The 55,881-nt window shown below is 64.8% G+C and carries 54 protein-coding genes and 1 pseudogene (2 of these 55 only partly in view); 37 read left to right on the top strand and 18 right to left on the bottom strand.

Features of this window, described 5'->3' with window-relative positions; translation table 11 throughout:
* The 4 genes and pseudogenes from HWX53_RS22885 to HWX53_RS22875 all read left to right on the top strand — a co-directional run.
* Positions 1-8: the end of a DUF3820 family protein gene (locus HWX53_RS22885; RefSeq protein ID WP_175945125.1), read on the top strand. Its footprint begins 202 nt before the window's first position; 8 of the gene's 210 nt are visible here — the last part of the coding sequence; its start codon lies beyond the left edge, outside the window; its stop codon occupies positions 6-8.
* Positions 9-558: 550 nt separating this feature from the next.
* Positions 559-1,812 (top strand): ribonucleotide-diphosphate reductase subunit beta, encoded by a 1,254-nt coding sequence (locus HWX53_RS22880; RefSeq protein WP_175945123.1) that lies wholly within the window; start codon positions 559-561, stop codon positions 1,810-1,812.
* 105 nt (positions 1,813-1,917) lie between these two features.
* Positions 1,918-2,243, top strand: a pseudogene (locus HWX53_RS27780) (hypothetical protein).
* Positions 2,244-2,274: 31 nt separating this feature from the next.
* The gene (locus HWX53_RS22875; RefSeq protein ID WP_175945121.1) at positions 2,275-2,985 is read left to right on the top strand and encodes a histone H1-like DNA-binding protein; all 711 of its coding nucleotides are present in this window, start codon (positions 2,275-2,277) and stop codon (positions 2,983-2,985) included.
* A 249-nt stretch (positions 2,986-3,234) separates the two neighbouring features.
* Here HWX53_RS22875 and HWX53_RS22870 read toward each other — a convergent pair whose 3' ends face one another.
* The 10 genes from HWX53_RS22870 to HWX53_RS22825 all read right to left on the bottom strand — a co-directional run bounded on the left by HWX53_RS22870 (position 3,235) and on the right by HWX53_RS22825 (position 11,380).
* Complete coding sequence (locus HWX53_RS22870; RefSeq protein WP_175945119.1) at positions 3,235-3,714, bottom strand: hypothetical protein; 480 nt, start codon at positions 3,712-3,714, stop codon at positions 3,235-3,237.
* A gap of 25 nt (positions 3,715-3,739) precedes the next feature.
* Entirely contained in the window at positions 3,740-4,678 is a 939-nt protein-coding gene (locus tag HWX53_RS22865; protein ID WP_175945117.1) for a carbohydrate kinase family protein, read from the bottom strand.
* A 130-nt stretch (positions 4,679-4,808) separates the two neighbouring features.
* Positions 4,809-5,309 carry a thiol peroxidase gene (tpx, locus tag HWX53_RS22860; RefSeq protein ID WP_175945115.1) on the bottom strand — a complete coding sequence of 167 codons (501 nt, stop codon included), beginning with the start codon at positions 5,307-5,309 and terminating at the stop codon, positions 4,809-4,811.
* A 102-nt stretch (positions 5,310-5,411) separates the two neighbouring features.
* Positions 5,412-6,725 (bottom strand): zinc-ribbon and DUF3426 domain-containing protein, encoded by a 1,314-nt coding sequence (locus tag HWX53_RS22855; RefSeq protein WP_175945113.1) that lies wholly within the window; start codon positions 6,723-6,725, stop codon positions 5,412-5,414.
* 61 nt (positions 6,726-6,786) lie between these two features.
* Positions 6,787-7,689, bottom strand: coding sequence for a 50S ribosomal protein L11 methyltransferase (gene prmA / locus HWX53_RS22850; RefSeq protein WP_175945111.1), 903 nt, complete (start codon positions 7,687-7,689; stop codon positions 6,787-6,789).
* 23 nt (positions 7,690-7,712) lie between these two features.
* Positions 7,713-9,080 (bottom strand): acetyl-CoA carboxylase biotin carboxylase subunit, encoded by a 1,368-nt coding sequence (accC, locus tag HWX53_RS22845; RefSeq protein ID WP_175945109.1) that lies wholly within the window; start codon positions 9,078-9,080, stop codon positions 7,713-7,715.
* 151 nt (positions 9,081-9,231) lie between these two features.
* Positions 9,232-9,705, bottom strand: a complete 474-nt coding sequence (gene accB, locus HWX53_RS22840) for an acetyl-CoA carboxylase biotin carboxyl carrier protein (RefSeq protein WP_175945107.1) — start codon at positions 9,703-9,705, stop codon at positions 9,232-9,234.
* A 98-nt stretch (positions 9,706-9,803) separates the two neighbouring features.
* A complete protein-coding gene (locus HWX53_RS22835; protein ID WP_175945105.1) occupies positions 9,804-9,959 on the bottom strand; it encodes a hypothetical protein in 156 nt (51 codons plus the stop codon).
* A 195-nt stretch (positions 9,960-10,154) separates the two neighbouring features.
* Positions 10,155-10,694 (bottom strand): TlpA disulfide reductase family protein, encoded by a 540-nt coding sequence (locus HWX53_RS22830; RefSeq protein WP_175945103.1) that lies wholly within the window; start codon positions 10,692-10,694, stop codon positions 10,155-10,157.
* A 29-nt stretch (positions 10,695-10,723) separates the two neighbouring features.
* On the bottom strand, positions 10,724-11,380 hold the full coding sequence (locus HWX53_RS22825; RefSeq protein WP_175945101.1) for a UDP-N-acetylmuramate--alanine ligase: 657 nt from the start codon (positions 11,378-11,380) through the stop codon (positions 10,724-10,726).
* 186 nt (positions 11,381-11,566) lie between these two features.
* On the opposite strand from HWX53_RS22825, the gene mpl reads away from it, so the two are divergent.
* From mpl to pyrF, 16 genes are all read left to right on the top strand, one after another.
* The gene (mpl, locus tag HWX53_RS22820) at positions 11,567-12,982 is read left to right on the top strand and encodes a UDP-N-acetylmuramate:L-alanyl-gamma-D-glutamyl-meso-diaminopimelate ligase (RefSeq protein WP_175945099.1); all 1,416 of its coding nucleotides are present in this window, start codon (positions 11,567-11,569) and stop codon (positions 12,980-12,982) included.
* Positions 12,979-13,578, top strand: a complete 600-nt coding sequence (locus tag HWX53_RS22815; RefSeq protein WP_175945097.1) for a YqiA/YcfP family alpha/beta fold hydrolase — start codon at positions 12,979-12,981, stop codon at positions 13,576-13,578. The genes mpl and HWX53_RS22815 overlap by 4 nt, the downstream gene beginning before the upstream one ends.
* 59 nt (positions 13,579-13,637) lie before the next feature.
* A complete protein-coding gene (locus tag HWX53_RS22810; protein ID WP_175945095.1) occupies positions 13,638-15,689 on the top strand; it encodes an RNB domain-containing ribonuclease in 2,052 nt (683 codons plus the stop codon).
* Positions 15,686-16,543, top strand: coding sequence for a shikimate dehydrogenase (gene aroE, locus HWX53_RS22805; RefSeq protein ID WP_175945093.1), 858 nt, complete (start codon positions 15,686-15,688; stop codon positions 16,541-16,543). Before HWX53_RS22810 ends, aroE begins: the two co-directional genes overlap by 4 nt.
* A complete protein-coding gene (gene mtgA, locus HWX53_RS22800) occupies positions 16,543-17,304 on the top strand; it encodes a monofunctional biosynthetic peptidoglycan transglycosylase (protein ID WP_175945091.1) in 762 nt (253 codons plus the stop codon). Before aroE ends, mtgA begins: the two co-directional genes overlap by 1 nt.
* A 336-nt stretch (positions 17,305-17,640) precedes the next feature.
* The gene (locus HWX53_RS22795; RefSeq protein ID WP_241269802.1) at positions 17,641-18,555 is read left to right on the top strand and encodes an IclR family transcriptional regulator; all 915 of its coding nucleotides are present in this window, start codon (positions 17,641-17,643) and stop codon (positions 18,553-18,555) included.
* The gene (locus tag HWX53_RS22790; protein ID WP_175945089.1) at positions 18,552-19,517 is read left to right on the top strand and encodes a 2-dehydro-3-deoxygalactonokinase; all 966 of its coding nucleotides are present in this window, start codon (positions 18,552-18,554) and stop codon (positions 19,515-19,517) included. The genes HWX53_RS22795 and HWX53_RS22790 overlap by 4 nt, the downstream gene beginning before the upstream one ends.
* A 38-nt stretch (positions 19,518-19,555) precedes the next feature.
* On the top strand, positions 19,556-20,233 hold the full coding sequence (locus tag HWX53_RS22785; RefSeq protein ID WP_175945087.1) for a 2-dehydro-3-deoxy-6-phosphogalactonate aldolase: 678 nt from the start codon (positions 19,556-19,558) through the stop codon (positions 20,231-20,233).
* The gene (locus tag HWX53_RS22780) at positions 20,230-21,009 is read left to right on the top strand and encodes an SDR family oxidoreductase (RefSeq protein ID WP_175945085.1); all 780 of its coding nucleotides are present in this window, start codon (positions 20,230-20,232) and stop codon (positions 21,007-21,009) included. The genes HWX53_RS22785 and HWX53_RS22780 overlap by 4 nt, the downstream gene beginning before the upstream one ends.
* A 131-nt stretch (positions 21,010-21,140) precedes the next feature.
* Positions 21,141-22,148, top strand: coding sequence for an arabinose ABC transporter substrate-binding protein (locus HWX53_RS22775; RefSeq protein ID WP_175945084.1), 1,008 nt, complete (start codon positions 21,141-21,143; stop codon positions 22,146-22,148).
* A 58-nt stretch (positions 22,149-22,206) separates the two neighbouring features.
* Positions 22,207-23,721, top strand: coding sequence for an L-arabinose ABC transporter ATP-binding protein AraG (gene araG / locus HWX53_RS22770; protein ID WP_175945082.1), 1,515 nt, complete (start codon positions 22,207-22,209; stop codon positions 23,719-23,721).
* A 26-nt stretch (positions 23,722-23,747) separates the two neighbouring features.
* Positions 23,748-24,764, top strand: coding sequence for an L-arabinose ABC transporter permease AraH (gene araH, locus HWX53_RS22765; protein WP_175945080.1), 1,017 nt, complete (start codon positions 23,748-23,750; stop codon positions 24,762-24,764).
* Between the two features lie 16 nt (positions 24,765-24,780).
* Positions 24,781-25,569, top strand: a complete 789-nt coding sequence (locus tag HWX53_RS22760) for an SDR family oxidoreductase (protein WP_175945078.1) — start codon at positions 24,781-24,783, stop codon at positions 25,567-25,569.
* Positions 25,560-26,471, top strand: coding sequence for an SMP-30/gluconolactonase/LRE family protein (locus HWX53_RS22755; RefSeq protein ID WP_175945077.1), 912 nt, complete (start codon positions 25,560-25,562; stop codon positions 26,469-26,471). The genes HWX53_RS22760 and HWX53_RS22755 overlap by 10 nt, the downstream gene beginning before the upstream one ends.
* A gap of 92 nt (positions 26,472-26,563) precedes the next feature.
* Positions 26,564-27,670, top strand: coding sequence for an aldose 1-epimerase (locus HWX53_RS22750; RefSeq protein WP_175945075.1), 1,107 nt, complete (start codon positions 26,564-26,566; stop codon positions 27,668-27,670).
* Between the two features lie 140 nt (positions 27,671-27,810).
* On the top strand, positions 27,811-28,623 hold the full coding sequence (gene pyrF / locus HWX53_RS22745; protein WP_175945073.1) for an orotidine-5'-phosphate decarboxylase: 813 nt from the start codon (positions 27,811-27,813) through the stop codon (positions 28,621-28,623).
* A 494-nt stretch (positions 28,624-29,117) separates the two neighbouring features.
* Here the strand turns inward: pyrF and HWX53_RS22740 are convergent, their stop codons facing one another.
* From HWX53_RS22740 to thiL, 3 genes are read right to left on the bottom strand one after another with little or no spacing between them, the layout of a single operon-like run.
* Positions 29,118-29,618, bottom strand: a complete 501-nt coding sequence (locus HWX53_RS22740) for a CinA family protein (RefSeq protein ID WP_175945071.1) — start codon at positions 29,616-29,618, stop codon at positions 29,118-29,120.
* Positions 29,619-29,649: 31 nt separating this feature from the next.
* Positions 29,650-30,195, bottom strand: coding sequence for a phosphatidylglycerophosphatase A (locus HWX53_RS22735; RefSeq protein ID WP_175945069.1), 546 nt, complete (start codon positions 30,193-30,195; stop codon positions 29,650-29,652).
* Positions 30,185-31,174, bottom strand: coding sequence for a thiamine-phosphate kinase (thiL, locus tag HWX53_RS22730; protein WP_175945067.1), 990 nt, complete (start codon positions 31,172-31,174; stop codon positions 30,185-30,187). Before thiL ends, HWX53_RS22735 begins: the two co-directional genes overlap by 11 nt.
* A gap of 253 nt (positions 31,175-31,427) precedes the next feature.
* On the opposite strand from thiL, the gene HWX53_RS22725 reads away from it, so the two are divergent.
* The 3 genes from HWX53_RS22725 to HWX53_RS22715 all read left to right on the top strand — a co-directional run bounded on the left by HWX53_RS22725 (position 31,428) and on the right by HWX53_RS22715 (position 35,210).
* Positions 31,428-33,722 carry an NADP-dependent malic enzyme gene (locus HWX53_RS22725; RefSeq protein WP_175945065.1) on the top strand — a complete coding sequence of 765 codons (2,295 nt, stop codon included), beginning with the start codon at positions 31,428-31,430 and terminating at the stop codon, positions 33,720-33,722.
* 417 nt (positions 33,723-34,139) lie between these two features.
* Positions 34,140-34,622, top strand: coding sequence for a ribonuclease (locus HWX53_RS22720; RefSeq protein WP_175945309.1), 483 nt, complete (start codon positions 34,140-34,142; stop codon positions 34,620-34,622).
* Between the two features lie 15 nt (positions 34,623-34,637).
* Positions 34,638-35,210 (top strand): barstar family protein, encoded by a 573-nt coding sequence (locus tag HWX53_RS22715; RefSeq protein WP_175945063.1) that lies wholly within the window; start codon positions 34,638-34,640, stop codon positions 35,208-35,210.
* A gap of 97 nt (positions 35,211-35,307) precedes the next feature.
* Here HWX53_RS22715 and HWX53_RS22710 read toward each other — a convergent pair whose 3' ends face one another.
* Complete coding sequence (locus HWX53_RS22710) at positions 35,308-36,045, bottom strand: 16S rRNA (uracil(1498)-N(3))-methyltransferase (RefSeq protein ID WP_175945061.1); 738 nt, start codon at positions 36,043-36,045, stop codon at positions 35,308-35,310.
* A 49-nt stretch (positions 36,046-36,094) separates the two neighbouring features.
* A complete protein-coding gene (locus HWX53_RS22705; RefSeq protein ID WP_175945058.1) occupies positions 36,095-36,508 on the bottom strand; it encodes a VOC family protein in 414 nt (137 codons plus the stop codon).
* 387 nt (positions 36,509-36,895) lie between these two features.
* On the opposite strand from HWX53_RS22705, the gene tkt reads away from it, so the two are divergent.
* Together tkt and gap are read left to right on the top strand one after the other, a co-directional pair.
* Entirely contained in the window at positions 36,896-38,947 is a 2,052-nt protein-coding gene (gene tkt, locus HWX53_RS22700) for a transketolase (RefSeq protein ID WP_175945056.1), read from the top strand.
* A 48-nt stretch (positions 38,948-38,995) separates the two neighbouring features.
* Positions 38,996-40,006, top strand: coding sequence for a type I glyceraldehyde-3-phosphate dehydrogenase (gene gap / locus HWX53_RS22695; protein WP_175945054.1), 1,011 nt, complete (start codon positions 38,996-38,998; stop codon positions 40,004-40,006).
* Between the two features lie 62 nt (positions 40,007-40,068).
* On the opposite strand, the gene HWX53_RS22690 is transcribed toward gap, so the two are convergent.
* Both HWX53_RS22690 and fur read right to left on the bottom strand, forming a co-directional pair.
* Complete coding sequence (locus HWX53_RS22690) at positions 40,069-40,458, bottom strand: hypothetical protein (RefSeq protein ID WP_175945052.1); 390 nt, start codon at positions 40,456-40,458, stop codon at positions 40,069-40,071.
* 222 nt (positions 40,459-40,680) lie between these two features.
* Positions 40,681-41,109, bottom strand: coding sequence for a ferric iron uptake transcriptional regulator (fur, locus tag HWX53_RS22685; RefSeq protein WP_159836963.1), 429 nt, complete (start codon positions 41,107-41,109; stop codon positions 40,681-40,683).
* 239 nt (positions 41,110-41,348) lie between these two features.
* Between fur and HWX53_RS22680 the strand changes: the two genes are divergently transcribed.
* The 9 genes from HWX53_RS22680 to HWX53_RS22640 all read left to right on the top strand — a co-directional run bounded on the left by HWX53_RS22680 (position 41,349) and on the right by HWX53_RS22640 (position 50,634).
* Entirely contained in the window at positions 41,349-42,146 is a 798-nt protein-coding gene (locus HWX53_RS22680) for an outer membrane protein assembly factor BamE (RefSeq protein WP_175945050.1), read from the top strand.
* A 126-nt stretch (positions 42,147-42,272) separates the two neighbouring features.
* Positions 42,273-43,070: a 4-hydroxy-tetrahydrodipicolinate reductase gene (dapB, locus tag HWX53_RS22675; RefSeq protein ID WP_175945048.1), complete on the top strand. Its 798-nt coding sequence runs from the start codon at positions 42,273-42,275 to the stop codon at positions 43,068-43,070.
* A 14-nt stretch (positions 43,071-43,084) separates the two neighbouring features.
* Positions 43,085-43,750: a MotA/TolQ/ExbB proton channel family protein gene (locus HWX53_RS22670; RefSeq protein ID WP_175945046.1), complete on the top strand. Its 666-nt coding sequence runs from the start codon at positions 43,085-43,087 to the stop codon at positions 43,748-43,750.
* Positions 43,751-43,760: 10 nt separating this feature from the next.
* Positions 43,761-44,183: a biopolymer transporter ExbD gene (locus HWX53_RS22665; protein ID WP_175945044.1), complete on the top strand. Its 423-nt coding sequence runs from the start codon at positions 43,761-43,763 to the stop codon at positions 44,181-44,183.
* Between the two features lie 320 nt (positions 44,184-44,503).
* Positions 44,504-47,098, top strand: coding sequence for a leucine--tRNA ligase (gene leuS, locus HWX53_RS22660; RefSeq protein ID WP_175945042.1), 2,595 nt, complete (start codon positions 44,504-44,506; stop codon positions 47,096-47,098).
* Between the two features lie 59 nt (positions 47,099-47,157).
* Positions 47,158-47,709, top strand: coding sequence for an LPS assembly lipoprotein LptE (gene lptE, locus HWX53_RS22655; protein WP_175945307.1), 552 nt, complete (start codon positions 47,158-47,160; stop codon positions 47,707-47,709).
* A gap of 21 nt (positions 47,710-47,730) precedes the next feature.
* Positions 47,731-48,816: a DNA polymerase III subunit delta gene (gene holA, locus HWX53_RS22650; RefSeq protein ID WP_175945040.1), complete on the top strand. Its 1,086-nt coding sequence runs from the start codon at positions 47,731-47,733 to the stop codon at positions 48,814-48,816.
* Positions 48,817-48,925: 109 nt separating this feature from the next.
* Positions 48,926-50,197 carry a glutamate-5-semialdehyde dehydrogenase gene (locus HWX53_RS22645; protein ID WP_175945038.1) on the top strand — a complete coding sequence of 424 codons (1,272 nt, stop codon included), beginning with the start codon at positions 48,926-48,928 and terminating at the stop codon, positions 50,195-50,197.
* Positions 50,198-50,217: 20 nt separating this feature from the next.
* Positions 50,218-50,634, top strand: a complete 417-nt coding sequence (locus HWX53_RS22640) for a CopD family protein (protein ID WP_175945036.1) — start codon at positions 50,218-50,220, stop codon at positions 50,632-50,634.
* A gap of 27 nt (positions 50,635-50,661) precedes the next feature.
* Here the strand turns inward: HWX53_RS22640 and HWX53_RS22635 are convergent, their stop codons facing one another.
* Positions 50,662-51,501, bottom strand: a complete 840-nt coding sequence (locus HWX53_RS22635) for a MurR/RpiR family transcriptional regulator (protein ID WP_175945034.1) — start codon at positions 51,499-51,501, stop codon at positions 50,662-50,664.
* A 299-nt stretch (positions 51,502-51,800) separates the two neighbouring features.
* Between HWX53_RS22635 and edd the strand changes: the two genes are divergently transcribed.
* From edd to HWX53_RS22620, 3 genes are all read left to right on the top strand, one after another.
* Entirely contained in the window at positions 51,801-53,708 is a 1,908-nt protein-coding gene (edd, locus tag HWX53_RS22630; RefSeq protein ID WP_175945032.1) for a phosphogluconate dehydratase, read from the top strand.
* An 81-nt stretch (positions 53,709-53,789) separates the two neighbouring features.
* Positions 53,790-54,422 carry a bifunctional 4-hydroxy-2-oxoglutarate aldolase/2-dehydro-3-deoxy-phosphogluconate aldolase gene (eda, locus tag HWX53_RS22625; RefSeq protein WP_175945030.1) on the top strand — a complete coding sequence of 211 codons (633 nt, stop codon included), beginning with the start codon at positions 53,790-53,792 and terminating at the stop codon, positions 54,420-54,422.
* Between the two features lie 1,011 nt (positions 54,423-55,433).
* Positions 55,434-55,881: the 5' end (the start) of a DUF2827 domain-containing protein gene (locus HWX53_RS22620; protein ID WP_347879169.1), read on the top strand. The gene runs 776 nt beyond the window's last position; 448 of the gene's 1,224 nt are visible here — the first part of the coding sequence; the start codon lies at positions 55,434-55,436; the stop codon falls past the right edge of the window.

Below are 55,881 nucleotides of genomic sequence, written 5' to 3'. Positions count from 1 at the left end.
GGCGTTGACTCCACGCCCTATAGGTAGTAGAGCGGCGCCGCAGCGAACACAATATATAGTGGTAAAGCGAGGCCGCGAATGCTAAACTTCGGCAACGAATTCGAAGCGCGCGAAGGCAACGAAGACACGTCGCTCGGCTGCTGGAGCGTCATCGGGCGAAGCCAGAACGAGCACGCGCTTTCATCTTCGCTTGCATCGCACCGCATTCGATCAACGGCACTCGCGTCGATCGCGTCGATCGCCTCGAACGATCATCGCGGGCTGTCGCCAAGCGTTCGCATGACAGCATCGACGCATCGACCGAATCACCGATCGAAGCATTGAAGCCACGCAGTCCAATCACACATCGCAACCCTTGAAGAGAGTCGATGAGGACCGCTTCACACACGTCTCTCTCTTGCTCGCATCACGCATGAAAGACCATGCGCAGAGCCAAGTGTTGTATGCAGGTAGCAACGCTGAATCCAAATCGCTAGAAAACGAGAATTTTCATGAGCAAGCTCTTTTATCGCTCATGAAAAGATGGTACAAACCGATCTAAATTGATGGTGAGAATTTATGCTCAACTGGGATGACGAGACCACTGCCGTAACTCCGTCGAGCGGTTCGCAACACAACACGTTGCGCAACGCTCAAGGCACGGCTTTCGGTACGCAGAGCGCAGCGCATGCTGCCCAATCGTTCGATCATCAAGCCGCCCATCAGACTGCTCAGGCGCAGAACATCTTCTCGGATGGCTTCGTGCCTCCCGCAGCCGCCACGCCTTCCGCTGGCGCCATCGCCGCGCAGAGCGAAGCGCGCGTCAACGTCGCCGACAAGCGCATCATCAACGGCAAGACCGACGTCAACCAGCTCGTGCCGTTCAAGTACAAGTGGGCGTGGGAGAAGTACCTCGCCGGTTGCGCGAATCACTGGATGCCGCAGGAAGTGAACATGTCGCGCGACATCGCCCTGTGGAAAGACCCGAACGGTCTGTCCGACGACGAGCGCCGCATCGTCAAGCGCAACCTCGGCTTCTTCGTCACGGCCGACTCGCTCGCCGCGAACAACATCGTGCTCGGCACGTATCGCCACATCACCGCTCCGGAGTGCCGCCAGTTCCTGCTGCGCCAGGCGTTCGAAGAGGCGATCCACACGCATGCGTATCAGTACATCGTCGAATCGCTCGGCCTCGACGAAAGCGAGATCTTCAACGCGTATCACGAGGTCAAGTCGATCCGTGACAAGGACGAGTTCCTGATCCCGTTCATCCAGACGTTGACCGACCCGGCCTTCACCACCGGCACGCTGGAAGCGGACCAGAAATTGCTCAAGTCGTTGATCGTGTTCGCCTGCATCATGGAAGGGCTGTTCTTCTATGTGGGCTTCACGCAGATTCTGGCGCTGGGTCGCCAGAACAAGATGACGGGCGCGGCGGAGCAGTATCAGTACATCCTCCGCGATGAATCGATGCACTGCAACTTCGGCATCGACCTCATCAACCAGATCAAGCTCGAAGAGCCGCAACTGTGGACCTCCGAATTCAAGGCGGAGATTCGCGAGCTCTTCAAGCAAGCTGTCGATCTTGAATATCGCTACGCTGAAGACACCATGCCGCGCGGGGTTCTCGGCCTGAACGCGTCGATGTTCAAGAGCTACTTGCGGTTCATCTGCAATCGGCGTTGCCAGCAGATCGGCCTGGACCCGCTCTACCCGAACGAGGAAAACCCGTTCCCGTGGATGAGCGAAATGATCGACTTGAAGAAGGAACGCAACTTCTTCGAGACACGCGTGATTGAGTATCAAACCGGCGGCGCGCTGACCTGGGAATAACAACAAGCCCAGGACGTGTTGCAGACGAAATCGATGGGACGGCTGGGCAGCAGCGTGCGTCATTGCGCGCGCCCCGCCGACAAGGTTTAGGAGAACGGTCGCCTGATGCAAAGTGCGCCTACTGACTTGACGGACCGAGTGGTTCGATTGAAAGACAGGCGTTTTGCGTTCCCTTCAATGGGATGGGCAAACTTCCCCCCGGAAAATGCCGGCGACAAGCTCGCTGGCTCGATCAAGCGATGGCCGGCGCCGTGTATGGGCGCTGACTCAATTTGGCGCGCGGTGCCTCGGGGCACGGCGCGCCTTGCCGTATTCATTAGCGTAAGCAGGTGGGATCAGCGTACGCCGATGAATAATCCGCTTCGTAGCGTGTGCCCTGAGAGCCTCCACGTGAAGAAGCGGGTTTTGACGAAGGGTGTTGTTTGAACTGACTCTCATCTGAAAACCTGAAGGAGAAAAACCATGGCAGTTGCCAAGAAGAAACCCGCCGCGAAAAAGGCTGCAGCAAAGAAAGCCCCCGCCAAGAAAGCCGCCGCTCCGGCGAAGAAGGTAGCCGCGAAGAAGGTTGCCGCCAAGAAGGTTGCAGCCAAGAAAGTCGCCGTGAAGAAGGTCGCGGCGAAGAAGGCTGCGCCGGCCAAGAAGGCAGCAGCAAAGAAGGTCGCAACGAAGAAGGTAGCAGCCAAGAAGGCGCCCGCGAAGAAAGCCGCAGCGAAGAAGGTCGCCACCAAGAAGGTAGCCACGAAGAAGGCCGCGGCCAAGAAGGCGCCTGCGAAGAAGGCCGCCGCGAAAAAGGCGCCGGCGAAGAAGGCCGCCGCCAAGAAGGCTCCCGCGAAGAAAGCGGCGGCGAAGAAGGCCGCTGCGAAGAAAGCGCCCGCGAAGAAGGCTGCCGCGAAGAAGGCTCCTGCGAAGAAGGCGTCGGCGTCGGCGAAGACGGCCGCTGCTCCCGCTGCGCCTGCTGCTTCCGCGCCTGCTCCCGCAGCGAAGAAAGCCGAGCCTGCCGCAAAGAAGGCGCCGGCCAAGAAGGCTGCTGCTGCAAAGAAGACGACGGCTGCGGCTCCCGCAACGACGGCTACCACGGTGTCGACGCCCGCTCCGGCGGCTCCGGCCACTGCGGTCAAGACGGCGTTGAACCCGGCGGCGGCATGGCCGTTCCCGACGGGCAGCCGTCCGTAAGTCGCGGCAACAGCAGTCCGAAGCACCGCGGCACACGTCGATGTGCCTTAAGACCGGGTAGGCCTACCCGGCCTCGACCCGTCGCCGGTCAAGTCCGGCGGCGGGTTGTTCGCTTCGGCGCCCGAAGTAACTGCGCGCCGTGCCGAGCCAAGCGTGAACGAAAAAAAGCGCACGCCTCTTTCGATGCATGCGCTTCTTTGAGCAACCGCAGGCTGACTGCGATTCCCCAGTCGAATACCTCCGACGAACTCAGTGCGTCACGCGCGTCACGCCGCCGCTCGAGAGCAGCCGTACGCGCTCGCCCGCCTGAAACACTTCGCCATTCGACGTCTGGGTGATGGCGCGCAGATCGCCGTTGTCCAGACGCACGGTGATTTCCAGGCCGTTCTTCGTCGAGACGCTGTTCTCGACCGCGTTGCCCGCGACCGCGCCCGCCAGACCACCGATGATGCCCGCGATGATCGACCCGTTGCCGCCGCCGATAGCGCTACCCGCCGCAACGCCGCCGAGCGCGCCGCCGCCGATGGCGCCGAGGCCGGTCGGCTGGCCGTTGTTCGAACTGATCTTCACGCCGCGCACGCTTTCGACGGTCGCCATGCGCACCGTTTCCTCGCGCTGCGCCTGCGACGCCGTGTAGACGTCGGGCGAACTGCTGTTGTAGGCGCAGCCCGTCAGCGCGACTGAGCCGATGAGCGATGCTGCCAGCACGATGCGACTTACCGTTTTCATTCCTTTACTCCCTTCATCCACTCGATCACGACAGGCTGCTTCCGAATGCCTGCTTGAAACGCTCTTCGATTTCGGCGCGCGTCGGCGCATAAGTTTGCGGGCCCTGATGCTCGATCTTCAACGCACCCATCAGACTCGCGAGACGCCCCGTCTTTTCCCAGCCAAGCTTGTTCTCGATGCCGTACAACAGGCCGCCGCGAAATGCGTCGCCGCAACCGGTTGGGTCCACCACTTGCCGCGCCTTCACGGCCGGCACGTCCATCACGCCATCTTCATGATAGATCTGCGCGCCGTGTTCGCCGCGCGTGACGACCAGCGCCTCGACCCGGCTCTTGATGTCTTCGATCGACCAGCCGGTCTTGTTGCTCAACAACTTGGCTTCGTAATCGTTGACCGTCACGTATGTGGCAAGTTCAATCATGCGACAAAGCTCTACACCTTCAAGAATGGGCAAACCCTGACCCGGATCGAAGATGAACGGCACGCCCGCCACCGCAAACTGCTTGGCGTGTTCGCGCATGCCATCCGCGCCGTCCGGCGCCACGATGCCGAGCGTAATGCCCTGCGCTTCGTCGGCGCGGTTCAGGTGCGATTCCATCATCGCGCCGGGGTGGAAGGCGGTGATCTGATTGTTCGCGAGGTCGGTCGTGATGAAGCATTGCGCCGAATGCTGGCCGGGCAGCACGCGCACGTATTCCTTCGACAATCCGAGCGCGTCGAGCCGGTCGATATAGAGCTGCGCGTCCGCTTCGCCGAGCGTCGCCATGATCTTCGCATCGCCGCCGAGCAGCTTCAGCGCATACGCGATGTTGCCCGCGCAGCCGCCGAAGTTGCGCCGCATCGTCGGCACCAGGAAGCTGATGTTCAGCATGTGCACCTGGTCCGGCAAGATGTGGTCGCCGAAGCGGCCCTGGAAGGTCATGATGTTGTCGTAGGCGAGCGAGCCGCAGATAAGCGTAGCCAAGGCGAACGTCCTTATTAGTTAGGCGCGAGGAAAGAGTAGCGCATACGGCGCGCGGCGGCGTTGGCATCGGCCGAACCGAAAGACCGCCGCGTCCCGTATGCGGACCGCCGCAGCGGTCCGTCGATGCACTTTACTTCAGTGCGGCGAGCGCCGAATCGTAGTTCGGCTCGTTCTTGATTTCCGGCACGAGTTCGGCGTGTACCACCTTGTCGTTTTCGTCCAGCACGACGACCGCGCGCGCGGTCAGCCCTTTGAGCGGACCGCTCGTCACGTCCACGCCGTACGACTGCGCGAACTCGTGGCCGCGGAACGTCGAGGCCGTCACCACGTTAGCCAGACCTTCCGTCGTGCAGAAACGCTTGGCCGCGAAGGGCAGGTCGCCGGAGACGACGAGCACCACGGTGTTGTCCAGCTTGCCGGCCGCTTCGTTGAACTTGCGCGTCGACGTGGCGCACGTGGGCGTGTCGAGGCTCGGCACGATGTTCAGCACCTTGCGCTTGCCCGCGAAGCTCGCGAGCGTGATATCGCCGAGATCCGCGCCGACGAGCGTGAACGCGGGCGCTTGCTGTCCTTCGCTCGGGAACGTGCCGCTGACTTCGATCGGGTTGCCGCCGAGGGTAACTTGACTCATGTTGCGCTCCAGAGGATGTGTCAGATGCTGACGGGAACTGTGCGACCGGCTCGTGCTGCCGGGTCGCGTCTTGAAAAGCCGGGCGCTCGCGCCACTATCCGGTTACGGATAGAAGACCTGCACCCGGTAATTCGCGGCGACGGCATCGCCCGTATCCAGCCGGACGACGACCGGTTGCGCGCTTTGCGGCGGAAGGCCGATGGCGAATATCGTACCCGGTCGCGCGTAATCCTGCGGCCACAGCACGCGGCGAATGGCGACGTCGCTCTTGTCGTCGAGCAGCGTGAGTTCGAGCGCCGGATAGGCAAGCGCCACATCCGAGCGGTTGCGCAGCATGAGCTTCAGTTCGAGCTTGTGCGGGCCGTCCACCTGACGCAAGCCGGAGCTCTCGATTTGCAAACCGGAGATGTAACGCGGCGGCGAAATCGCGCAGCCGATCTGGTCGCAGATACTGACGTAAAACGCATGCGTGCCGGGGACATTCACCATGATCGTTTCGCGTTGCCACCAGGCGAACTGGACCGCGAGCAGCAGCGCGAGCAACACTGCCGCGACGATACCGATCGCACGCAAGCCCTTGCGCGCAGACTTCGCCGGTGGCGTCGTCTCGATGCGCGGTTCCCGCGAGACCGGAAACGCTTCGTTGGCGCTCGGCGGGTGCGCGGTGCCGAGACCGGCCGGCCGCGCGCCGAAGCCGGGCTCGTCCTCGTCCCATGCGGAAGCCGGGGCCGGGCCCGGGGAAGGGGCAGCGGCGGGGCGCGCGCGCGGCGGTTCGGGCCGGTTTTGCGCCGGACCGATGAAAGGCTCCGCGCGGTCGTCGAGCGGATCGACAAAGCGCGAGGGCGGCGGCGCGGGTTCCGGGCGCCTCGGCGCTTCGCTTCTGGTGGGCGGCGCGGATGCGTCGTCGTTGAGCGGCGTGCCGGACACGGCCACCGGCTTCACGCGGCCGAGCGGCACCGGTTCGACGACAGGCTCGGCGTCGGGTTCGTTCGCGGCGTCCTTGCGCGGCACGTTGCGTTCGGGCGGCGGCATCGACGCGCCGGCGAATGCGGGTGCCTTTGCATGCACGGTCGGATCGTTGTCTTCTTTCGCCGGGGGCGGCGAGAAGGGCTTCGCGGCCGACTTGTTGCCGAGATCGAGCTGACGCGGCACTGCCAGCGTGGGCGGCACGCTCGTGGCTTCCTTCTTCGACGATGAGAACGTCGAAGGTCCGACCGCGACTTCGTCGTCGATCAGCGCGGCGTGCTGCGCCTCGTCGGCTTCGGCCGAATCGTCCGGCAACTCGAACCGATGGTGCGCGGCGTCGAAAACTTCCTGGCAATGGCCGCAACGCACCCGCCCGTCATGCGGCGCGAGCAGATGCGGATCGAGCTTGAAGACGGTTTCGCAGTGTGGGCAGCGGGTAGCCAGCGCCATAGGAAGTGCCAGTGGAAAGTGCCAGCGGCCTCACGGCCGAAACGGTGACGATGGCGCTATTCTAAAGGCTTTCGCGCCGCGTTCCGGCAAGGCACACCCAGCCTTCGTGCTCGCGCCAGACGCCGATGTCGATCCACTTCGCATAGACCGCCGCGACCTCGTCGGCCTGGCGCGCGAGGATGCCCGACAGCGCGATCCGCCCGCCCGGTTTCACCTTCGCGGCGAGCATCGAGGCCATGAGTTTCAGTGGATTCGAGAGGATATTGGCGACCACGATATCGAACTCGCCGGCGGGGCAGTCGTCGGGCAGGCCGTAGGTGACGTCCGCGTGATTGCGTTCGCTGTTCTGGCGCGCGGACTCGACCGCTTGCGGGTCGATGTCGATGCCATAGACCGGATTTGCGCCGCACTTCTTCGCGAGAATGGCGAGGATGCCGGAGCCGCAGCCGTAGTCGAGCAGCGACTGCCCCGGCTTCACCGATTGCTCCAGCCACTCCATGCACAAACGCGTGGTCGGGTGGCTACCCGTGCCGAACGCGAGGCCCGGATCGAGTTCGAGCACGAGGGCGTCGGGATCGGGCGCGTCGTGCCATGACGGCACGACCCAGATGCGCTCGCCGATGGCAATCGGATCGAACTGCGCCTGCGTCAGACGCACCCAGTCCTGCTCCTCGACTTCGCGCAGCGAGAACGCGGGCGTCGCTTCCAGGCCGATGTCGTTGGACGCGGCCGCGAGCAGCACGGCCGGGTCCGCGTCCTGGCCGAGCAGCGCGACCACGCGCGAACGCTTCCACGCGCTCCGCTCGGGCGTGAGCCCGGGCTCGCCGAAGAGCGGCTGCTCGTCGGGCGTGTCGGCGTCGGCGTCCTCGACGGACACCGAAAGCGCGCCCATGTCCAGCAGCGCATCCGACAGCGCCTCCGCGTGCTCGCGGTCCAGCTCGGCGATCAGTTCGCGGTAACTCATGCTCGTTTCTCTGCCAAGGCGCTTCAGGACTCTTCGGCTACCGCCGCCTGACGCGCGGCGAGCTTGTTTTCGAGGTAGTGGATGCTCGTGCCGCCTTCGACGAACTTGGCGTCGATCATCAGTTCGCGGTGCAGCGGAATGTTGGTCGAAATGCCTTCCACGACCATTTCCGAGAGCGCGATGCGCATGCGGTTGATCGCCTGCTCGCGCGTCGCGCCGTACGCGATCAGCTTGCCGATCATCGAATCGTAGTTCGGCGGGACGAAATAGCCGTTGTACGCGTGCGAATCGACGCGAATGCCCGGGCCGCCCGGCGCGTGCCACGACGTGATGCGTCCCGGCGACGGCGTGAACTTGAACGGATCTTCCGCGTTGATGCGGCATTCGATCGCGTGGCCGCGGAACTGGATGTCCTTCTGGCGCAGCGTGAGCTTCTCGCCAGCGGCAATGCGGATCTGTTCCTGCACGATATCGACGCCCGTGATCAGCTCCGTCACCGGATGCTCGACCTGCACGCGCGTGTTCATTTCGATGAAGTAGAACTCGTTGTTCTCGTACAGGAATTCGAACGTGCCCGCGCCGAGATAGCCCATCTTCTTGCACGCTTCGGCGCAACGGTCGCCGATGCGGTCGATCAGACGCCGCGCGATGCCCGGCGCCGGCGCTTCCTCGATCACCTTCTGGTGACGGCGCTGCATGGAGCAGTCGCGCTCGCCGAGCCACAGCGCGTTGCGGAACGAATCCGACAGCACCTGAATCTCGATATGCCGCGGGTTCTCCAGGAACTTCTCCATGTAGACCTGCGGATTGCCGAACGCACGGCCCGCTTCTTCGCGCGTCATGTTCACCGCGTTCACCAGCGCCGCTTCGGTATGGACCACGCGCATGCCGCGACCACCGCCGCCGCCCGCCGCCTTGATGATGACGGGATAGCCGACCGCGCGCGCAATTTTCACGATCTCTTTCGGATCTTCCGGCAACGCGCCTTCCGAACCCGGCACGCACGGCACGCCGGTCTTGATCATGGTCTGCTTGGCGGTGACCTTGTCGCCCATCAGGCGAATGGTTTCCGGACGCGGGCCGATGAACGTGAAGCCCGATTGCTCGACGCGCTCGGCGAAATCCGCGTTCTCGGAAAGAAAGCCGTAGCCGGGATGGATGGCTTCGGCGTCGGTGACTTCGGCCGCGCTGATGAGCGCGGGCATGTTCAGATACGACAGGTTCGACGGCGCCGGTCCGATGCAGACGGCTTCGTCGGCGAGCTTCACGTACTTCGCTTCCTTGTCGGCCTCTGAATAGACGACGACTGTCTTGACGCCCAGTTCGCGGCACGCGCGCTGGATGCGAAGCGCGATTTCGCCGCGGTTCGCAATGAGGATTTTTTCAAACATGGCAGTGGGTCGGCTCATCAACGGGCACGCGCGAGCGGCCCTCGGGATTCGAATCGGCGGCGCGCGCAACCGGATGCTTGCGGATGGCGCGCGCCGGCGCGGTGAAGCCGGGCAGACCGGAGCGAGGCGTCCGGCGCACGGCCCGACGCGCTTAGTCGCCGATCACGAAGAGCGGCTGGCCGTACTCGACCGCCTGACCGTTCTCGACAAGAATTTCCTTCACGACGCCGGACTTGTCCGATTCGATTTCGTTCAGAAGCTTCATGGCTTCGATGATGCACAGCGTCTGGCCTTCCTTGACCGTATCGCCGACCTGCACGAAAGGATCGGCGCCCGGCGACGGCGCGCGGTAGAACGAGCCGACCATCGGCGACGTCACGACGTGGCCCTGCGGCGCGGCGGCGCTCGCGGCGGCGCCAGCGCTCGCGCCGGCATCGCCCGATGCGGATGCGCTCGGCGCGGCTTGCGCCTGCACTTGCGGCGCGTACTGCTGCGGCGCCTGCATATAGACGGGCGCCGCGTTCTTGACGATGCGAACCTTGCCTTCGCCCTCCGTCACTTCCAGCTCCGAGATGCCGGATTCCGAGACGAGGTCGATCAGCGTTTTCAGTTTACGAAGGTCCATCGAAAAATCCCCTTTCAATACTTGGAGACCGGGACTGCCCGGTGCTTGACTTGATTTGTGGGTGTGTTCTGTGCGTCAGCCGCGTGCCGGCGCGGCTATCATCCGGTGCGCGCGGGCGTGCGGCACGGCGCGCCCGCGGCGAAACTGGCGGCGAAGCGATCTGTCATTTCGGGCGCGGTGGCTCGGCCGGCGCCGCTTTCGCGGGCGGCGGAACGGGCGGCTGCGTGGCCTTGCTGCACCGGCGGAATAGTCATGGTCGCTTCGGGTTGTGCGGAATTCGGCGCACTTTAGCGCCGTTTAGAGAATTTTGTCTAGTTTTACAGCGCGACAGACCGTGCTCGTTCGCGCGTGCGACCCGACATTATCGCAGCCAAACGGAGAAGTTACAGCAAACATCCGGCAACTTGCTGCTTAATCCCGCGAACGTCAGCCGAAGTCGCAGCGAATTTTTACAGCGCGTCGAGGGTGTGACGCAGTTCGGCTTCGTTGACTTCGCCCAGCTTGGTCGAGTGGACCACGCCCTTGCTGTCGATGACGACGGTGAACGGCAGGCCGCCCGCGTTGTTGCCGAAGCTACGCGCAAGGTCCGCGCCACCAAAGCCGGTAACGTAGACGGGATAGTCGACCGGGACTTTCTTTAGGAAATCGTTGACGTTCTTCTCGCTGTCGACGCCGAGCCCGATGAACGTGATGCCCTTCTTTTGATATTCGCGCTGTAAGGCCGAAAGCGTCGGCATTTCCTTGACGCACGGTCCGCACCACGACGCCCAGAAATTCACGACGACCGGCTTGCCCTTGTACGCCGCGAGCGGTTGCGACGTGCCGGACGCGGCGGGCGGCGTGATCTTCCACAATTGATCGACGGCGTTACCGCTAGGCTGCGTCGCGGCTTCGGTGTCGTTGCCGGTGAACAGATGGCCTGCGTAGAAGCCGCCGACCGTCGCGGCGATGGCGACCGCCAGGGCCGCGAAGATACGTGTGCTGTTCATGGAGCTGAGATTGGAAGCGTCTCGCCGTTTCACTCGCCGATGTAAAGCGGCGGGCGATCCGGATCGTCGGATTGATCGAGCAGCGCGCGCACGGCGGCGGCGTTCGCGCGGGCGAGCCGGCCGCGTCCGTCGGCGCGCACCGCGCCGCGCAGATCCACGGTGGTATAGAGCGCGATGTGGACCCCGATCGGCTCCTCGCCGCGCAAGCGATGCAGAAAGCTCAATGTCTCCACATAACCGCGCCCCGCGAAGTGCCGCGTCTCCGAGACGTCGTATTGAATATTGGCGTTGAGCAGGTAGATCGCGACTTCCTTCGGGTTGTCGCAGAAGCATTGCAGATGGATGTCCGAATGCTCGCCCGCCGTGCCGTTGAGCACCGCGCCGGTCAGATACGGATCGTAGGGCTTCAGGCGCTCCATCCATTCGAGCGCGGTTTCGCGCATGCGGCGCAGCACGGCGGGCTGGCTGTCGCTCTGGAAAATCGCCTGATATTCGCGGATTTCCTCTTCGATCTGATCGTTGTCGGGCAAAAACTCGCCGCCGATCTTGCTTTCGCCCACCACGAGCCGCGCCGCCTTGCGCTTGGCGGTGGAGTAGTCGAGACCGTCTTCGGCGATCATTCTCGCGGCCGCGATCGCGATTTCCTCGCGCACGCGCTGCGGATCGATATGTGATTTGCGAACCATGGGGGCATCATACTAGATAACGTCTGGGCGTCCGGCGGGGGCGGCGGCCGTGGCAGCCCTGGCCTCAGGCCGGCGGGCGCGCTCGGTTACAATATGCGCCTCCGGGCGCACTCCCGCACGGCTTTTATCCGTGGTGCGCCGTTCCAGTTTTCCGCACTCCATCGCCCGCGCGGCGCGACACGCTTTATGCACATCCACATCATCGGCATCTGCGGCACCTTCATGGGCGGTCTCGCCGTCCTGGCGCGCGAGGCCGGACACAAGGTCACCGGCTGCGACGCCGGCGTCTATCCGCCGATGAGCACCCAGCTCGAAGCACAAGGCATCGAACTGATCGAAGGCTTCGGGGCCGAGCAGATCGAGCTCGCGCCTGACCTCTTCGTCGTCGGCAATGTGGTGTCGCGCGGCAATCCGCTGATGGAAGCCATTCTCGATCGCGGCCTGCCGTACACGTCAGGCCCGCAATGGCTCGGCGAGCATGTGCTTGCGGGGAAATGGGTGCTGGCGGTCGCGGGCACGCACGGCAAGACCACGACAAGCTCCATGCTCGCGTGGCTGCTCGAAGACGCCGGCATGAATCCGGGCTTTCTGATCGGCGGCGTGCCGCTCAACTTCGGCATTTCCGCGCGTTTGACGGATTCGAGCTTCTTCGTGATCGAAGCCGACGAGTACGACACCGCCTTCTTCGACAAGCGTTCGAAGTTCGTCCACTACCGCCCGCGCACGGCGGTGCTCAACAATCTCGAATTCGATCACGCCGATATCTTCCCCGATCTCGCGGCTATCGAAACGCAATTTCATCACCTCGTTCGAACGGTGCCGGGCGTGGGCCGCATCGTCACGAACGGACGCGAGGCGGCGCTCGAGCGCGTGCTGACGCGCGGCTGCTGGTCGGACGTCGAGCGTTTCGGCGTGGACGGCGGCTGGCAAGCGCTGCCCGCCGAGGACGGCGCGACCGTCGACGAACAGTTCGCTGTCTACTGGCAAGGCGAGCGGCAGGGCGTGGTCGACTGGCAAGTGCAGGGCGAGCACAATCGCATGAACGCGCTGGCGGCCATCGCGGCGGCGCGCTCGGTTGGCGTGCCGGCGGCGCAGGCGGCGAAGTCTCTGGCGAGCTTTCGGAACGTGAAGCGGCGCATGGAAGTGAAGGGCAGCGTCGACGGCGTGACTGTCTACGACGACTTCGCGCACCATCCGACCGCCATCGAAACGACGGTGGCGGGATTGCGCACGCGCATCGGCGATTCGGGTCACGCGCGCATTCTCGCCGTGCTCGAACCGCGCTCGAACACCATGAAGCTCGGCACGATGAAGGCGCAATTGCCCGCGAGCCTCGCCGGCGCGGACCTCGTCTTCGGCTATGGCGCGCGCGAAGGCCGCGACAAGCTCGGCTGGAATCTGGCCGAAGCGCTATCCCCGCTCGGCGACAAGGCGCACGCCTTCGACGAAATCGACCCGCTCGTGAAGGCGGTTACCGCCGCCGCGCGCCCCGGCGATCACGTGCTCGTGATGAGCAACGGCGGTTTCGGCGGCGTGCATCAGAAACTGCTCGACGCGCTTTCCGCGCGTCCCTCCGGCACCACGACACGAGGCCCCGCGTGATCCTCTACCTGCACGGCTTTCGCTCGTCTCCCCAATCGTTCAAGGCGCGCGCCATGCGTGCGCGGCTCGCGGAACTTGGCCGGTTGAGCGAATGGCAGTGCCCGGTGTTGCCCGTATCTCCGTGCGACGCCATCGCGCTGGCGGAAACCATCGCGAGCACGGCGGCGTCGGACGATGTCACCGTCGTCGGCAGTTCGCTCGGCGGCTATTACGCGACCTATCTCGCGGAAAAGCACGGCTGGCGCGCGGTGCTGCTTAATCCCGCCGTGGTGCCGCAATCGGACCTGAGCGCGTACCTGGGCGAACAGCCGTTGTGGCACGGCGGCGGCAGCATCACCGTGTTGCCGCGCCATCTGGACGAACTGCGCGCGCTCGCCGTCGATGCCATCACGCGGCCCGAGCGCTACTTTCTGGTTGCCGCAACCGGCGACGAAGTGATCGACTACCGCACGATGCTCGCGCGCTATCCCGGCGTGCGCACCACGTTGATTCAGGGCAGCAACCACGCAATTAGCGATTTCGCGGACTATCTCGGCGACGTGCTCGCGTTCTGCGATCAGTCGCCGCGCGCGGCCGTCGCGCCCGCGGCGGCATGACGCCTCATTCATCCACCGGCGCATGCCGCGTCCGGTCCACCGTCTTACGAGAGTATTGAGTGAACGTTTTCTTCGAGGAATCGGGTAGTTTCAAGGCCGGCTCGGTCTTGTCGAAACAAGGCGACGCGTTCCAGGTCGAGTTGCCGGGCGGACGCCGCGCAAAGGTGCGCGCGAAAGACGTGCTGATCGAATTCGAGAAGCCCGCCGCCGCCGATCTGATGCAGGAAGCCGACGCCATCGCGCAGGACATCGACCTCGATTTCCTGTGGGAATGCGCGCCCGAGGAAGAGTTTCCGTTCACCGCGCTCGGCGCGGACTACTTCGGCGACAAGTTCGGTCCGAGCGAGCGTGCCGCGCTGGTGCTGCGCATGCACGGCGCGCCGGTGTACTTCCGTCGCAAGGGGCGCGGGCAGTATCAGCGCGCGCCGCAGGAGCAGTTGCAAATGGCGCTCGCGTCGCTGGAGCGCAAGCGCCAGCAGGCGCTCGTGCAGGCGGGCTACGAGGAAGAACTGAAGGCGGGCAAGCTGCCCGAGGCGCTGAAGGACAAGGCCATCGGCCTTCTGACGAAGCCGGACAAGAATTCCATCGAATACAAGGCGCTCGAGGCGGCGGCGGCCGCGCGCGGCATTTCGCAGGCGCGGCTCATGCTCGAATGCGGCGGCATTGCGTCCGCGCGCCAGTTGCACGAAGCGCGTTTCCTCGCCGAGTACTTCCCGCACGGCGTCGGCTTTCCCTCCGTGCAGCCCGCGCCGCTGCCCGAAGATCTGCCCGAAGCGGAGGTCGAAGCGTTCTCCATCGACGACGTGACGACCACCGAAATCGACGATGCGTTCTCCGTGCAGCATCTGGCGGACGGGCGCGTGCGCGTCGGCGTGCATATCGCGGCGCCGGCGCTCGGCATCGCGCGGGGCGACACCATCGATTCGATCGCGCGCAGCCGTCTTTCGACGGTCTACATGCCCGGCGACAAGATCACGATGCTGCCCGACAACGTCGTCGACGTGTTCACGCTCGGCGAGGGCGGACTGCGGCCGGCGCTGTCGCTCTACATCATCGTGAATCGCGAGACGCAGGACATCGTCGCGAGCGAAACGCGCGCCGAGCGCGTGTTCATCAAGTCGAATCTGCGCCACAACCATCTCGACGAGCACGTGACCGAGGAAAGCCTCGCCGCCGGCACGGGCGATTATCCGCACAAGGAAGACATCGCCGTGCTGTGGCCGCTCGCACAGGCGCTCTTCGAAAAGCGCCAGCAAGCCCGCGCGACGTACGGCCTCAAGCGCGAAGTGCAGCGCAACAACGACTTCAACTTCTACGTCGAAGGCGAGCACATCACCATCACGCCGCGCCGCCGCGGATCGCCGCTCGACCTGATCGTGGCGGAACTCGCGATTCTCGCAAATTCGTCGTGGGGCGCGTTCCTCAACGATCACGGCGTGCCGGGCATCTACCGCTCGCAGCGCGGCTTCGGCGGTCCCGGCCCCAAGCGCACGCGCATGCAGACGACGCCCGCGCCGCACGAGGGCCTGGGCGTCGCGCAATATGCGTGGAGCACGTCGCCGCTGCGCCGTTACGTCGATCTGGTCAATCAGTGGCAACTGCTCGCGTGCGTGCAGCACGGCGTGACCGCGAAGCTGGCCGCGCCTTTCAAGCCGAAGGACGCGGACCTGTTCGCCGTTGTGCAGGGCTTCGACGATACGTACACCGCTTATGCTGATCATCAGCGCCGCATGGAGTATTTCTGGTGTCTGCGCTGGCTGAAGCAGGAGAACAAGCGGCAGGTTCCGGCGTCGGTGGTGAAGGACGATCTCGTGCGCTTCGAGGAGATCCCGCTGATCCTGCACGTGCCCGGTTTGGGCGTGCATGCGCGCGGCACGCGGGTGATGCTGGAAGTGGTGTCCATCGATGAACTGACCGTCGAGGCGTCGTGCCGTCTGCTGCACGTGATCGACGCGCCGTCCGCCGCCGCGCCCGTCGAAGAGGAAGAAAGCGAAGAAGAAATCATCGAAGCCGACGATTTGAGCGCCGAGAGCGAAGCCGAAGCGCAGGCGGAGGCATCGGTGGATGAATCGGCGGAAGCATCGCCGCAGCCACAGGAGCCGAACGCATGAACGCGCCGCAGCCGCGCGACCGGTACGCGGTGATCGGCAATCCGGTCGAGCACAGCAAGTCGCCGTGGATTCACGCGCGCTTTGCCGAACAGACCGGCGAAGCGGTCGAATACGGGCGCATTCTCGGACCGCTCGGCGGCTTCGAGCAGGCAGTCGAAGCGTTCATCGCGTCGGGCGGACGGGGCATGAACGTGACGGTGCCGTTCAAGCTCGACGCCCACGCGTTCGCCGACTCGCTGTCGCCGCGCGCGGCGGCAGCCGGCGCAGTCAACACGCTGTCGTTCACCGAAGACGGCGTGCGCGGCGACAACACCGACGGCGTCGGCCTCGTGCGCGACATCGAAGCGAATCTCGGCGTGAGTCTGGAAGGCGCGCGCGTGCTGCTGCTCGGCGCGGGCGGCGCGGCGCGCGGCGTCGTCTTGCCGATTTTCGACCGGCGGCCGGCTTCGCTCGTCATCGTCAATCGCACGGCGGCGAAGGCGCAGCAACTCGTCGGTCAGTTCGCGCAGGCCGCGCAGGAGGCGAACGTGCGCCTGTCGGGCGGCGGCGCCCACAGCATCGAAAAGACGCGCTACGACGTGATCGTCAACGCGACGGCCGGCAGCCTCGACGCCGCGCTGCCCGAATGCGACGACGCGGCTTTCGGCGCGGGCACGCTCGCCTACGACATGATGTACGGCCCGAAGCCGACGGTCTTCATGCAGCACGCGGAGCGGCTCGGCGCGCGCGCGGCCGACGGCCTCGGCATGCTGGTCGAACAGGCCGCCGAATCGTTCTTCATCTGGCGCGGCGTGCGCCCGGACGGCGGCGCCGTGCTGCGCGAACTGCGCCAAACGCTGACGGCAAAAGCCTGATGACCACCGCGCCCGGCCACAGCCGCACGTCGCCGAGCGACCGGCCCACGCGCCGCGCGGTGCGGCTCGGTCCCGCGCGATGGATCGCGTACGGCGTATCCGTCTTCTTCATCGCGATTCTCGCGACGCAGCTCTACTTCTTCCTTCAGATCGGCGTGTGGACGGCGATCAATCCCGGTTCGACCGCCTTCATGCGCGCCGACGCGTGGACGCTCGCGAAGACGCATCCCGGCATCGCGCTGCAACGCACGTGGGTGCCGTACGACCAGATCTCGCGCAATTTGAAGCGCGCGATCATCGCGTCCGAAGATGCGAACTTCGTCAATAACAACGGCTACGAAACCGACGCCATCTTGCAGGCGTGGGAGAAGAACAAGTCGCGCGGAAAGATCGTCGCGGGCGGCTCGACCATCTCCCAGCAACTCGCCCGCAATCTGTTTCTGTCGCGCGAGAAGAGCTATATCCGCAAGGCGCAGGAGCTGGTGATTACGTGGATGCTCGAGTTCTGGTGGACCAAGGAACGCATCTTCGAGGTCTATCTGAATTCGGTCGAATGGGGCAACGGCGTCTACGGCGCGGAAGCGGCGGCGCGCTATTACTACAAGACGTCGGCGGCCAAGTTGACGGCGGGACAGAGCGCGCGCCTCGCCGTGATGCTGCCGCGTCCGAAGTACTTCGACGACCATCGCAATTCGGCGTATCTGACGATGCGGGCGCGCGTCATCGCCCGGCGAATGGGCGCCGCCGAACTGCCGGAATAGAATTTAGCTCGCGTCGCTAAACTCGATAAAGCCCTGATCCGTCAGGGCTTTTTTGTTCGCGTGTCGCTTTCAGTTGTCAGCTAGACTCCCATTATGTGAACAGCGCGGTCACATATTGAAGATTTGAGATAGCCGGAACTACAATCCGGTCCAAGCCTTCGACGACACCGCCAGAAGGCACTGCAGAGGCCAAGACACCTCGCGCCAACAAGAACAAAACCGGAGACACGTCATGCATTCGATCGCCTGCCCGCGCTCGCGGGTCGCGCCGCACGATTTATCCGCCTCACGCGAAAAGCGCGCGCCGTCTTGCTCGCTCATCGAGGGGTGATCGACATGACCAAGCTCCAGCATGCCGATACGGACAACGGCCTAGCCGCCAACGACGCCCGCGCGCGCGAAACCGGCCGCCGCGACGCCGACGCCATCGCGCTGCCGAGCGCGCTCGTCGATGTCACGCCGCAGCAGGCCGGCACGCAGACGCTGCTGCGCGGCCTCGCGATTCTCGAAGCGGCCGCGAACGGCGCGCGCGATCTGCGCTCGTTCAGCGCGGCGCTCGGCACGACGCGCAGCACCACGCACCGGCTCGTAAGTTCGCTCGTGCAGGCGCGGTATCTGCGGCAAGTGCAGGGCGGCTATCTGCTCGGGCCGAAGCTGATCGAACTCGGCACCATCGCGCTGGAACAGATGCCGCTGACGGCGGTCGCGCGTCCGCATCTACAGGCGCTCGCGCAGCATACGCACGACACGATTCACCTGGGCGTGCGCGACGGCGACGACGTGCTCTACATCGACAAGATTCCCGGCACGCGCGGGCTCGAAATGCGTTCGCGCGTCGGGCACCGCATGCCGCTCGCATCGACGGGCATCGGCAAGGCGATGATGCTCGACCTCGAAGCGAACGCGTGGAAGAAGCTGCTCGACGCGTCGCACCGGGCGCTCGCCCGCACGAGCTTCAAGCCGGAGAACCGCCCGGACGTCGATACATTTCTTCAGCGCATGACGCGCTATTCGCAAGGCGGTTACACCTTCGACCTCGAAGAGAACGAGGCGTCGATTCGCTGCGTGGCCGCGCCCGTGCGCGATGCGTCGGGCGCGATCGTCGCGGCGCTTTCTGTCGCGAGCACCATCCCTTATATGCCGGACGAGCGTATGGAAGAACTGATCCCGGTCGTGCAGCGCGAAGCGCGTTCGATCTCCGAAGAACTCGGCTGGCGCGCGCCGCAGGCCAATCGCAGGATCAAGCGATGACCGCGCCCGCTCTCATTGCGCTCGACTGGGGCACCACGTCCCTGCGCGCCTATCTGCTCGGCGACGACGCTAAGGCGCTCGACACCCGCGCGTCGTCGGCAGGCATCATGAAGCTGCCCGCCGGCGGCTTCGACGAGGCGTTCGAGGAAACCTGCGGTGCGTGGCTCGACGCGCATCCGCGCTTGCCGGTAATCGCGGCGGGCATGATCGGCAGCGCGCAAGGCTGGATCGAAGCGCCGTATGTCGATACGCCCGCCGACGCCAACGCGCTCGTCGCGGGCATCGTCACGGTGACGGCGGCGCGCGGCGTGACCGTGCGCGTGGTGCCGGGCGTGCTCGAACGCGGCGTGTTGCCGAACGTGATGCGCGGCGAGGAAACGCAGATCGTCGGCGCGCTTTCGGCCGATGCGTCGCTGTCCGCGCCCGGCGGCGCGCTGATCGGCCTGCCCGGCACGCATGCGAAATGGGCGTTCGTCGAAGGCGGCCGTATCGAGCGTTTCTACACCTTCATGACCGGCGAGACGTTCGGCGCGCTTCGCGACCACACGATTCTCGGCCGCACGATGCAGCACGGCGCGGCCCCCGATGCGGCCGCGTTCATTCGCGGTGTCGATACCGCGCGCGATGCCGGTCATCCCGGCGTGCTCGCGACCATTTTCAGCACGCGCACGCTGGGCCTCACCGGGCAACTGACGCCCGAACAGCAGCCGGATTACTTGTCGGGACTGCTCATCGGCCATGAACTGCGCGGGCTGAACGAAGTGCTGGCGCGGGATGCGTCGTCGCTCGCGGGCAGGACGCTGCGCCTCATCGGCAACGATGCGCTCTGCGACCGCTATCGCGCCGCGCTCGCGCGTTTCGACTGCCAGGACGCGCAGACGGTCGCGCACGCCACCGAACACGGTCTGTACCGAATCGCCGCGCAAGCCGGGCTCGTGACCGCGCCCGCGAGCGCCGGCTGACGCACGCAGACGAACCCGAACACGCAAGGAGCAAGACGATGCAACCTCACATCAATCTGCCCGCGCCGTACGAGATGCACGCCGGTCTCGCGAAGGCGTTCGCTCAGTGTCCGCTCATCGCGATTCTGCGCGGCGTCACGCCCGCCGATGCCGCCGAGCACGGCCGCGCGCTCTACGAAGCGGGCTTTCGCATCGTCGAGGTGCCGCTCAATTCGCCACAGCCGTTCGACAGCATCGCGGCGATCCGGCAGGCGCTGCCGGACGACGCCATCGTGGGGGCGGGCACGGTGCTGCATCCGAGTTACGTCGACAACGTGAAAGACGCGGGCGGCGAACTGATCGTGATGCCGCACAGCGACGGCGACGTGGTTCGCGCCGCGAAGGCGCACGGACTCGCGTGCGCGCCGGGCGTCACCACGCCGAACGAAGGTTTTCTCGCGCTGAAGAACGGCGCGGACGTGCTGAAAATGTTCCCCGCCGAGCAACTCGGCCCGACGGTGGTGAAGGCGTGGCGGGCGGTCATCGCGAAGGAAGTGCCGCTCGTGCCGGTCGGCGGCATCGCGCCGGACAACATGGGGCCGTTTCTGACGGCGGGCGCGAACGGCTTCGGCTTGGGCTCCGCGCTCTACAAGCCGGGGCAAAGCGTGAGCGTGACGGCATCGCACGCGAAGGCGTTCGTCGAAGGACTCGCCATCGCGAAGGGTGAGAAGCGATGAACCGGCTCGCCGGCAAAGTCGCGATGGTCACCGGCGCGGGCCGCGGCATCGGCGCGGCGATCGCGCTGGCGTTCGCGCGCGAAGGCGCGGCGGTCGCGCTCGCGGAACTGGATATCGAGACGGCGCGCGAGACGGCGAAGCGCATCGCCGACGAAACGCAATCCGAGCGCGTCGTTGCGGTGCAGACCGACGTGACGCAAAGCGCGTCAGTGAAAGACGCCGTCGCGCAAACGGAAGCGAAGTTCGGCGCGCTCGACACGCTCGTGAACAACGCCGGCATCAACGTGTTCTGCGATCCGCTCACCATGACCGACGACGACTGGCGGCGCTGCTTCGCCGTCGATCTCGACGGCGTGTGGAATGGCTGCCGCGCGGTGCTGCCGGGCATGGTGGAACGCAGCCGGGGCAGTATCGTGAATATCGCCTCGACGCACAGCTTCAAGATCATCCCGGGCTGCTTTCCGTATCCGGTCGCGAAGCACGGCGTCATCGGCCTGACGCGCGCGCTCGGCATCGAATACGCGCCGAACAACGTACGCGTGAATGCCATCGCGCCGGGTTACATCGAAACGCAACTGACGCTGGACTGGTGGGACTCGCAAGCCGATCCGAAGGCAGCGCGGCAGGCGACGCTCGATCTCCAGCCGATGAAGCGCATCGGCAAGCCGCAGGAAGTCGCGATGACGGCGGTGTTCCTCGCATCGGACGAAGCGCCGTTCATCAACGCGAGCTGTATCACCGTGGATGGCGGGCGTTCCGCGCTGTACCACGACTGAAGACATACGAACCAAAAGAAATGACGCACTGGCCGCGGTGCGGCATCCACGCAGAAAGACACGCGGCCACACGCCTGCCACCGCCCGCACGCGGGTATTTTGAGACAACGGAAAAGATCGGGAGACAAAAGATGAAACGCAGACTGTTCCTCACGCTGATCGCCGCGGCCACGGCCACGAGCGCCACGATGATCGCCGCGCCCGTCGCGCAGGCCGCCGACGATGTCAAGATCGGCTTTCTCGTGAAGCAGCCGGAAGAGCCGTGGTTCCAGGACGAATGGAAATTCGCCGAGACCGCCGCCAAGGAGAAGGGCTTCACGCTCGTGAAGATCGGCGCGCCGTCGGGCGAAAAAGTGATGAGCGCGATCGACAACCTCGCCGCGCAGAAGGCGCAGGGTTTCATCATCTGCACGCCGGACGTGAAGCTCGGGCCGGGCATCGTCGCGAAGGCGAAGGCCGACAAGCTGAAGATGATGACCGTGGATGACCGCCTCGTCGATGGTTCCGGCAAGCCGATCGAGTCGGTGCCGCACATGGGCATTTCGGCCTACAACATCGGCAAGCAAGTGGGCGACGGCATCGCCGCCGAGATCAAGAAGCGCGGCTGGGACATGAAGGATGTCGGCGCAATCGACGTGACTTACGAGCAATTGCCGACCGCGCATGACCGCACGAGTGGCGCGACCGACGCGCTTCTCGCCGCCGGTTTCCCGAAGGCGAACATCATTGCCGCGCCGCAAGCGAAGACCGACACGGAGAACGCGTTCAACGCGGCGAACATCGCGCTCACGAAGAACCCGCAGTTCAAGCACTGGGTCGCCTACGGCCTGAACGACGAAGCCGTGCTCGGCGCGGTTCGCGCGGCGGAAGGCCGCGGCTTCAAGGCGGACAACATGATCGGCATCGGCATCGGCGGATCGGATTCGGCGTTGAACGAGTTCAAGAAGCCGAACCCGACGGGCTTCTACGGCACGGTCATCATCAGCCCGAAGCGTCACGGCGAAGAGACCTCCGAGCTGATGTACGCGTGGATCAAGGACGGCAAGGCGCCGCCGCCGCTCACGCTCACGACGGGCATGCTCGCCACGCGTGAGAACGTGTCGTCGGTGCGTCAGCAAATGGGCCTGGCGTCGAACTAAATCCATCGAGGCAGGCGGGCCGCACGACAGCGCGGCCCGCAGAGAACAAGGAGGCGATGTGTCAGCGACGCTGCGTTTTGACAATATCGGCAAGGTGTTTCCAGGCGTGCGCGCGCTCGACGGCGTGTCGTTCGACGTCAACGCCGGCGAAGTTCACGGTTTGATGGGCGAGAACGGCGCGGGTAAATCCACCTTGCTCAAGATTCTCGGCGGCGAGTATCAGCCCGACTCGGGGCGCGTGCTCATCGACGAGAAAGAAGTGCATTTCGGAAGCGCCGCGGCTTCGATTGCATCGGGCATCGCGGTGATTCACCAGGAGTTGCAGTACGTGCCGGACTTAACCGTCTCCGAGAACCTGCTGCTCGGCGCGCTGCCGAACCGGCTCGGCTGGGTGGACAAGCGTGCGGCGAAGAAGCACGTGCGCGAGCGGCTCGCCGCGATGGGCGTCGATCTCGATCCCAACGCGAAGCTGCGCAAGCTCTCCATCGCGCAGCGGCAGATGGTCGAGATCTGCAAGGCGCTCTTGCGCAATGCGCGCGTGATCGCGCTCGACGAGCCGACTTCGTCGCTCTCGCACCGCGAAACCGAAGTGCTGTTCAAGCTCGTGCGCGACCTGAAGGCGGACAAGCGCGCGCTCATCTATATCTCGCACCGCATGGACGAGATCTACGAGCTATGCGACGCGTGCACCATTTTCCGCGACGGCCGCAAGATCGCGTCGCACACGCGCTTGGCCGAAGTGCCGCGCGACACGCTCGTGCAGGAGATGGTCGGCCGCGAAATCTCGGATATCTATAACTATCGTCCGCGCAAACTGGGCGACGTGCGCTTCGCGGTGCAGAACGTGCAGGGCGAGGCGCTTTCCGCGCCGGTGAACTTCGAGGTGCGGCGCGGGGAAATCGTCGGGTTCTTCGGGCTCGTCGGCGCGGGACGCAGCGAACTCATGCATCTGGTTTACGGCGCGGACAAGAAGAAGGAAGGCACGATTCAGCTCGACGGCCGGCCGATCAAGATTCGCAGCACCGGCGAAGCGATTCGCCACGGCATCGTGCTGTGCCCGGAGGATCGGAAGGAAGAGGGCATCGTCGCGATGGCGACTGTTGCGGAGAACATCAACATCTCGTGCCGCCGTCATTTTCTGCGCGCGGGGCTTTTTCTCGACCGCAAGAAAGAAGCCGAGACCGCGGACCGCTTCATTCAGCTTCTGAAGATCAAGACGCCGAGCCGCCGTCAGCGCATCCGGTTTCTGTCGGGCGGCAATCAGCAGAAGGCGATTCTCTCGCGCTGGCTCGCCGAGCCGGATCTCAAGGTCGTGATTTTGGATGAACCGACGCGCGGCATCGACGTCGGCGCGAAGCACGAAATCTACAACGTGATCTATCAACTGGCGGAGCGTGGCTGCGCGATCGTGATGATCTCGTCGGAACTGCCGGAAGTGCTCGGCGTGTCCGATCGCATCGTCGTGATGCGGCAAGGGCGCGTCGCGGGCGAATTGGCGCGCGGACAGGCGAACGAACAGTCGGTGTTGAGCCTCGCGCTGCCGCAATCGGAGACGGTCGCCGAGGCCGCGTAAAAGTTAAAGGGGACAAGGGACGAATCATGGAAGCCAGAGAAAACATCGTGGGACAGGCTAGCGAAACGGTCGCGAACGCGCTGATCCCGCAGAGAAGCGACAAGCAGAAGTGGTGGCAGCAGATCACGGAATACAGCCTGATCGTGATCTTCATCGTGATGTTCGTCACGATGTCACTGACCGTCGATCACTTTTTCTCCATCGAGAACATGCTCGGGCTGGCGCTGTCGATCTCGCAGATCGGCATGGTCGCCTGCACGATGATGTTCTGCCTCGCCTCGCGCGACTTCGACTTGTCGGTGGGTTCGACCATCGCGTTCGCGGGCGTGCTCTGCGCGATGGTGCTGAACGCGACGAACAATACGTTCATCGCGATCATCGCGGCGGTGGCGGCGGGCTCGGTGATCGGCTTCGTGAACGGGGCGGTGATCGCGTATCTGCGCATCAACGCGCTGATCACCACGCTCGCGACCATGGAAATCGTGCGCGGGCTCGGCTTTATCGTGTCGCACGGGCAGGCGGTGGGCGTGTCGTCGGATACCTTCATCGAAATGGGCAGCTTGACCATGCTCGGGATTTCCCTGCCGATCTGGGTCACGCTCGCGTGTTTCATCGTGTTCGGCGTGTTGCTGAACCAGACGGTTTATGGCCGCAACACGCTTGCTATCGGCGGCAATCCGGAAGCGTCGCGGCTCGCGGGCATCAACGTCGAACGCACGCGCGTCTGGATTTTCCTCGTGCAGGGCGCGGTAACGGCGCTTGCAGGCGTTATCCTTGCGTCTCGGATCACGTCGGGACAGCCGAACGCGGCGCAAGGCTTCGAGCTGAACGTGATTTCGGCGTGCGTGCTCGGCGGCGTCTCGCTGCTCGGCGGCCGCGCGACGATTTCCGGCGTGGTGATCGGCGTGCTCATCATGGGCACGGTCGAGAACGTGATGAACCTGTTGAACATCGACGCGTTCTATCAGTACCTCGTGCGCGGCGCGATTCTGCTCGCTGCCGTGTTGCTAGACCAGTTGAAAAATCGCGGATCGCGCGACTGAAAGGACGGCGAAACATATGACATCCATCGACAAATCCCTCGCGCGCTACCCGAGCCTCGCAGGCAAGACCGTGCTCATCACGGGCGGCGCGACCGGCATCGGCGCGGCGTTCGTCGAGCATTTCTTCGATCAGGGCGCGAAAGTGGCGTTCTTCGATATCGACACCGAAGCCGGCGAGGCGCTGGCCGACCGGCTCGGCGCGGACCTTGGCGCGGACCGCACGCGGCCGATGTTCCTGCGCGTGGACCTGACGGACATCGACGCATTGCGCCAAGGCATCGCGGATGTGCGCGGCGCGCTCGGGCCGATCGGCGTGCTCGTGAACAACGCGGCCAACGACAAGCGTCATACGGTTGAGGAAGTCACGCCCGAATCGTTCGATTGGGGCATCGCGGTGAATATCCGTCATCAGTTCTTCGCGGCGCAGGCGGTCGTCGACGACATGAAGCAACTGGGCGGCGGCTCGATCATCAATCTCGGCTCCGTCAGCTGGATGCTCAAGAACCCGAAGCTGCCCGTGTACGTGACGGCGAAATCGGCGGTGCAGGGCTTGACGCGCGGTCTCGCGCGCGACCTCGGCCAGTTCGGCATCCGCGCGAATTCGCTGGTTCCGGGCTGGGTGATGACGGAAAAGCAGAAGCGCCTGTGGCTCGACGAGGCGGGCAAGCTCGCGATCAAGCAGGGACAGTGCATCGACGCCGAAGTGCTGCCCGAGCATCTCGCGCGCGCCGCGCTCTTCCTCGCATCGGACGATAGCAGCATGATGACGGCGCAGGAAATCATCATCGACGGAGGATGGGTCTAATGAACCAAAGCGGCGCGAGCGAAGCAACCGAGGCACGCCTTCTGATCGACAGCCGTTGCGCGCTCGGCGAGGGCGCGACGTGGTGCGCCGCGAGCGGGCGGTTCTACTGGACGGACATCGAAGGCAAGCGGTTCCTGCGATACGATCCGCGCGACGGATCGACCGAAGCCTTCGACATGCCGGAGCGCCTCCCGTGCTTCGCGCTCTGCGCGGACCCGGACTTCGTGCTGCTCGGGCTTGCGTCGCGGCTCGCGTTCTTCCAGTTCTCGACGGGCAAGATCGAGACGATCACGGAAGTCGAAGCCGGCCTGCCGACGCGCCTGAACGACGGCCGCTGCGACCGCGAAGGGCGCTTCGTGTTCGGCACGAAGCACGACGTGGACGATGCAGAGCCGCTCGGCGCTTACTATCGGCTGAACCTGGATTTGTCGCTGGAGCGCCTGCCGCTTGGGCAGTGCGCGATCAACAACAGCACCGCGTTCAGTCCGGACGGCACGACGCTCTACTACTGTGATACGCCGACGCGCCGCATTCGCGTCTGCGATTACCCGAGCCTCGCGAACGACCGCGTGTTCGTCGAACTGACGGACGATACCGGCGCGCCCGACGGCTCCACGGTCGACGCGGAAGGCGGCTTGTGGAACGCGCAGTGGGGCGGGCGGCGCGTGGTGCGCTACGCGCCGGACGGCCGCGAGACGGCGCGCATCGAGGTGCCGAGCGCGCAGCCGAGTTGCGTCGCGTTCGGCGGCGACTCGCTCGATACGCTCTTCGTGACGACGGCGCGCATCGGCCTTTCCGACGACGCGCTCAAAACCGACGCCCACGCGGGCGGCATCTTCACCGCGCAGCCCGGCGTGCGCGGCATCGCGGAGCCGGTTTTCGCCGGCAAGCCGCAAGCATAAGAAACCGAGGCGGCGCGCGATCCGACGCGCCGCCCGTCCAGCCCCCGGCCGCGGCCGCGCCGGGTTTTTCGCCTCTCGATGGAGCACAGGTCATGACGGTTGCGCGCAATGAGCAAAGGGTGAATAGGCCGTCCGCGTCCACGGCGCAGGCGAACGCGCGCCGTTCGCGGCTCGCCGCCGCCGCCGAACCGCCCATCCGGCCGGGGCCGAGCACGGCGGTCGTCGCCATCGGCGGCGCGGCCGTCGAAGGCTGCATCACGCTCGCGAACGCGCACTTGAGGCTCGATGTCGCGCCGGCGCTCGGCGGCGGCGTCACGCGTTTCGACTGGCGTCACGAAGGCGCCCTCGTGCCGATTTTCCGGCCGTGCGCCGAACCGGGCCCGGACACCGATCCGAACCAGCTCGCGTGTTATCCGCTCTTGCCGTATTCGAACCGCATCGGCAACGGGCACTTTCGATTCTCCGGACGCGCCATCGACGTGCCGCGCAATCGCCCGGATGAGCCGCTGCCGCTGCACGGCGACGGCTGGCTCGGCGCGTGGACCGTCGAGGAAGAAGATGCGACGCGTGTGCGTCTCGCGTTCGAGCGCAGCGACGGCAAGCCGTACTCGTTTCGCGCGTCGCAGACGTATGCGCTCGACGAAGCCACGCTCGTCGTCACGCTCGACGTGCAGAACACCGGCGACGAGGCGCTGCCCTTCGGTCTCGGCCTGCATCCGTTTCTGATGCGCGAAGCCGATACCGAGCTTTCCGCGGCGGCGGGCGGCCTATGGCTCTGCGGCGACGACTGGCTTCCGGTGCGCCATGTGCCCGCGCCGCCTGCGTGGCAGTTCGGCGTCGCGTATCCGATGCCGTCCGAAATGGTGAACAACGCGTTCACCGGCTGGAGCGGACGCACGAGCGTGCTCTGGCCGAAGCGCCGTCTATCGCTGACGATTGCCGCCGACACCGATTACTACGTGCTTTATGCGCCACCGGGCGAGGACTTCTTCTGCTTCGAGCCGGTCGATCATCCGATCAACGCGGTGAATCTGCCGGGCGGCGGCGAGGCGAACGGCATGACAGTGCTCGCGCCCGGCGAGCGGCTTTCGCGCGAGTTCCGCTTCACTGTCGAGCGCACCGGCGAGGCCGCGCGCCGCGGCCGGCCGCGCACGCGTGCGGGAGCGAAGGCGCGCGGCCGCGCGGCGCTCGCGCGCTGAACGGGCCGAACCCGCCAAACCCGCCGAACCCGCCGAACCCGCCGAACGCGCCGAACGCACCAAACGCACCAAACGCCCGAACCGGAAAGCGATGCCGCGCACGTTAAAATGCGTGGCATCCCTTTCCGCCGATTTTTCCCATGTCTTTCATCCAGTCGCTCAACGCCGCGTGGTCGCGCACGCAATCGCTCTTGTGCGTCGGCCTCGATCCGGAGCCGTCGAAGTTTCCCGGCGCGCTCGCGGGCCGCGCCGATGCGATCTTCGAATTCTGCAAAAGCATCGTCGATGCCACCGCGCCGTACGCGTCGTCGTTCAAGCCGCAGATCGCGTACTTCGCCGCGCATCGCGCGGAAGATCAGCTCGAAGCGCTGATCGCGCATATTCACGAGAAGCACGCGGGGCTGCCGGTCATTCTCGATGCGAAGCGCGGCGATATCGGCAGCACGGCCGAGCAATACGCGAAGGAAGCGTTCGAGCGCTACAAAGCGGACGCCGTGACGGTGAATCCGTACATGGGTTTCGATTCCATCGAGCCGTATCTCGCGCATGAGGGCAAGGGCGTGATCGTGCTGTGCCGCACGTCGAACGCGGGCGGTTCCGACCTGCAATTCCTGACGACGGACGGCAAGCCGCTGTATCAGGTCGTTGCGAAGCTGGCGGCCGAGAGGTGGAACGCGAGCGGGCAACTGGGGCTCGTCGTCGGCGCGACGTTTCCGAAAGAGATCGAAGCGGTGCGTGGCATTGTCGGCGATATGCCGCTGCTGATTCCGGGCATCGGCGCGCAAGGCGGCGATGTCGAAGCGACCGTCCGCGCGGGCCGCACGGCGAATGGCACGGGCATGCTCATCAACTCGTCGCGCGCCATTCTGTACGCCGGCAAGAGCGACGATTACGCGAACGCGGCGGCCGAAGCCGCGAAGAAGACGCGGGATACGATCAACGCATATCGGTAATGAGGGCGGCGCGGGTTTATCGCTCCCGCTGATGCAGAAAGTCGGGCAGTTTCCGAAGCCTTCGCGCCGCGACCGGCGCAGTCTGACGCTCTGTCGTGCGCGCTGATCCGAGCGTCGAGCATCCTTCGCAGCGTGTGAGCGCTTACCGCCGATGTGCGCGGCGGGACTTGTCGCTTCAGCTAATGCAGGAGCAGCTGGGCCGCGCCCGCTAATTGTCGGGGCGCGGGTTCATCGCTCGCGCGGGCCCTTGAATTCGGGTAGCGTCGTGTAACGACCGCTGATCTACCAGCGCGAGCCTAGGCTTACGGTGATGCGGGAAGTCGTGCAGCCTTCGCGGATTATGCGCGGCAAAAGTTGATTCTCAAGGCGCGCGTGGATGCATAAGTCGAGTGCGCTTTCGAAACAGTCGCAGGCCCCGCGTGATGTGCGCGGCGCGGGTTGATCGCTTGCGCGGCAGCGCCTGCGCCGCGACCGCTTAACCGCACGGCGCGAACTCACCGCTCGCGCTGTTCCAAAAACTCCAGCAACTTCCTCAAAGCGTGCGCCGCCGCCTGCGTGCGCACCTGCTCGCGGTCGCCCTTGAAATGCTGCGTCTCGAACGCGGTATGCAGGCGATTGCTCCACGCAAAGCAAACCGTGCCGACCGGCTTCGCTTCGCTGCCGCCGGCGGGACCGGCGACGCCCGTGATCGACACCGAAACCTGCGCGCGGCTGTTGCGCAGCGCGCCTTCGGCCATGGCTTTCGCGACGGGCTCGCTCACCGCGCCGTGCTGCTCGATCAGCGCGGCCGGCACGCCGATCATCTCCGTTTTCGCCAGATTCGAATACGTGACGAAGCCGCGCTCGAACCACGCGCTACTGCCCGAGATGTCCGTGATCGCGGCCGCCACCATGCCGCCCGTGCACGATTCGGCGGCGGCGAGCATCAGCCGTTCGTCGCGCAGCTTGTTGCCGACGCGGATCGCAAGTTGATGAACGACGGTATCGGTTGGCATGGCGGTGTCTCGCAGACAAAGGAGTGAAACGTCACACGGTCATGCGCCACAGCGCAATCACGAGCAGGCTGAAGAAAGCGGCGACGAGATCATCGAACATGATGCCAAAGCCGCCTTTCAGATGGCGGTCGAAATAGCGTATCGGCGGCGGCTTCACCATGTCGAAGAAGCGAAACACGATGAACGCCCACAACTGTCCGGTGAACGTCGCGGGCGTCACGACCAGCAGCACGAGCCAGAACGCGACGATCTCGTCCCACACCACCGGCGACGGGTCCGCGACGCCCATCTTCTTCGCGGTGAAGCCGCAGAACCAGCATCCGGCGATGAAGCCGACGGCAATCAGCGCGCCCCATTCCGCCACGGTCAGATGCCGGTTGAGCGGCACGAACGACGCCCACGCGAAGAGCGTGCCGACCGTGCCGGGCGCAATGGGCGAAAGGCCGCTGCCGAAGCCGAGCGACAGAATGTGCAGCGGATGCGTGAGCATGAATCGCGCGCTCGCCTTGCGCGGTTTGGCGGGGGACGGCGAACGCGGCGGCGCGGATTCGCTCGCGGCGGTGGGGTCAGTCTGCATGAAAGTGATCGAAGCCTTGCAACGTCAGGGAAAGCGGCGCGCCCGCGCCGTCGCGCCAGGCGATGGCGGGCGCGCCCGCGGAACCGATTGTACCGATGCGCGTGAGCGGCACGTCCAGCCGCTCGCCGATGCGCGCCACCGCATCGCGCGCCTCGCGCGGCGCGGTGAAGCAGAGCTCGTAGTCGTCGCCGCCCGCGAGCGTGCACTGGCGGCGCGCCGTTTCGGGCAGCGCGCGCACCCCGTCGGAACACGGCACGGCGTCGGCATCGAGGGTCGCGCTGACGCCCGAGCGCGTGAGGATGTGCATGAGGTCGCCTGCGAGTCCGTCGGAGATATCGAGCGCCGCGTGCGCGATGCCGGCGAGCGCGAGTCCGAGCGTCACGCGCGGCTCCGGGCGTTCGAGCGCGTGCTTCCATGCCGATGCGCTCGCTTCGTCCGGCGCGCGCCATTCGTCGCGTAACACGCCGAGCCCCGCGCGGGCATCGCCGAGGACGCCCGACACGTAGATGTCGTCGCCCGGTTTTGCTGCGTCGCGTCGCAGCGCCGCGCCGTGCGCCACATCGCCGAATACGGTGATGCAGATGTTGAGCGGCCCGCTCGTCGTGTCGCCGCCGACGAGCGCGCAGTCGAAGCGTTCGGCCAATGCGAACATGCCGTCGCTGAACGCGGCGAGCCACGCTTCGTCGGCGCGCGGCAAGGCGAGCGCGAGCGTGAACGCGTGCGGTTTCGCGCCCATCGCGGCGAGATCCGACAGATTCACCGCGAGCGCCTTGTGGCCGAGCGCGTATGGATCGACGTCGGGGAAAAAGTGACGGCCGGCGACGAGCATGTCCGTCGAGATCGCAAGCTGATGGCCGGCGGGCGGCGCGATCAGCGCGCAGTCGTCGCCGATGCCGAGCGGCGCGTCGCCTTGTCTCGGCGAGGGCGCTTTGGCGCGGCGGGCGAAGTATCGATCGATCAGGGAGAACTCGGAAAGCATCGTCGCGGAAGTGAGTTGATTTGTGCAGTGCAAGAGAGACGCGGCGCGGCAACTACTGGGCGTTGAAAGCGCCGCCGCACGTCTCGAAAAAACGGAATGATGTGTCGAAAGCCTTGCCCAGCCGGGCGATCAGGCGTTCTCCGGTCATGGCACTTGTAGCCGAATTGCATGGACTGCGCGTAAAAGCGGGGCTTGAATGGCGCTACAATGCGTTCGAGGTTCCATTCTAATTCCCGCACTGCTAGCCCGCCTTATGACGACTCCCGCCAATACGAAGTTGCGCGAAGCCGCGCTCGATTATCACGAGTTTCCGACGCCCGGCAAAATCGCGATCGCCCCGACCAAGCAGATGATCAACCAGCGCGACCTCGCGCTGGCGTACTCGCCGGGCGTGGCGTTCGCATGCGAAGCGATCGTCGAAGATCCGCTGAACGCCGCGCGTTTCACCGCGCGCAGCAACCTCGTCGGCGTCGTGTCGAACGGCACGGCGGTGCTCGGGCTCGGCAACATCGGGCCGCTCGCCTCGAAGCCGGTCATGGAAGGCAAGGCCGTGCTCTTCAAGAAGTTCGCCGGCATCGACGTGTTCGACATCGAGCTGAACGAAAGCGACCCGCACAAGCTCGTCGATGTGATCGCCGCGCTGGAGCCGACTTTCGGCGGCATCAATCTGGAAGACATCAAGGCGCCGGACTGCTTCATCGTCGAGCGCGAGGCGCGCAAGCGCATGAAGATTCCGGTCTTCCACGACGACCAGCACGGCACGGCGATCGTCGTCGCGGCGGCCATCACGAACGGCCTGAAGGTGGTCGGCAAGAACATCGGCGAAGTGAAGCTCGTCGCATCCGGCGCGGGCGCGGCGGCGCTCGCGTGTCTGGATCTGCTCGTCGATCTCGGCATGAAGCTCGAGAACATCTTCGTGACGGATCTGGCCGGCGTCGTGTACAAGGGCCGCGTCGAACTCATGGATCCGGACAAGGAACGCTTCGCCCGCGAAACCAGCGCCCGCACGCTTGCCGAAGTGATCGAAGGCGCGGACGTGTTCCTCGGCCTCTCGGCGGGCGGCGTGCTGAAGCAGGACATGGTGAAGGGCATGGCCGCGAAGCCGCTGATTCTCGCGCTCGCCAATCCGACGCCCGAAATCCTGCCGGAACTCGCGCTGGAAGTGCGTCCGGACGCGGTGCTCGCCACCGGCCGCACGGACTACCCGAATCAGGTCAACAACGTGCTGTGCTTTCCGTTCATCTTCCGTGGCGCGCTGGATGCCGGCGCGACGACGATCACGAAGGAAATGGAAATCGCGGCAGTGAACGCGATCGCCGAACTCGCGCGTCAGGAGCAGAGCGATATCGTCGCGACGGCGTATGGCATTCAAGACTTGTCGTTCGGGCCGGAATATCTGATTCCGAAGCCGTTCGATCCGCGTCTCATCGTGAAGATCGCGCCCGCGGTGGCGAAAGCCGCGATGGAATCCGGCGTGGCCACGCGTCCTATCGAAGACATGGACGCCTACGAGCAGCACTTGCAGCAGTTCGTCTACCACAGCGGCACGACGATGAAGCCGGTGTTCCAGCTCGCGCGCAGCGTGGAGCCGGAGAAAAAGCGCATCGTGTTCGCGGAAGGCGAGGAAGAGCGCGTGCTGCGCGCGGTGCAGATCGCCGTGGACGAGAAGATCGCGAAGCCCATTCTCATCGGCCGTCCGGCAGTCATTCAACAGCGCATCACGAAGTTCGGCCTGCGCCTTACGCCGGGCGTCGACTTCACCGTGGTCGACACGGACCACGACGAGCGTTATCGCGACTTCTGGCAGACCTATTACGCGATGATGGCGCGCAAGGGCATCAGCCAGCAGATGGCGAAGCTGGAAATGCGCCGCCGCACCACGCTGATCGGCTCCATGCTCGTGAAGAAGGGCGAAGCGGACGGCATGATCTGCGGCACGGTGAGCACGACGCATCGGCATCTGCACTTCATCGACCAGGTGATCGGCAAGAAGGACGGCTGCAACGTGTACGCGGCGATGAACGCGCTCGTGCTGCCGGGCCGCCAGATCTTTATCGTCGATACGCACGTGAACGTCGACCCGACGCCGGAGCAGCTCGCCGAAATCACGATTCTCGCGGCGGAAGAAGTGAAGCGCTTCGGCATCATGCCGAAGATCGCGCTCTTGTCGCACTCGAACTTCGGCACGAGCAACGCGCCGACCGCGCAAAAGATGCGCGACGTGCTCGCCATCCTGAAGGAGCGCGCGCCCGATCTCGACGTGGACGGCGAAATGCACGGCGACGTGGCGCTGGACGCCCGTCTGCGCAAGGAAGTGCTGCCCGAATCGACGCTCGAAGGCGACGCGAATCTGTTGATCCTGCCGAACATCGACGCGGCGAACATCTCGTACAACCTGCTGAAGACGGCAGCGGGCAACAACATCGCGATCGGGCCGATCCTGCTCGGCGCGGCGAAGCCCGTGCACGTGCTGACGGCTTCGGCGACGGTGCGGCGCATCGTGAATATGACGGCGTTGCTGGTGGCGGACGCATCGGCGGCGCGCTGATTCTCGCTGGATGTAATCCCCGACGCGGCGGATCTTCCCGCCGCGTTTTTTTTCGCCCAAAAAAAACGTGCCGCGAATGCGGCACGCTGGGGCAATAGCAAGGGGGAAGTTTGCTGTTCCCTAAAAGCGCAGGGCGTCCGGCATGGAGCGCATGCCGTGAAACTGGCGACAAGTGAGGCGGCTTGTCCAAGGGTTTCGATTCCCAGCGCTCGAAATTATTATCTTGCGCAGTTGAAATGTCTCTCAGATTTGGGCTAGATATAGCTGCCGTTTCTCCACAAACTGGTGCATGCGCCCGCGAAGTTGAGAAAAAATTTCCGAAATCCCGCCGAACGTTGCTTCGGTTTGGCATTAGCGATACCCTTACATCTTTCGGGGTTGTCGCATTTTTCGGTTCATCGCGGGGACAATCGTTTCGTGAAGCGCGCTACGGCACTTGCCTGCATCGTCGCACTCGGCGTCTTTCTGGGCGGCTGCGGCAAGGACGAATCCCGAAGCGCGGCAGACACGGTCATGCCCGCGAAGCCGGCGAATCAGGCCGATTCGGCGAAGATCCCGCCGGAGGCCAGCCGGTCGCCCGCAGCGCAGGCCGGCCAAGCGCGTAACGACGACTTCGCGACCGTGACCGTCGCGCAGTTGCCGAAACAGGCGGTCGAGACACTGCAGTTGATCCAGGCGGGCGGGCCTTTCCCTTACGAGAAAGACGGCGTCGTGTTCGGCAACCGCGAACGCTTGCTGCCACGGCGCGCGCGCGGCTACTACCACGAATACACAGTCCCCACGCCGCGAGCGCGGGATCGCGGCGCACGCCGGATCGTATGCGGCGGCCCCAAGCGGCAGATCGACGATTGTTACTACTCGGACGACCACTACGCCAGTTTTAAACGCATTGCGGGATAACGAGGGATTAACGGCATGAGCGACAACATCTACGCGCACGACAACGGCGTCGCGGGTGATTTTTTCGCAACCGGCGACGGCAACCTGTTCCAGCGAGTATTGCGGCTACGCATGACAGAACACGACAACAGACCCGATGACGAGCCGAATCCGAACCTGCATCCGGCGGCGCATCCGCAGGACGAGTCGGAGTCTCTGTTTGCGACGGTGCGGCCGAACATCGTGCAGTCCATCCGCGCGTTTCGCGTGCAGGAACTCGCCGACGAGGCCAACCGCCTCGGCCAGCATTTTCTGTATGCGTATCTCGGCCAGGCGCAGAGCAAACAGGAAGTGCTCGAAACCATCGCGACGTCGTTCCTGTTTCCGAAGCACTTCGGCAAGAACTACGACGCGCTCTACGACTGTCTCACCGACCTCGTGCACCGCGCGGGTTCGCAGCCGGGCTTCGTGATCGTGCTGGAGCAGTTGCCCATCGCGCAGAAGTTCGACAAGGAAGGGCGCGAAACGCTGCTCGATGTGTTCCGCGATGCCGCCGAATTCTGGGCCGAGCGGCGCGTGGCGTTCCGCGTGTTCTATTCTTTCGTCTGAGTTCGTTTGCGTTCGTTTGCGTTCATTCGATCGCGTCAGCGGTTAGCAGAACAGCCCGTCATCGGGCTGTTTGCTTTTGTGGCGGCCGGGCGCGGATTCACCATCCGCCCCAGCGCGCGGCCAGCGCCGCGAGCACCGCGATTCCCGCCGTTTCCGTGCGCAGCACGCGCGGTCCGAGGCCGAGCGCCGCGAAACCCGCCGCGACGATCTCGCTCTCTTCTTTGGGCGAAAGGCCGGCTTCCGGACCGATCACCAACGTGACGTGGCCACGCGGCGGCTCTGAGGGCAGCGCGGCGAACGACACCTCGGCGCGAGGCGAAAGCAGCAGGCGAAGGTCGCCATCCGCAGCGGCTGGCAATGACGCCAGCCACGCGCTCAGGTCGCGCGGGGCGGCCACTTCCGGCACGCGATTGCGCCCGCACTGCTCGCACGCCGCGCGCGCGAGCGCCTGCCAGTGCGCCTGACGCCGCAGCGCGCGCTCACCCGCGAGCCGCACGACGCCGCGCTCGGCCGTAAGCGCCACGATCTGCGCGACGCCCAGTTCCACCGTCTTCTCGATTAGCCAGTCCATCTTGTCGCCGCCCGCGACGCCCTGCGCGAGCGTCACGCGATACGGCGGCTCCGCTTCGCGTTCGCTGTGCGCGTCGATGCGCGCGAGCGCCGCGCGTTTGCCGATCTCGACGAGCACGCCGTGATACTCGCCGCCGGTGCCGTCGAAGAGCGTGACGGCGTCGCCGTTCTGCAAGCGCAGCACGTGCACGTGGCGCACGACGTCGTCGGGGAGAGACATGGTCTGACCCGCCGCGAGCGGGCCGTCAACGAAAAAGCGTGGCATGGAGATCGATCACGGACGCTCGGTCCGCGGATAGCGCCTTGCGGCGAGTTCAACGAAGGTGGCGCGCAATCGCCCAGCGATAGCCGTCCGGGTCTTCGATCTGCGCGAAGCGGTCGCCCCAGAACTGGTCCTGCGGCTCGATGAGCGCCTTTGCGCCGACGGCGAGCGCCTGCGCGAAGGTGGCATCGACATCGTCGACGTAGAGATAGAACGACTGCGGCGCCATCTGGCCCGCGGTCTTCGGCGTGCGCGCCTGCGATCCGTACGCGCCCTCCGGCGCGAACATCAGAATCAGTTGCCCGCGATACGTCATCTCGACGTGGATGATGGTGCCGTCGTCGTTCACGCTGTCACGTACCGCGAAGCCGAACGCCTTCTCGTAGAACCCGATGCTCACGCGCGCATCGCGCACGGTGAGATAGGGCGTGAGCCAGGGGACGTCGGCGGGGCGAGGGTCAGTCATCGAAAGCACTCCTTGAAGCCTTTTGCTCGTACCAGTGAGGGGCATTTTGCCATGAGGCGCGAACCGCCCGCGGCGCGACGCCGCCTGATGACGCGATGAACGGCTTCGCCCGGCTGCACGGAACATGCCCGCGAACGCTGGAAGCCGCACGTTCGGCGCCGTGTCGCACGCCTGTCGATCGGACCGGTCTGTTAGAATGACCGCCTCCCGATCCTCGTCGTTTCTCGTCGTTCCGGTACTGAAAACGCGGTGTGCCGCGGGTCCGGCGTCCGGTGCGAAGTACCGGTCAGACGCAGCGTCAAGAAGCACCGTGGATCATTTCAGCACTGCTTCGACGTACTGCCTCGACGCACTGCCTCACTGCTTCCGTAGCCGCCGACACCCGACATGACGATCCCGACTTCCAGCCCGACCGCCCTCATGGCCAACGCAATTCGCGCGCTCGCCATGGATGCCGTGCAACAAGCCAACTCCGGTCACCCCGGCATGCCCATGGGCATGGCCGAGATCGGCGTCGCGCTGTGGTCGCGCCATCTGAAGCACAACCCGTCGAATCCTCACTGGTTCGACCGCGATCGTTTCGTCCTGTCGAACGGTCACGGCTCCATGTTGCTGTACGCGCTTTTGCACCTCACCGGCTACGACCTGCCGATGAGCGAGATCAAGAACTTCCGCCAGTTGCATTCGAAGACGCCGGGCCATCCCGAAGTGGGCATCACGCCGGGCGTCGAGACGACCACCGGCCCGCTCGGCCAGGGCGTCGCCAACGCGGTCGGCATGGCGCTCGCCGAAGCGCTGCTCGCCGCCGAGTTCAACAAGGCCGACGCGAAGATCGTCGACCACCACACGTACGTGTTCCTGGGCGACGGTTGCCTGATGGAAGGCATCTCGCACGAAGCCTGTTCGCTCGCGGGCACGCTGAAGCTGAACAAGCTGATCGCTCTGTACGACGACAACGGCATTTCCATCGACGGCCACGTCGAGCACTGGTTCCACGACGACACGCCGAAGCGCTTCGAGGCGTACGGCTGGAACGTGATTCGCGCCGTGGACGGCCATGACGTGAACGCAGTCGATGCCGCCATCGCGCAGGCGAAGCAATCCGACAAGCCGACGCTCATTTGCTGCCGCACGGTCATCGGCAAGGGCGCGCCGACGAAGGCGGGCGGCCACGACGCGCACGGCGCGCCGCTCGGCGGCGACGAGATCGCGGCCACGCGCGCGGCCATCAGCTGGCAGTACGAGCCGTTCGTGATTCCGCAGGAAGTCTATGCGGCGTGGGACGCGAAGGAGCAGGGCGCGCGCGTGGAAGGCGACTGGAACAAGGCGTTCGACGCCTATCGCGCGAAGTACGCCGAACAGGCCGCCGAGTTCACGCGCCGCATGAAGGGCGAACTGCCCGCCGACTGGAAGCAGAGCGCCGCGAAGATCATCGAGGACGCGAACCAGCGTGCGGAAACCGTCGCGACGCGCAAGGCATCGCAACAAGCCATTGAAGGCCTCGCCGCCGCGCTGCCGGAACTGCTCGGCGGTTCGGCCGACCTGACCGGCTCGAATCTCACGAACTGGAAGGCGTCGAAAGCCGTGCGCGCCGCCGGCGACGCGGAAAACGCCAACGCGGGCCACGCGGGCATCCAGTGGGGCAATCACATCAATTACGGCGTGCGCGAATTCGGCATGAGCGCGGCCATCAACGGCATTGCGCTGCATGGCGGCTTTCGTCCGTTCGGCGGCACGTTCCTGACGTTCTCGGACTACAGCCGCAACGCGCTGCGCGTCGCCGCACTGATGAAAGCGCGCTCGATCTTCGTCTTCACGCACGATTCCATCGGCCTCGGCGAAGACGGTCCGACGCACCAGTCGGTCGAGCACGTCTCCAGCCTGCGTCTGATTCCGCAGTTGCAGACGTGGCGCCCGGCGGATACCGTGGAAACGGCCGTCGCGTGGACGCACGCGATCGAACACGAAGGCCCGTCGACGCTCATTTTCAGCCGCCAGAACTTGCAGTTCTCGCCGCGCAACGACATTCAGATCGCGAACATCGCGAAGGGCGGCTACGTGCTCGTCGACTGGAACGACGACATTCCCGCGCGCAAAATCATCCTGATCGCGACGGGTTCGGAAGTGCAGCTCGCGATGCAGGCCGTCGAGGCGCTCGCGAAAGAAGGCATCGGCGCGCGCGTCGTCTCGATGCCCTGCACGAACCTCTTCGACAAGCAAGACGCCGAGTACCGTGAGCGCGTGCTGCCGAAGGGCGTGGCGCGTGTAGCGATCGAAGCGGGCGTGACGGATTTCTGGCGCAAGTACGTGGGCCTCGAAGGCGGCGTGGTCGGCATCGACACGTTCGGAGAGTCCGCGCCGGCCGGTGCGCTCTTCAAGCACTTCGGCTTCACGGTGGAGCACGTCGTCGAAACGGCGAAGGCCGTTCTGGCCGCGTAAGCATCCGCGTGCAGCGAAGCAGGTTTTTTTAAGCCAAGGAGATAGACCATGACGATTCGCGTTGCAATCAACGGCTACGGCCGGATCGGCCGCAACACGTTGCGCGCCTTCTACGAGAACGGCAAGAAGCACGACATCGAGATCGTCGCCATCAACGATCTCGGCGATGCCAAGACGAACGCGCACCTGACGCAGTACGACACCGCGCACGGCAAGTTCCCCGGCGACGTGTCGGTGGACGGCGACTACCTCGTCGTCAACGGCGACAAGATTCGCGTGCTGGCGAACCGCAACCCGGCCGAACTGCCGTGGGGCGAGCTGAACGTCGACGTGGTGATGGAGTGCACCGGTTTCTTCACGACGAAGGAAAAGGCGAGCGCGCACATCAAGGGCGGCGCGAAGAAGGTCATCATTTCCGCGCCGGGCGGCAAGGACGTGGACGCGACCATCGTGTACGGCGTGAACCACAACGTGCTGAAGGCATCGGACACGGTCATCTCGAACGCATCGTGCACGACGAACTGCCTCGCGCCGCTCGTCAAGCCGCTGAACGACAAGATCGGCCTCGTCAACGGCCTGATGACCACGATCCACGCCTACACGAACGACCAGGTTCTGACCGACGTGTATCACGAAGACCTGCGCCGCGCGCGCTCGGCCACGCACAGCCAGATCCCGACGAAGACCGGCGCTGCGTCGGCGGTCGGCCTCGTGCTGCCGGAGCTGAACGGCAAGCTGGACGGCTACGCTATCCGCGTGCCGACCATCAACGTGTCGGTGGTGGATCTGTCGTTCATCGCCGCGCGCGACACGACGGTGGAAGAAGTCAACAAGATCATGAAGGAAGCGTCGGAAGGCGAGCTGAAGGGCATTCTCGGCTACAACGACGCGCCGCTGGTGTCGGTCGACTTCAACCACAACCCGGCTTCGTCGACGTTCGACGCGACCCTCACGAAGGTGTCGGGCCGTCTCGTGAAGGTGTCGAGCTGGTACGACAACGAGTGGGGCTTCTCGAACCGCATGCTGGATACGGCGGTCGCCCTCGCGAACGCCAAGTAAGTTTCAGTCCCCGCTGAAATGACAAAGCCGCTCCTCGGAGCGGCTTTGTTTTTGGTGCGGCGTTATGCGAACCGCTCGCGCAGGAACGATATGACGTAGGGCGTCGCGGCCGCCGCAACGGTCGACGCCGTGCCCGGGTCGAGGCCCATGCGCGCGCCGATGGATTCCGCGATGCGTCCGGTCAGCACGCCTTCGCCGCCATCTTCCAGCGACTTGAAGAAGCCGTCGCCGCGCACGAGTCCTGCCGCGAACGCCGCGAAGAAGCTCTTGCCGGGATGGTCGCCCAGCAAGCCCTGGCTTTGCTCTTCGGCGTGCGCGTGCGCCGTTTCCGCAGCCGTACTAAGCATTTGCTGACTGTCTTCCTGGCTGAAGCCTTGGTCGGTCAGCGCCTGCGTGGCTTGCGCGCCGTGCGACGAAGACAGAAATTCTGATACGAGTTGTTGCACGTCCATCGACGTTACTCCTTTTGACGTTCGCTGATTGCAGGTCCGCGGAAAGCTGATTGAAGCCACGGAGGGCTAGTGATCGCTCACGGCCGGTGCTATGACCGCGGCTGTCGCGGGAAGTGCCATGGCGCCAATTGCGGACGGTATGGACGAAACGAAACCGCCGTCCATCGAAGCCGATGGACGGCGGTTTTGGAATCGCGGCGCGCCTGGCCGGGCGCGGGTGGCTCAGTGCTTGCGGTGCGGGCAGTTTTCCTTGGTGCAGGCGCCGTAGAGCGCGAGCGCGTGCTCGTGCAGCTTGAAGCCGCGTTCCTTCGCAATGGACTGCTGGCGGCGTTCGATTTCGGCGTCGAAGAACTCTTCGACGCGCCCGCAGTCGATGCACACGAGGTGATCGTGGTGCGAACCTTCGTTCAGCTCGAACACCGCTTTGCCCGATTCGAAATTGCTTCGCGACAGCAGGCCCGCTTGCTCGAACTGCGTGAGCACGCGGTACACGGTGGCGAGCCCGATATCGAGCTCTTCGTTGAGCAGGTTGCGATACACGTCTTCAGCGGTCAGGTGACGCACCGGACTATGCTGGAAGATTTCCAGAATCTTGAGGCGGGGCAGGGTCGCCTTGAGCCCGATATTTTTCAGATCGGAGGGATTGGTCATGGCTAGGCATCCCTAGAGTACAATTCAAGGTTCTCATAGTAATGCGTTTTTCCGAATCCTGACATCTCATGCGGAAAGTACGCAAAACCGCGCTGAAGCTACGCAATAGCCACGCAGTAGTCACGCAGAAGCGCACTGAGAGCGGAACGAGAAGCGCGGCGTTGTCAGTGTCATCGGCGCTGAGCGCGAAAGGTGAAATGATCTCAAAATTTTTATCGAATTGCAGGGAGAGCCGTCGCATGCGGGGAACCATCATCGCAGCAACCCTCGCCGCGCTGCTCGCGGGTTGCTCGACGTACGACAGCGTCACGCAGAAGATCGCGCAGAGCATCACGCCATACCGCATCACGGTCGTGCAGGGCAACTTCGTTTCGCAGGAAGCGGCGAGCCAGATGCAGGTCGGCATGTCGCGCGATCAGGTCAGGCAACTGCTCGGCACGCCGCTGCTCACGGACATGTTCCACGCGGACCGCTGGGACTACGTGTTCTACTTCAAGCGCGGTTCCACCTCCGTCGTGCAGCAGCGCGACTTCATCGTGAACTTCGCGAGCGATCGCGTCGTGAGCTGGTCGGGCGGCGAGAATCTGCCGTCTAACCTCGAACTGCTCGCCGAGATCGACGGCGACCGGGGCCTGAAGGTCGCGAAGTCGCCAACGGCGCCCGCAGCGGTTGCGGCATCGGCATCGGCGGCGTCGGCAAGCACCGTGACCGCGCCGGTCGGCGAGCCGTCCACGCAGCCGAACACCGCGGCAGCCTTCGCGGGCGATGCGAACCAGCAAGCCGCGCAGGCAGCGAATCGCGCGACGGCGCAAGTCGAAATGCCGACTGGCCGCACGCAATCGTCCGTGCGACCGAACGTGCCGCAAAGCGCGGGCGCGGCGCCCGGCGCGGCGAGCGTCGGCGGCAACTCGCAGATTCAGTTGCAGCGCAAGCCGCAGACGATCACGATTCCGGACAGCAGCGCGGTCGGTCCCGCGAGCACGTCGCCGGCTCCGGCCAACTCGGGCGGACAAGCGCAATTCAGCATGCCGCAGTAGCGCGGCGAAGCATCGCCGGGAAGGCGCGCCGTCGCGCTTTTCCGGACAGACCGGCGTCGCGGGCGCTCGCCGCGTGACGCCGTATCAATCAGCCGCGCTCGCTGCGCGGTCCAACACGAGACAGCCATGAAGATCGCCATCGCCGGGGCGTCGGGCCGCATGGGCCGGATGCTGATCGAAACCGTTCTCAACGACCCCGACGCGCAACTCGTCGGCGCGCTCGACCGTCCGGGCGTGCCGCAACTCGGGCAGGACGCGGGCGCGTTCCTCGGCAAGACAACGGGCGTCGCGCTCACCGACGACATCGAGCGCGTGTTCGCCGACGCCGACTATCTGATCGACTTCACGCGCCCTGAAGGCACGCTCACGCATCTGGAAGCGGCGCTGCGTCATAACGTAAAGATGGTGATCGGCACGACGGGCTTCTCCGACGAGCAAAAGGCGCAGTTGAAGCAGGCGGGCGACAAGATCGGCGTAGTCTTCGCGCCGAACATGAGCGTCGGCGTGAACGTGACGCTCAAGCTGCTCGAATTCGCCGCGAAGCAGTTCGCGCAGGGTTACGACATCGAGATCATCGAGGCGCATCATCGCCATAAGGTGGATGCGCCGTCCGGCACCGCGCTCGCGATGGGCGAAGTGGTGGCCCGCGCGCTCGGCCGCGACCTGAAAGACTGCGCGGTCTACGCGCGCGAAGGCGTGACCGGCGAGCGCGATCCGTCGACCATCGGCTTCTCGGCGATACGCGGCGGCGATATCGTCGGCGATCACACGGTGCTCTTCGCGGGCATCGGCGAGCGCATCGAGATCACGCACAAGTCCGCGAGCCGTCTGTCGTACGCGCAGGGCGCGCTGCGCGCGGTGCGCTTCCTCGCCGCGCACGACAAGGGCTTCTTCGACATGCAAGACGTGCTCGGCTTGCGCTGAGGCGTTCACGGACGATGGCGGCAACGGGCGTTATCCACTATCTGCAAAGCGGCGATGCCGTCACGCATGCGGTCGCGGGCGTGCTGCTCGCCATGTCGCTCGCGAGCTGGTGCTTCCTGCTCGTGAAGGTGTGGGTGCTGGCACGCGCCAAATGGCAGGGGCCTCGCGCGCTGCAACGCTTCTGGCAGGCGTCGACGCTGAAAGACGGCATCGGCGCGTTGCGCAGCGCGGACCGCGAGCGCGTGTATCTGCCGCTCGCCGAAGCAGCGTGGCGGGCGTCCGAAGCAGAAGTGCCCGGCGCGCTGCTCGCCCGCGTCGAGCGCAACGAGCGGGTGTTGCGCGCGCTGCGCCAGGCATTGCTGCGCTCGCAACGGCGGCTCGAATTCGGACAGGTGCTGCTCGCGTCGGTAGGCAGCACGGCGCCCTTCGTCGGCTTGCTCGGCACGGTCTGGGGCATCTATCACGCGCTCGGCAGCATTGCGGCGAGCGGGCAGGCGATGATCGAAAACGTCGCGGCTCCGGTCGGCGAGGCGCTCATCATGACAGCGTTCGGGCTCGTCGTCGCGATTCCGGCGGTGCTTGCGTACAACGTGCTCGGCCGCTGCGTGCGGCAGATCTCCGAGGAACTCGACGGTTTCGCGCACGATCTGCACGCCTTTGTTTGCGGCGAGAAAGAATAGGGAGCGCGCGATGGCCTTCGGCGGACTGGACAACAAGCCCAACGGCTCGCCCATGGCCGACATCAACATGACGCCGCTCATCGACGTCATGCTCGTGTTGCTGGTGATCTTCATCATCACCGCGCCGCTTTTCACGCACGCCATCCGGCTGGATTTGCCGAAGGTCTCGTCGCAGCCTGCGCGCGAGACGCCGCAGACCATCACGCTTTCCATCGACGATGGAGGCAAGCTCTACTGGAACGACGCGCCGATCAGCGCCGCTGACATGCGCGCGCGTTTCGCCGCGGCGGGCAAGGCGGCCGAGAAGCCGGAACTGCATCTGAGGGCGTCGAGCGCCACGCGATACGAAATCGTCGCGCAGGTGATGGGCGCGGCGCAGCAGGCCGGAATCGAGCGGATCGGTTTCGTGACGCAGCCCGTGCCGGCGCGCTGAGACGCTCGGATTCGGCCTATGCCGTTCGGCTGAATTGCCGGACGACCGCGCGCCGCGCACACTTGCAGCGAATGGCCCTGAATTCGCGCGGCCAGCGGCTTTACGAATCCAGGACACGCGGGGAGCGGACGGTATAATCGCCCTTTGCCCGTCCAACGCGTCCCGCGTCAATCAGAGCAGGCCCGATTCCGCCGTTGCATCGCGCGGGTCGCGCCGGCCGGTCGACCACGCAGCGTCTGGATTCGCCACCGCAAGCCAGCGCGGTCAAGCCCAACGAAGCTCGCGCCCGTTCACAGCATCAAGCGTAAAGCCACCACACCATGCACGATAAATACGTACCCGCCGACGTCGAATCCGCCGCGCAGAGCAACTGGCGCGCGAACGACGTCTACCGGACGACCGAGACGTCGGCCAAGCCCAAGTTCTACTGCGTCTCGATGCTGCCGTATCCGTCGGGCAAGCTGCACATGGGGCACGTGCGCAACTACACCATCAACGACGTGATGTACCGTTATCTGCGCATGAACGGCCACAACACGCTGATGCCGATGGGCTGGGACGCGTTCGGCATGCCCGCCGAAAATGCCGCGATGGCCAATGGTGTGCCGCCCGCGAAGTGGACGTACGACAACATCGCGTACATGAAGAAGCAGATGCAGTCGATGGGCCTCGCCATCGACTGGTCGCGCGAAGTCGCCACGTGCTCGCCGGAATACTACAAGTGGAACCAGTGGCTGTTCCTCAAGATGCTGGAAAAGGGCATCGCGTACAAGAAGACTGGCACGGTGAACTGGGACCCGGTCGATCAGACGGTGCTCGCGAACGAACAGGTCATCGACGGGCGCGGCTGGCGCTCGGGCGCGCTCGTCGAGAAGCGCGAGATTCCGATGTATTACTTGCGCATCACCGATTACGCGGATCAGCTGCTCGACGATCTCGAAGGCCTCGGCTGGCCCGAGCGCGTGAAGATCATGCAGCAGAACTGGATCGGCAAGAGCTTCGGCGTGAACTTCGGCTTCCCGTATGAAATCGACGGCGAGGCGAAACTCTTACGCGTGTTCACCACGCGCGCCGACACCATCATGGGCGTGACGTTCGCGGCGATCGCGGCGGAGCATCCGCTCGCCACGCGTCTTGCCCGCGACAACGCCGGTTTGCAGGCGTTCATCGAGGAATGCAAGCGCGGCGGCGTCGCGGAAGCCGACGTCGCGACGATGGAAAAGAAGGGCATGGCGACCGGCTTTTTCATCACGCATCCGCTGACGGGCGAGAAGGTAGAAGTGTGGATCGGCAACTACGTGCTGATGTCCTACGGCGAAGGCGCGGTGATGGGCGTGCCGGCGCACGATGAGCGCGACTTCGCGTTCGCCAAGAAATACGATCTGCCGATCAAGCCGGTGATTGCCGTCGAAGGCAAGACCTACTCCACCGCGGCGTGGGAAGAGTGGTACGGCGACAAAACTGCCGGCCGCCTCGTCAACAGCGGCAAGTACGACGGCTTGACCACCGAGGAAGCGATCGACGCGATCGCCGCCGACCTGAAAGCGAAGGACCTCGGCGACAAGCAGGTCACCTGGCGTCTGCGCGACTGGGGCATCTCGCGGCAGCGTTACTGGGGCACGCCGATCCCGATCATCCACTGCCCGAGCTGCGGCGACGTACCGGTGCCGGAGAAGGATCTGCCGGTCGTGCTGCCTGAAGACCTCGTGCCGGACGGCACGGGCAATCCGCTCGCGAAGTCCGAAGCGTTCCTGAACTGCTCGTGCCCGAAGTGCGGCGCGGCGGCGAAGCGCGAAACGGACACGATGGACACCTTCGTCGATTCGTCGTGGTACTTCTCGCGCTACAGCGCGCCGGACGCCACGACGATGGTCGACGAGCGCACCGATTACTGGATGCCGATGGATCAGTACATCGGCGGTATCGAGCACGCCATTCTTCACCTCTTGTATTCGCGCTTCTGGACCAAGGTCATGCGCGACATGGGCCTCGTGAAGTTCGGCGAGCCGGCCAAGAATCTGCTCACGCAGGGCATGGTGCTCAACGAGACGTTTTATCGCGAAGACGCGAGCGGCAAGAAGACCTGGTACAACCCGCTCGAAGTCACCGTGTCGCACGACGACAAGGGCCGTCCGACAGGCGCGACGCTGATCGCCGACGGAAAGCCGGTCGTGCTCGGCGGCGTCGAGAAGATGTCGAAGTCGAAGAACAACGGCGTGGATCCGCAGACGCTCATCGACCAGTACGGCGCTGATACCGCGCGTCTCTTCGTGATGTTCGCGGCGCCGCCGGAGCAATCGCTCGAATGGTCGGGCGCGGGCGTCGAAGGCGCGAGTCGCTTCCTGCGCCGCGTGTGGCACTTCGCGCACGACAACGCCGAGGCGCTGCGCCAGCATCGCAAGCTCGATGCATCGAAGCTGAGCGACGCCGACCGCGCGCTGCGGCGCGAAATTTACACCGTGCTGAAGCAAGCCGATTTCGACTATGGCCGCCTGCAGTACAACACGGTCGTGTCTGCCGCGATGAAGATGCTCAACGCGCTCGATAGCGCGAAGAATGCAGGCGAAGGCGTGCTGAACGAGACCTTCGGCGTGCTGCTGCGCGTGCTGTATCCGGTCGTGCCGCACATCACGTTCCAATTGTGGTCGGAACTCGGTTATGCCGACGAGTTCGGCCCGCTGCTCGACGCGCCGTGGCCGAAGGTCGACGAAGCCGCGCTCGAACAAGCGGAAATCGAACTGGTGCTGCAGGTCAATGGCAAGGTGCGCGGCGCCCTGACCGTGGCGAAGGATGCAACGCGGGAAGCCATCGAACAGGCGGCGCTCGCGCATGAAATGTTCGAAAAGTTCTCGGAAGGCCGCGCGCCGAAGAAGATCGTCGTGGTGCCGGGGCGTCTCGTCAACGTGGTGGTCTGATGGCCAAAACCTGGGGATTCGATGTGAGCGTCAAAGCCGTCGAAAATCGCGCGGCGCGCGTGAGCCGGCGTACTTTCCTCGCGCTCGTGGGCGGCGCGGTCGCGCTGTCCGCGTGCGGCTTCCAATTGCGCGGCGAGCAGGACTACGCCTTCAAGCGCCTGGCGATCAGCGGCGGCGCGCCGCAGATGGTCGGGCGGCTCGAACGCATGGTGCAGGGCGGAAGCGATACGGTCATCGTGAAGCCTTCGGAGAAGCCCGACGCGACGCTCTACCTCAACGAAGGTCAAGGTCTCAGCACACTCAGCCTCAATTCGCAAGGCGTGATCCAGGAGTACGAGCTCGTCTACAACCTGAGCTATACGCTCGTCGGCGCGGACGGAACCGTGCTGATTCCGCCTAGCGCCATCGCGCTGAATCGCGCGATGACCTATAGCAACCAGTACACGCTCGCGAAGTCGCAGGAAGCCACGCTGCTCTACAACGACATGCGCAACGACGCCGTGGATCAGCTGACGCGCCGGCTCGCGGTCGTGCGTTCGCTGCATCCGACGCCGGCGGAGCAGACGCCGGGCATCGCGCCGCGGGCGCCGTTGCCCACGCCGCCGCTGTAACGCGCCGCGCGACCGTCCACCATGCAACTGAAGCTCGACGCGCTCGAAGCGCATCTCGCCAAAGGCCTGAAGGCGCTGTACGTCGTCTATGGCGACGAGCATCTGCTCGTGCAGGAAGCGTGCGACCGCATCCGGGCCGCCGCGCGCGCGGGCGGCTTCACGGATCGAACCGTGTTCACGGTGGAGCGCGGGTTCGACTGGAGCGCGCTCATCGGCGCGACGCAGTCGATGTCGCTCTTCGGCGACCGGCAGCTGATCGAGTTGCGCATCCCGACGGGCAAGCCCGGCAAGGAAGGCGGCGAGGCGCTGAAGATGCTCGCCGCCGCCGACAATCCCGACGTCGTGACCTTGGTCACGCTGCCGCGCCTCGATTCGGCAGCGCAGAAGTCCGCGTGGTTCACGGCGCTCATCGGCGCGGGTGTCGCGCTGAAGGTCGATCCGGTCGACCGGGCGCAGCTGCCGATGTGGGTCGGTCAGCGGCTCGCGCAGCAAGGCCAGCGCGTCGCGCCGGGCGAAGAGGGGCGGCGCGCGCTCGTTTTCATCGCGGAACGCGTCGAGGGCAATTTGCTTGCCGCGCATCAGGAAATACAGAAGCTCGGGCTGCTTTATCCGCAAGGCGTGCTCACGTTCGAGCAGATCCACGACGCGGTGCTGAACGTCGCGCGCTACGACGTTTTCAAGCTGAACGAGGCGATGCTGACGGGCGACGTCGGCCGGCTTTCACGCATGCTCGACGGTCTCAAAGGCGAAGGCGAAGCGGCCGTGCTCGTCTTGTGGGCGCTCGTCGACGAGGTGCGCACGCTCCTGCGCATCAAGCGCGGCGTGACGTCGGGCAAGCCGCTCGCGACGCTGCTGCGCGAAAACCGCGTGTGGGGACCGCGCGAGCGGTTGATCGGCCCCGCGCTTTCCCGCGTGACGGAAGACGCGCTCGAACGCGCGCTCTCGCTGGCGGCGCGGCTCGACCGGCAGGTCAAAGGGCTCTCGGGTAGTTCCGGCAGCGTGGGCGTGCGTGGCAGCGAGCCGCCGCCCGATCCATGGGCGGGCATGTTCGAACTGGCGATGGCCGTGGCGCAAGGCGCGTCGCCAGCGCCGCGACCGCGTCGCTAATGGCGCGACACGGCTTAGAATGATTCTTTGCGCGTCGGGCCGTGCAGCCGGACGCGACTCCCATCTCACTGATGCCGCGCTTTCGCAGCCGGCATACGGAATGATCCAGATGAACATCGACCATTACATGACCGATCTCGGCCGCCGCGCGCGCGTGGCGTCACGCGCGATGGCGCGGGCATCGACGGCGGCGAAGAACGCGGCGCTCGTCGCGGTGGCGGATGCGATCGAGCGCGAGCGCGACGCGCTGAAGGCCGCGAATGCGCGCGATCTGGACCGAGCCCGCGAGAAGGGCTACGACGCGGCGTTCATCGACCGTCTCACGCTCTCCGACAAGGCGCTCGCCACGATGGTCGAAGGCTTGCGGCAAGTGGCGTCGCTGGCCGATCCGATCGGCGAGATCAGCGGGCTCAAATTCCGTCCGACGGGCATTCAGGTCGGGCAGATGCGCGTGCCGCTCGGCGTGATCGGCATCATCTACGAATCGCGGCCGAACGTGACCATCGACGCGGCCGCGCTTTGCCTGAAATCCGGCAACGCGACGATTCTGCGCGGCGGTTCCGAGGCGCTGGAGTGCAACACCGCGCTAGCAAAGCTGATCGGCGAGGGACTGCGAGCGGCCGGGCTGCCGCAGGACGCGGTGCAGGTCGTCGAGACGGCGGATCGCGCGGCGGTCGGCAAGCTCATCACCATGACGGAGTTCGTAGACGTGATCGTGCCGCGCGGAGGCAAAAGCCTCATCGCCCGGCTGATGGAAGAGTCGCGCGTGCCGATGATCAAGCATCTCGACGGCATCTGTCACGTGTACGTGGACGACCGCGCCGATCTCGCGAAAGCGGCGGCGATCTGCGACAACGCGAAGACGCATCGCTACGGCACCTGCAACACGATGGAAACGCTGCTCGTCGCGCGCGCTGTCGCCGACGCCGCGCTGCCCATGCTCGCGCGTGCGTTTCAGGCGAAAGACGTGGAACTGCGTGTCGACGCGGCGGCGCGCAAGGTGCTCGAAGCGGCGCAGACCGGCGGGCTCGTGGATGCCACCGACGAAGACTGGAGCACCGAATATCTCGCGCCGATTCTGGCGGTGAAGATCGTCGACGGTCTGGACGAGGCCATCGACCATATCAACACGTACGGCTCGCATCATACGGACGCGATCGTCACCGAAGATCACGACCGCGCCATGCGCTTCCTGCGCGAGGTGGATTCGGCGAGCGTCATGGTCAACGCGTCGACGCGCTTCGCGGATGGTTTCGAGTTCGGGCTGGGCGCGGAAATCGGCATCTCGAACGACAAGCTGCACGCGCGTGGCCCGGTGGGACTGGAAGGCCTGACATCGCTGAAATACGTCGTGCTGGGCCACGGCGAAGTGCGTCAATAAGAACGACTCAAAGACAAACGATGCTCTGGATCAAATCGCTGCATATCGTGCTTGTCGCCTCGTGGTTCGCGGGGCTGTTCTACTTGCCGCGCATTTACGTCAATCTCGCGATGGAGAAGGACCCGGCAGCGACCGCGCGCCTGCTGCTGATGGCGCGCAAGCTCTTCCGTTTCATGACGTTCATCGCGGTGCCGGCGCTCGCGTGCGGGCTGTGGCTGTGGCTGGACGTCGGCATCGGGCGCGGACAGGGCTGGTTGCACGCGAAGCTCGGCATCGTCGTATTGCTGATCGTCTATCACGCGTATTGCGGCGTTCTGCTGCGCACGTTCCAGCGTGGCGAGAACACGCGCTCGGACAAGTGGTACCGCATGTACAACGAGCTGCCGGTGCTCGGCTTGCTCGGCGCGACACTGCTGGTGGTCATCAAACCGTTCTGATGTCTCTTCCGTGAGCCCGGCGCCGGCTCACGTTCCCACCCGGCGTCCTTCCAGCACGTCCTTCGCCTCGGCGAGCTTCTCCGCCAGTTGCGGTCCGCGCGCCAGTGCCAGTCCCACCGCCAGAATGTCGCCGATTGCGAGATGCGAGACGCGCGATGTCATCGGCGAAAAGATATCCGTGTCCTCATCGACATTCGCGAACAGGCCGACGCTCGCCAGTCGCGCGAGCGGCGAATTGCCGTGCGTGATCGCGATCACCTTCGCCCCGCCATTGAGCGCGGATTTGCACGCATCGAGAATGTCCTTCGTGCGGCCGGTGTTCGAGATGGCGACAACCACATCGCCGGGACCGAGCAGCGCCGCCGACGTCGTGTAGGTATGCGGATCGGCGTACGCGACTGACGGCACGCCGAGACGGAAAAACTTGTGCTGCATGTCGAGCGCGGCGATGCCCGAGCCGCCCGCGCCATAGAACTCGATGCGCCGAGCCTCCGACAGAATCGCGATGGCCGCCGCCACGCTGTCCGACGACAAGCTGTTCCGCACCGCGATCAGCGCCCCGATCGTGCGGTCCAGCACTTTCGCCGCGACGCCGGCGGCGGGTTCGTCGCTGCGGACGTCGCGGTAGACCGTAGGCACGTCCGCTGCGACGCTTTGCGCGAGCCGGATCTTGAATTCCCGGAAGCCGGAGAAGCCGAGCGCCTGACAAAAACGCGCGATGGTCGGCTGGCTGACGCCTGCTCGGGCTGCGAAATCGGTCATCGAAAGGTCGAGGACTTCGCGTGGCGCTTCCAGCACGTAATCGGCGAGCTTGCGCTCGGACGGGCGCAACTGTTCGCGCATTGCTTCGACTTGGGACAGCAACATCGGAAAACTCGCCTATGCTGGAATTTGCCTGCGACTATAGCCGATGAATCGGTTTGTACAAATACTACATGTTTATACGCCATGGTCTAAGGGAATTCCCTGAGACGCCGGCCGGTAAAGGCGGTGACTTAGGCGTTCGCTGAATACGAGTGCGCGTCCGATGCATTGTCACCATGTAGTTTTTCTACTAATATGACGCCAAACGGCCAGCCACACAACAACGACGCAGCCGCCGTACTTCGCAATTGTCCAATCCATAACTCGACGGCACGCGCGCCGCAGTGAGACAAGGAGCTTCGATGGTTTCCCCGCATTCACAACTCAAGAAGGTCACCGACCGCGTGATCGAGCGCAGCAAGTCCACGCGCGCGGCGTATCTCGCGCGCATCGACGCGGCGCACGGCAAGTTCCCCGCGCGCGGCGCGCTGTCCTGCGCGAACCTCGCCCACGGCTTCGCCGGACTCGAAGGTCAGGAGAAGATCGCGATCAAGGCGGTGCGCGAGCCGAACATCGGCATCGTGTCGTCGTATAACGAGATGCTTTCCGCGCACGCGCCGTACAAGAGCTTTCCGGACATCATCAAGCAGGCGGCGCGCGAACACGGCGGCATCGCGCAATTCGCGGGCGGCGTGCCGGCCATGTGCGACGGCATCACGCAGGGCAACGCGGGCATGGAGCTGTCGCTGTTTTCGCGTGAAGTCATCGCGATGAGCACGGCCGTCGCGCTCACGCACAATATGTTCGACGCGGCGCTGTGCCTCGGCGTTTGCGACAAGATCGTGCCGGGCCTGGCCATCGGCGCGCTGCAATTCGGCCATCTGCCGACCATCTTCGTGCCCGCCGGCCCGATGACGAGCGGCCTCACCAACGACGAGAAGGCGAAGGTTCGCCAGGAGTTCGCGACCGGCAAGTGCAATCGCGACGCGTTGCTCGAAGCGGAGGCCGCCGCGTATCACGGTCACGGCACCTGCACGTTCTACGGCACGGCCAACAGCAATCAGATGCTGATGGAAGTGATGGGGCTGCACCTGCCGAGCGCGGCGTTCGTGCATCCGCACACGCCGCTGCGCGATGCGCTCACCGCCGAAGCCGCGCGCCGCGTGCTGGATCTCACGCTCGAGCGCGGCAACTACACGCCGATCGGCCATGTGGTCGATGAGAAGGCGATCGTCAACGGCATCGTCGCGCTGCTCGCGACCGGCGGTTCGACCAATCACACGCTGCACCTCGTGGCGATCGCGCGGGCGGCGGGCATCGTCATCGACTGGAACGACTTCGACGAGTTGTCGCAGGTCGTGCCGCTGCTCGCCAAGATCTATCCTAACGGCAAGGCTGACGTGAACCACTTCCACGCAGCGGGCGGCGTGGCGTTTCTCGTGCGCAATCTGCTGGAAGGCGGCTTGCTGCACGAAGATGTGCAGACGGTCGCGGGCCGCGGCTTGTCGCATTACACGAAGGAGCCGAAGCTCATCGACGGCAAGCTGCAATGGGTCGATGGCGCCGCTGAAAGTCACGACACGAAGGTGCTGCGCGGCATTCGCGAGCCGTTCCAGCCGGATGGCGGCTTGCGGCTGATGCAGGGCAAGCTGGGTCGCGGCGTCATCAAGATTTCTGCGGTGGCGCCTGAGCATCGCGTCGTGAAGGCGCCGGCCATCGTGTTCAATTCGCAGGAAGAAGTGCAGGAAGCCTTCGACAAGGGCGAACTGAAGCGAGATTTCGTCGCGGTCGTGCGCTTTCAGGGCGCGCGCGCGAACGGCATGCCGGAACTGCATCGGTTGACGCCGCTTCTCGGCGTGTTGCAGGATCAGGGCTTCCATGTCGCGCTGGTCACCGACGGCCGCATGTCGGGCGCATCGGGGAAGGTGCCGGCCGTGATCCACGTGTCGCCGGAGGCGCTGTTGCACGGGCCGCTCGGCAAGGTGCGCACCGGCGATGTGGTGGTGATCGACGCGCCGGCTGGCGTGCTCGACATCGAAATCGATGCGCGCGAATGGGCGTCGCGCGAAGTCGAAGCGCCGGCGAATCAGGCGGAGAACGAAGTGGGCTTCGGGCGCGAACTGTTCGGCGTGTTCCGCAGCGCGGCGTTGCCGGCCGAGGAGGGCGCGTCGGTGTTCGGTCCGCTGATCGGCGCGAAGATCGCGTCGACCGATGGCGGCGCGACGGCGGCTGCGGGCCACGCGGATCGTCAAATGGTGCATGGACGCTAACGAATCGAGCGACAGTTCGAACCTGACAGAAACCCGCGGTCTGACGACAGCGTCGCCGCACACAAGAAGGAGTCGCATCACATGAAGACGGTAAGCGAAATCGTGCGTCTGGGCCCGGTCATTCCGGTGCTCGCATTCGATTCGGTCGAGCAGGGCGAACACGTATCGCGGGCGCTGCATGCGGGCGGCGTGAAGGTGCTCGAAATCACGTTGCGCACGGCGGCGGGCATCGGGGCGATCGAACGCGCGAGCCAACTCGCCGAGGACATCGTCGTCGGCGTCGGCACGATCACGAAGCCGGAGCATTGCGAGCAGGCCAAGAAAGCGGGCGCGCAGTTTGGCGTGTCGCCGGGCTTGACCAAAGACATGCATAAGGCCGCGCAGGACGCCGGATTGCCGCTGCTGCCGGGCGTGATGACGCCGAGCGACATCATTACCGCGATGGAACTGGGCTATGAGATCGTGAAGTTCTTCCCCGCGCAGCAGGCGGGTGGGGTTCCGATGCTCCAGGCGTTTTATGGGCCGTTCCCGAATCTGAAGTTCTGCCCGACTGGGGGCATTACGGCGGAGACGGCGTCGCTGTTTCTCGCGCAGCCGAATGTGGTCTGTGTTGGGGGATCGTGGCTGACGCCGAAGGCTGCGCTTGCTGCGCAGAATTGGGAGGAAGTGACGCGATTAGCGCGGGCTGCGAGTGAGCTTGCGCCCCAAAAATAAGCCGATGGCGGCGACTTCGGCATTGGATCGCACGAGGTAAGGCCGCCCTGCCCGGAGGATTCAGCGGAACGCGCGCTGGTGCTTCGCGCTCCGGCGACGCATTCCGTGTCACATGCGGCCGCTGTGTACACCGGTGTCACTCAGTGCACCGGAATGAACACTCAGTCTACGGCAGGCCGCCGGCCTGCCAAGGCCCAATGAACCGGTTAGTGTACCGGGGCCTGCGAGATATCAATGGTCACATTGGTCGAGGAAGTCGCACTCGAACTTGCCTTGGTGGACCCGCCTGCCATTTGCGCTTGGGCCAGCACACTACGATCGATCTTAATCATAATAACCTCTTCGCTTTAGTCACAGAGTTTGTTTTGCATGCGCGAGAATATGTCGTCTCCATCAAGCGTTCGCTCGGTTCGCGTTTCTTGAGTGCCGATCATGAGCCGAACACTTCTCGATCGCAGCGAGCATGACAAAAGCAAAGCAATGCTTCTAGCCGACGTAGCTGTCGGTTAATCCCAATTGATTCGCTGACGTCATGCGCGTTGGCATACTAGCAGTTGCTTCGCATACAATTAACGCTGATTGTTCTTAAATTGAATAGAACTAGAATGATAATAATCAGCGATCTCGCTATCTAACTGCCGATACGCTTGGAGTAATCGCCTTACCTGCTTATTGGCGAGCATATCGGCGCGGTTGGAAGGCAGTTCGTGGATCACGTCCACCGCCGGTCGCCGGCAAACACACAACCGACTCGATCAGTCCATTGCAGCGCCCTGTCGTAGCCGGTAGTCTCCTTCCCGTCTATCTTGACTCGGCGCCTTGTCTCCTCGTTGCGAATTCTGAAACGTTAGGACGACTCTTATAAATATCCGGATTGCTGGGAAATCTAGAAAATCTTCTATATATTCAAGCGTAGGTTGGCTGTTCCATTCGCCCTGATCTAGCGCTTCTCCCGCTCCTGCTAAGGGCCGTCGGCGAATGTGTCGTGCTGCGGCGCACCCGGCGCTGCCAGTGAGCAAGCAAAGCATTGCGGCTTTATTTACGAATACGCAATCCGGCATTTCTGAGAAATCAACTGTGACTATTCGAATCGGAATTTCTGTCGTCACGCATCAAGGGCAGAACATTTGGCAAAACGGTCTCGGCCAGAATGTCGTCTTTCTGGCGGAGGCTTTGCAGCGGCTACCTTTCGTGGAAAGCGTTTCGCTGATCGATGTCGGTGATCAGAACGCGTTGCCTCCGCAAGTGAATGCATCGGCGAAGGGGATGCGCATCATGCGGATCCACGACGCCACAGATCAGGTCGACGTCATCTTCGAAATGGGCGGTGCGCTCGACACGCAGTGGCTCGACCTCATGCGCGCGCGTGGAAAGAAGGTCGTCTACTACTGTTGCGGCCAGCCGTATGTGGGGCTGGTGGAATCGCCGGTTTTCGACAAACCGGTGCACGTCATGCGTC

Origin of the sequence: Caballeronia sp. BCC1704, from assembly GCF_902833455.1 — a bacterium.
Classification (GTDB): Bacteria; Pseudomonadota; Gammaproteobacteria; order Burkholderiales; family Burkholderiaceae; genus Caballeronia.
The sequence above is the reverse complement of the archived record's forward strand: the minus strand, read 5'-3'. Positions and strand labels throughout refer to the sequence as shown.

What these genes read in the sequence shown, in the direction of transcription:
- HWX53_RS22880 (WP_175945123.1), top strand. Translation starts at nt 559, where the DNA reads ATGCTCAACTGGGATGACGAGACCACTGCCGTAACTCCGTCGAGCGGT.
- HWX53_RS22875 (WP_175945121.1), top strand. Translation starts at nt 2,275, where the DNA reads ATGGCAGTTGCCAAGAAGAAACCCGCCGCGAAAAAGGCTGCAGCAAAG.
- HWX53_RS22870 (WP_175945119.1), bottom strand. Translation starts at nt 3,714, where the DNA reads ATGAAAACGGTAAGTCGCATCGTGCTGGCAGCATCGCTCATCGGCTCA.
- tpx (WP_175945115.1), bottom strand. Translation starts at nt 5,309, where the DNA reads ATGAGTCAAGTTACCCTCGGCGGCAACCCGATCGAAGTCAGCGGCACG.
- HWX53_RS22855 (WP_175945113.1), bottom strand. Translation starts at nt 6,725, where the DNA reads ATGGCGCTGGCTACCCGCTGCCCACACTGCGAAACCGTCTTCAAGCTC.
- prmA (WP_175945111.1), bottom strand. Translation starts at nt 7,689, where the DNA reads ATGAGTTACCGCGAACTGATCGCCGAGCTGGACCGCGAGCACGCGGAG.
- accC (WP_175945109.1), bottom strand. Translation starts at nt 9,080, where the DNA reads ATGTTTGAAAAAATCCTCATTGCGAACCGCGGCGAAATCGCGCTTCGC.
- accB (WP_175945107.1), bottom strand. Translation starts at nt 9,705, where the DNA reads ATGGACCTTCGTAAACTGAAAACGCTGATCGACCTCGTCTCGGAATCC.
- HWX53_RS22835 (WP_175945105.1), bottom strand. Translation starts at nt 9,959, where the DNA reads ATGACTATTCCGCCGGTGCAGCAAGGCCACGCAGCCGCCCGTTCCGCC.
- HWX53_RS22830 (WP_175945103.1), bottom strand. Translation starts at nt 10,694, where the DNA reads ATGAACAGCACACGTATCTTCGCGGCCCTGGCGGTCGCCATCGCCGCG.
- HWX53_RS22825 (WP_175945101.1), bottom strand. Translation starts at nt 11,380, where the DNA reads ATGGTTCGCAAATCACATATCGATCCGCAGCGCGTGCGCGAGGAAATC.
- mpl (WP_175945099.1), top strand. Translation starts at nt 11,567, where the DNA reads ATGCACATCCACATCATCGGCATCTGCGGCACCTTCATGGGCGGTCTC.
- aroE (WP_175945093.1), top strand. Translation starts at nt 15,686, where the DNA reads ATGAACGCGCCGCAGCCGCGCGACCGGTACGCGGTGATCGGCAATCCG.
- mtgA (WP_175945091.1), top strand. Translation starts at nt 16,543, where the DNA reads ATGACCACCGCGCCCGGCCACAGCCGCACGTCGCCGAGCGACCGGCCC.
- HWX53_RS22795 (WP_241269802.1), top strand. Translation starts at nt 17,641, where the DNA reads ATGACCAAGCTCCAGCATGCCGATACGGACAACGGCCTAGCCGCCAAC.
- HWX53_RS22790 (WP_175945089.1), top strand. Translation starts at nt 18,552, where the DNA reads ATGACCGCGCCCGCTCTCATTGCGCTCGACTGGGGCACCACGTCCCTG.
- HWX53_RS22785 (WP_175945087.1), top strand. Translation starts at nt 19,556, where the DNA reads ATGCAACCTCACATCAATCTGCCCGCGCCGTACGAGATGCACGCCGGT.
- HWX53_RS22780 (WP_175945085.1), top strand. Translation starts at nt 20,230, where the DNA reads ATGAACCGGCTCGCCGGCAAAGTCGCGATGGTCACCGGCGCGGGCCGC.
- HWX53_RS22775 (WP_175945084.1), top strand. Translation starts at nt 21,141, where the DNA reads ATGAAACGCAGACTGTTCCTCACGCTGATCGCCGCGGCCACGGCCACG.
- araH (WP_175945080.1), top strand. Translation starts at nt 23,748, where the DNA reads ATGGAAGCCAGAGAAAACATCGTGGGACAGGCTAGCGAAACGGTCGCG.
- HWX53_RS22760 (WP_175945078.1), top strand. Translation starts at nt 24,781, where the DNA reads ATGACATCCATCGACAAATCCCTCGCGCGCTACCCGAGCCTCGCAGGC.
- HWX53_RS22755 (WP_175945077.1), top strand. Translation starts at nt 25,560, where the DNA reads ATGGGTCTAATGAACCAAAGCGGCGCGAGCGAAGCAACCGAGGCACGC.
- HWX53_RS22750 (WP_175945075.1), top strand. Translation starts at nt 26,564, where the DNA reads ATGACGGTTGCGCGCAATGAGCAAAGGGTGAATAGGCCGTCCGCGTCC.
- pyrF (WP_175945073.1), top strand. Translation starts at nt 27,811, where the DNA reads ATGTCTTTCATCCAGTCGCTCAACGCCGCGTGGTCGCGCACGCAATCG.
- HWX53_RS22740 (WP_175945071.1), bottom strand. Translation starts at nt 29,618, where the DNA reads ATGCCAACCGATACCGTCGTTCATCAACTTGCGATCCGCGTCGGCAAC.
- HWX53_RS22735 (WP_175945069.1), bottom strand. Translation starts at nt 30,195, where the DNA reads ATGCAGACTGACCCCACCGCCGCGAGCGAATCCGCGCCGCCGCGTTCG.
- thiL (WP_175945067.1), bottom strand. Translation starts at nt 31,174, where the DNA reads ATGCTTTCCGAGTTCTCCCTGATCGATCGATACTTCGCCCGCCGCGCC.
- HWX53_RS22725 (WP_175945065.1), top strand. Translation starts at nt 31,428, where the DNA reads ATGACGACTCCCGCCAATACGAAGTTGCGCGAAGCCGCGCTCGATTAT.
- HWX53_RS22715 (WP_175945063.1), top strand. Translation starts at nt 34,638, where the DNA reads ATGAGCGACAACATCTACGCGCACGACAACGGCGTCGCGGGTGATTTT.
- HWX53_RS22710 (WP_175945061.1), bottom strand. Translation starts at nt 36,045, where the DNA reads ATGCCACGCTTTTTCGTTGACGGCCCGCTCGCGGCGGGTCAGACCATG.
- HWX53_RS22705 (WP_175945058.1), bottom strand. Translation starts at nt 36,508, where the DNA reads ATGACTGACCCTCGCCCCGCCGACGTCCCCTGGCTCACGCCCTATCTC.
- tkt (WP_175945056.1), top strand. Translation starts at nt 36,896, where the DNA reads ATGACGATCCCGACTTCCAGCCCGACCGCCCTCATGGCCAACGCAATT.
- gap (WP_175945054.1), top strand. Translation starts at nt 38,996, where the DNA reads ATGACGATTCGCGTTGCAATCAACGGCTACGGCCGGATCGGCCGCAAC.
- HWX53_RS22690 (WP_175945052.1), bottom strand. Translation starts at nt 40,458, where the DNA reads ATGGACGTGCAACAACTCGTATCAGAATTTCTGTCTTCGTCGCACGGC.
- fur (WP_159836963.1), bottom strand. Translation starts at nt 41,109, where the DNA reads ATGACCAATCCCTCCGATCTGAAAAATATCGGGCTCAAGGCGACCCTG.
- HWX53_RS22680 (WP_175945050.1), top strand. Translation starts at nt 41,349, where the DNA reads ATGCGGGGAACCATCATCGCAGCAACCCTCGCCGCGCTGCTCGCGGGT.
- dapB (WP_175945048.1), top strand. Translation starts at nt 42,273, where the DNA reads ATGAAGATCGCCATCGCCGGGGCGTCGGGCCGCATGGGCCGGATGCTG.
- HWX53_RS22670 (WP_175945046.1), top strand. Translation starts at nt 43,085, where the DNA reads ATGGCGGCAACGGGCGTTATCCACTATCTGCAAAGCGGCGATGCCGTC.
- HWX53_RS22665 (WP_175945044.1), top strand. Translation starts at nt 43,761, where the DNA reads ATGGCCTTCGGCGGACTGGACAACAAGCCCAACGGCTCGCCCATGGCC.
- leuS (WP_175945042.1), top strand. Translation starts at nt 44,504, where the DNA reads ATGCACGATAAATACGTACCCGCCGACGTCGAATCCGCCGCGCAGAGC.
- holA (WP_175945040.1), top strand. Translation starts at nt 47,731, where the DNA reads ATGCAACTGAAGCTCGACGCGCTCGAAGCGCATCTCGCCAAAGGCCTG.
- HWX53_RS22645 (WP_175945038.1), top strand. Translation starts at nt 48,926, where the DNA reads ATGAACATCGACCATTACATGACCGATCTCGGCCGCCGCGCGCGCGTG.
- HWX53_RS22640 (WP_175945036.1), top strand. Translation starts at nt 50,218, where the DNA reads ATGCTCTGGATCAAATCGCTGCATATCGTGCTTGTCGCCTCGTGGTTC.
- HWX53_RS22635 (WP_175945034.1), bottom strand. Translation starts at nt 51,501, where the DNA reads ATGTTGCTGTCCCAAGTCGAAGCAATGCGCGAACAGTTGCGCCCGTCC.
- edd (WP_175945032.1), top strand. Translation starts at nt 51,801, where the DNA reads ATGGTTTCCCCGCATTCACAACTCAAGAAGGTCACCGACCGCGTGATC.
- eda (WP_175945030.1), top strand. Translation starts at nt 53,790, where the DNA reads ATGAAGACGGTAAGCGAAATCGTGCGTCTGGGCCCGGTCATTCCGGTG.